At 55.4% G+C, this 57,671-nt stretch carries 42 protein-coding genes and 1 tRNA gene (2 of these 43 only partly in view); 25 read left to right on the top strand and 18 right to left on the bottom strand.

The features are described from left to right. On the top strand, positions 1-410 hold the 3' portion of the coding sequence (gene trpC / locus GH984_RS04605) for an indole-3-glycerol phosphate synthase TrpC (protein ID WP_153719024.1). 394 nt of this gene lie to the left of the window's left edge; 410 of the gene's 804 nt are visible here — the last part of the coding sequence; the start codon falls outside the window, past its left edge; its stop codon occupies positions 408-410. A gap of 9 nt (positions 411-419) precedes the next feature. Here the strand turns inward: trpC and GH984_RS04600 are convergent, their stop codons facing one another. Further along, positions 420-1,034, bottom strand: coding sequence for a cyclic nucleotide-binding domain-containing protein (locus GH984_RS04600; protein WP_153719023.1), 615 nt, complete (start codon positions 1,032-1,034; stop codon positions 420-422). 98 nt (positions 1,035-1,132) lie between these two features. On the opposite strand from GH984_RS04600, the gene GH984_RS04595 reads away from it, so the two are divergent. The 6 genes from GH984_RS04595 (at position 1,133) to GH984_RS04570 (ending at position 6,169) form a co-directional block, all read left to right on the top strand. After that, positions 1,133-1,552 (top strand): OsmC family protein, encoded by a 420-nt coding sequence (locus tag GH984_RS04595; protein ID WP_369691937.1) that lies wholly within the window; start codon positions 1,133-1,135, stop codon positions 1,550-1,552. Positions 1,553-1,627: 75 nt separating this feature from the next. After that, the gene (rplM, locus tag GH984_RS04590) at positions 1,628-2,056 is read left to right on the top strand and encodes a 50S ribosomal protein L13 (protein WP_153719022.1); all 429 of its coding nucleotides are present in this window, start codon (positions 1,628-1,630) and stop codon (positions 2,054-2,056) included. A gap of 17 nt (positions 2,057-2,073) precedes the next feature. After that, complete coding sequence (rpsI, locus tag GH984_RS04585) at positions 2,074-2,466, top strand: 30S ribosomal protein S9 (RefSeq protein ID WP_153719021.1); 393 nt, start codon at positions 2,074-2,076, stop codon at positions 2,464-2,466. A 13-nt stretch (positions 2,467-2,479) separates the two neighbouring features. Further along, positions 2,480-2,553: transfer RNA gene (locus GH984_RS04580), tRNA-Gln, on the top strand. Between the two features lie 51 nt (positions 2,554-2,604). Further along, positions 2,605-2,844 (top strand): MoaD/ThiS family protein, encoded by a 240-nt coding sequence (locus GH984_RS04575; RefSeq protein WP_153719020.1) that lies wholly within the window; start codon positions 2,605-2,607, stop codon positions 2,842-2,844. Positions 2,845-2,920: 76 nt separating this feature from the next. Next, positions 2,921-6,169, top strand: a complete 3,249-nt coding sequence (locus tag GH984_RS04570) for a DEAD/DEAH box helicase (protein WP_153719019.1) — start codon at positions 2,921-2,923, stop codon at positions 6,167-6,169. On the opposite strand, the gene GH984_RS04565 is transcribed toward GH984_RS04570, so the two are convergent. Genes GH984_RS04565 through GH984_RS04555 form a run of 3 tightly spaced genes read right to left on the bottom strand, consistent with a single transcriptional unit; the run spans position 6,099 to position 8,128 of the window. After that, positions 6,099-7,043 carry a DMT family transporter gene (locus tag GH984_RS04565; RefSeq protein ID WP_153719018.1) on the bottom strand — a complete coding sequence of 315 codons (945 nt, stop codon included), beginning with the start codon at positions 7,041-7,043 and terminating at the stop codon, positions 6,099-6,101. The two genes, GH984_RS04570 and GH984_RS04565, sit on opposite strands and share 71 nt — an antisense overlap. Positions 7,044-7,055: 12 nt before the next feature. Continuing rightward, positions 7,056-7,589, bottom strand: coding sequence for a peptide-methionine (S)-S-oxide reductase MsrA (gene msrA, locus GH984_RS04560; protein WP_153719017.1), 534 nt, complete (start codon positions 7,587-7,589; stop codon positions 7,056-7,058). Next, a complete protein-coding gene (locus GH984_RS04555) occupies positions 7,586-8,128 on the bottom strand; it encodes an NUDIX hydrolase (RefSeq protein ID WP_153719016.1) in 543 nt (180 codons plus the stop codon). Before GH984_RS04555 ends, msrA begins: the two co-directional genes overlap by 4 nt. A gap of 51 nt (positions 8,129-8,179) precedes the next feature. Here GH984_RS04555 and GH984_RS04550 point away from each other — a divergent pair, with 51 nt between their 5' ends. Continuing rightward, positions 8,180-8,851 carry an ABC transporter ATP-binding protein gene (locus GH984_RS04550; RefSeq protein ID WP_153719015.1) on the top strand — a complete coding sequence of 224 codons (672 nt, stop codon included), beginning with the start codon at positions 8,180-8,182 and terminating at the stop codon, positions 8,849-8,851. Beyond that, positions 8,851-12,405: a lipocalin-like domain-containing protein gene (locus tag GH984_RS04545; protein WP_153719014.1), complete on the top strand. Its 3,555-nt coding sequence runs from the start codon at positions 8,851-8,853 to the stop codon at positions 12,403-12,405. Before GH984_RS04550 ends, GH984_RS04545 begins: the two co-directional genes overlap by 1 nt. Here GH984_RS04545 and GH984_RS04540 read toward each other — a convergent pair. Genes GH984_RS04540 through GH984_RS04535 form a run of 3 tightly spaced genes read right to left on the bottom strand, consistent with a single transcriptional unit; the run spans position 12,402 to position 14,910 of the window. Next, a complete protein-coding gene (locus tag GH984_RS04540) occupies positions 12,402-13,064 on the bottom strand; it encodes an MlaC/ttg2D family ABC transporter substrate-binding protein (RefSeq protein WP_172973168.1) in 663 nt (220 codons plus the stop codon). The two genes, GH984_RS04545 and GH984_RS04540, sit on opposite strands and share 4 nt — an antisense overlap. Then, the gene (locus GH984_RS10770; protein ID WP_172973167.1) at positions 13,015-13,713 is read right to left on the bottom strand and encodes a hypothetical protein; all 699 of its coding nucleotides are present in this window, start codon (positions 13,711-13,713) and stop codon (positions 13,015-13,017) included. The genes GH984_RS04540 and GH984_RS10770 overlap by 50 nt, the downstream gene beginning before the upstream one ends. 12 nt (positions 13,714-13,725) lie before the next feature. Further along, on the bottom strand, positions 13,726-14,910 hold the full coding sequence (locus tag GH984_RS04535) for a Bcr/CflA family multidrug efflux MFS transporter (protein WP_153719012.1): 1,185 nt from the start codon (positions 14,908-14,910) through the stop codon (positions 13,726-13,728). Positions 14,911-14,946: 36 nt separating this feature from the next. Here GH984_RS04535 and GH984_RS04530 point away from each other — a divergent pair, with 36 nt between their 5' ends. The 3 genes from GH984_RS04530 to GH984_RS04520 are packed head-to-tail and all read left to right on the top strand — an operon-like array spanning position 14,947 to position 17,371. Beyond that, positions 14,947-15,777, top strand: a complete 831-nt coding sequence (locus GH984_RS04530; protein WP_216643621.1) for an NAD-dependent protein deacetylase — start codon at positions 14,947-14,949, stop codon at positions 15,775-15,777. Then, positions 15,774-15,914 (top strand): DUF2256 domain-containing protein, encoded by a 141-nt coding sequence (locus GH984_RS10975; RefSeq protein WP_153719011.1) that lies wholly within the window; start codon positions 15,774-15,776, stop codon positions 15,912-15,914. The genes GH984_RS04530 and GH984_RS10975 overlap by 4 nt, the downstream gene beginning before the upstream one ends. Beyond that, positions 15,914-17,371, top strand: coding sequence for an FAD-binding domain-containing protein (locus GH984_RS04520; RefSeq protein ID WP_153719010.1), 1,458 nt, complete (start codon positions 15,914-15,916; stop codon positions 17,369-17,371). Before GH984_RS10975 ends, GH984_RS04520 begins: the two co-directional genes overlap by 1 nt. A 6-nt stretch (positions 17,372-17,377) precedes the next feature. Here the strand turns inward: GH984_RS04520 and GH984_RS04515 are convergent, their stop codons facing one another. Further along, on the bottom strand, positions 17,378-19,402 hold the full coding sequence (locus GH984_RS04515) for a thioredoxin domain-containing protein (protein ID WP_153719009.1): 2,025 nt from the start codon (positions 19,400-19,402) through the stop codon (positions 17,378-17,380). 25 nt (positions 19,403-19,427) lie between these two features. On the opposite strand from GH984_RS04515, the gene ampD reads away from it, so the two are divergent. Next, the gene (gene ampD / locus GH984_RS04510; protein WP_153719008.1) at positions 19,428-19,988 is read left to right on the top strand and encodes a 1,6-anhydro-N-acetylmuramyl-L-alanine amidase AmpD; all 561 of its coding nucleotides are present in this window, start codon (positions 19,428-19,430) and stop codon (positions 19,986-19,988) included. Next, on the top strand, positions 19,985-20,836 hold the full coding sequence (ampE, locus tag GH984_RS04505) for a regulatory signaling modulator protein AmpE (protein WP_153719007.1): 852 nt from the start codon (positions 19,985-19,987) through the stop codon (positions 20,834-20,836). Before ampD ends, ampE begins: the two co-directional genes overlap by 4 nt. On the opposite strand, the gene GH984_RS04500 is transcribed toward ampE, so the two are convergent. The 6 genes from GH984_RS04500 to GH984_RS11030 all read right to left on the bottom strand — a co-directional run bounded on the left by GH984_RS04500 (position 20,833) and on the right by GH984_RS11030 (position 25,580). Then, the gene (locus GH984_RS04500; protein ID WP_153719006.1) at positions 20,833-21,282 is read right to left on the bottom strand and encodes a universal stress protein; all 450 of its coding nucleotides are present in this window, start codon (positions 21,280-21,282) and stop codon (positions 20,833-20,835) included. The two genes, ampE and GH984_RS04500, sit on opposite strands and share 4 nt — an antisense overlap. 9 nt (positions 21,283-21,291) lie before the next feature. Continuing rightward, a complete protein-coding gene (locus GH984_RS04495) occupies positions 21,292-22,575 on the bottom strand; it encodes a TRAP transporter large permease (RefSeq protein ID WP_153719005.1) in 1,284 nt (427 codons plus the stop codon). Between the two features lie 5 nt (positions 22,576-22,580). Next, positions 22,581-23,159, bottom strand: a complete 579-nt coding sequence (locus tag GH984_RS04490; protein ID WP_369691936.1) for a TRAP transporter small permease — start codon at positions 23,157-23,159, stop codon at positions 22,581-22,583. A gap of 92 nt (positions 23,160-23,251) precedes the next feature. After that, positions 23,252-24,262, bottom strand: a complete 1,011-nt coding sequence (locus GH984_RS04485; RefSeq protein ID WP_153719004.1) for a TRAP transporter substrate-binding protein — start codon at positions 24,260-24,262, stop codon at positions 23,252-23,254. Positions 24,263-24,352: 90 nt separating this feature from the next. Continuing rightward, the gene (locus GH984_RS04480; RefSeq protein WP_153719003.1) at positions 24,353-25,111 is read right to left on the bottom strand and encodes a TadE/TadG family type IV pilus assembly protein; all 759 of its coding nucleotides are present in this window, start codon (positions 25,109-25,111) and stop codon (positions 24,353-24,355) included. After that, positions 25,101-25,580 carry a pilin gene (locus tag GH984_RS11030; protein WP_153719002.1) on the bottom strand — a complete coding sequence of 160 codons (480 nt, stop codon included), beginning with the start codon at positions 25,578-25,580 and terminating at the stop codon, positions 25,101-25,103. Before GH984_RS11030 ends, GH984_RS04480 begins: the two co-directional genes overlap by 11 nt. A 199-nt stretch (positions 25,581-25,779) precedes the next feature. On the opposite strand from GH984_RS11030, the gene sucC reads away from it, so the two are divergent. The 4 genes from sucC to GH984_RS04455 are packed head-to-tail and all read left to right on the top strand — an operon-like array spanning position 25,780 to position 29,822. Then, positions 25,780-26,958 carry an ADP-forming succinate--CoA ligase subunit beta gene (sucC, locus tag GH984_RS04470; protein ID WP_153719001.1) on the top strand — a complete coding sequence of 393 codons (1,179 nt, stop codon included), beginning with the start codon at positions 25,780-25,782 and terminating at the stop codon, positions 26,956-26,958. Next, entirely contained in the window at positions 26,955-27,827 is an 873-nt protein-coding gene (gene sucD / locus GH984_RS04465) for a succinate--CoA ligase subunit alpha (RefSeq protein WP_153719000.1), read from the top strand. Before sucC ends, sucD begins: the two co-directional genes overlap by 4 nt. Positions 27,828-27,846: 19 nt before the next feature. Next, positions 27,847-29,487, top strand: coding sequence for an NAD+ synthase (locus GH984_RS04460; protein WP_153718999.1), 1,641 nt, complete (start codon positions 27,847-27,849; stop codon positions 29,485-29,487). After that, entirely contained in the window at positions 29,484-29,822 is a 339-nt protein-coding gene (locus tag GH984_RS04455; RefSeq protein WP_153718998.1) for a P-II family nitrogen regulator, read from the top strand. Before GH984_RS04460 ends, GH984_RS04455 begins: the two co-directional genes overlap by 4 nt. Here the strand turns inward: GH984_RS04455 and GH984_RS04450 are convergent, their stop codons facing one another. After that, a complete protein-coding gene (locus tag GH984_RS04450) occupies positions 29,823-30,713 on the bottom strand; it encodes an outer membrane protein assembly factor BamD (protein WP_153718997.1) in 891 nt (296 codons plus the stop codon). Positions 30,714-30,753: 40 nt separating this feature from the next. Here GH984_RS04450 and rluD point away from each other — a divergent pair, with 40 nt between their 5' ends. The 3 genes from rluD (at position 30,754) to clpB (ending at position 35,068) form a co-directional block, all read left to right on the top strand. Next, positions 30,754-31,716, top strand: a complete 963-nt coding sequence (gene rluD, locus GH984_RS04445) for a 23S rRNA pseudouridine(1911/1915/1917) synthase RluD (protein ID WP_253939118.1) — start codon at positions 30,754-30,756, stop codon at positions 31,714-31,716. Then, positions 31,697-32,413, top strand: a complete 717-nt coding sequence (gene pgeF, locus GH984_RS04440; RefSeq protein WP_369691935.1) for a peptidoglycan editing factor PgeF — start codon at positions 31,697-31,699, stop codon at positions 32,411-32,413. The genes rluD and pgeF overlap by 20 nt, the downstream gene beginning before the upstream one ends. A gap of 72 nt (positions 32,414-32,485) precedes the next feature. Then, positions 32,486-35,068 carry an ATP-dependent chaperone ClpB gene (clpB, locus tag GH984_RS04435; protein WP_153718994.1) on the top strand — a complete coding sequence of 861 codons (2,583 nt, stop codon included), beginning with the start codon at positions 32,486-32,488 and terminating at the stop codon, positions 35,066-35,068. Here the strand turns inward: clpB and GH984_RS04430 are convergent. From GH984_RS04430 to GH984_RS04420, 3 genes are read right to left on the bottom strand one after another with little or no spacing between them, the layout of a single operon-like run. Beyond that, positions 35,065-35,910 carry an SDR family NAD(P)-dependent oxidoreductase gene (locus tag GH984_RS04430; protein WP_153718993.1) on the bottom strand — a complete coding sequence of 282 codons (846 nt, stop codon included), beginning with the start codon at positions 35,908-35,910 and terminating at the stop codon, positions 35,065-35,067. The two genes, clpB and GH984_RS04430, sit on opposite strands and share 4 nt — an antisense overlap. Then, positions 35,910-37,109 carry a M24 family metallopeptidase gene (locus GH984_RS04425; protein WP_153718992.1) on the bottom strand — a complete coding sequence of 400 codons (1,200 nt, stop codon included), beginning with the start codon at positions 37,107-37,109 and terminating at the stop codon, positions 35,910-35,912. The genes GH984_RS04430 and GH984_RS04425 overlap by 1 nt, the downstream gene beginning before the upstream one ends. A gap of 26 nt (positions 37,110-37,135) precedes the next feature. Continuing rightward, complete coding sequence (locus tag GH984_RS04420; protein WP_153718991.1) at positions 37,136-37,783, bottom strand: DUF1614 domain-containing protein; 648 nt, start codon at positions 37,781-37,783, stop codon at positions 37,136-37,138. Positions 37,784-37,860: 77 nt separating this feature from the next. On the opposite strand from GH984_RS04420, the gene GH984_RS04415 reads away from it, so the two are divergent. From GH984_RS04415 to GH984_RS04400, 4 genes are all read left to right on the top strand, one after another. After that, the gene (locus GH984_RS04415; protein ID WP_369691956.1) at positions 37,861-38,130 is read left to right on the top strand and encodes an FmdB family zinc ribbon protein; all 270 of its coding nucleotides are present in this window, start codon (positions 37,861-37,863) and stop codon (positions 38,128-38,130) included. A 327-nt stretch (positions 38,131-38,457) separates the two neighbouring features. Beyond that, positions 38,458-40,236, top strand: a complete 1,779-nt coding sequence (gene aspS, locus GH984_RS04410; protein WP_153718989.1) for an aspartate--tRNA ligase — start codon at positions 38,458-38,460, stop codon at positions 40,234-40,236. A gap of 62 nt (positions 40,237-40,298) precedes the next feature. After that, positions 40,299-42,107, top strand: a complete 1,809-nt coding sequence (locus GH984_RS04405; protein WP_153718988.1) for a ShlB/FhaC/HecB family hemolysin secretion/activation protein — start codon at positions 40,299-40,301, stop codon at positions 42,105-42,107. 4 nt (positions 42,108-42,111) lie between these two features. Beyond that, positions 42,112-57,671, top strand: the 5' portion of a protein-coding gene (locus GH984_RS04400) for a filamentous hemagglutinin N-terminal domain-containing protein (RefSeq protein WP_153718987.1). 8,002 nt of this gene lie beyond the right edge of the window; 15,560 of the gene's 23,562 nt are visible here — the first part of the coding sequence; the start codon lies at positions 42,112-42,114; the stop codon falls past the right edge of the window.

The raw sequence follows: 57,671 nt of genomic DNA, 5'->3' as shown, positions 1-57,671 counted from the left end.
ACCCCTATCAGGTGGTTGAGGCGAGAGCGCTGGGGGCAGACTGCGTTTTGCTGATTGTGGCGATGCTCGAGCAGGCACAGCTGCAGGATTTACATACGCAGGCGCAGGCGCTGGGGATGGATGTTTTAGTTGAGGTGCATGATGCTGAGGAGCTCACGCGTGCCCTTCGTATTGAAGCGCCGCTCATTGGCATTAACAATCGCGACTTGCGCAGCTTTCATACCGACATTGATACCACGTTAAAGTTAATTGACGAGGTGCCCGCCACGACGCGGTTGGTTACAGAAAGCGGTATTGCCACGGTAGACGATGTGGCAACACTGCGTGCGGCCGGTGTGCATGCATTTTTAGTCGGGGAGGCGTTTATGCGCCACCCCGACCCTGGCGAAAAGCTCAAAACATTATTTTGAGCCGCTGGGCTAGCGTGCAGCGTGTACTAAAATGGTTTTTCCCTGCATATCAATTAGCTGCTCCGTTTGCAGGTCGCGTAGCACGCGGCCGGCCATTTCTCGAGAGCAGCCAACCAATCGCCCAAGTTCAATTCGAGTGGTTTTGATTTGCTTGCCTTCAGGGTGGGCAATGGCATCGGGCTGATTGGCCAGCTCGAGCAACACCGCAAGCACTCGCCCACGAACATCCTCAAATGCAAGCTCTCGGGCGCGTTGGTTGGTTTGATAAAGCCGCAGGGCTAGCTGTTTAACAACGGGTGGTAGCAGTGCCGGATCGGCCTGAAAAAGACGCTGAAACCGCCGGTAGCTGATTTCGCCGACTATGCATTGGCTGCGAGCGCGTATCCAGGCGCTACGCGTTGCGCTGTCAATAAACAGACCTAGTTCGCCAAAAATATCACCTGGGTTAAGATACGTCATGACGAGTTCGCGGCCATTCTCATCGTCTTGTAAAACACTAACCGACCCTTCGAGTAACAGAAATAGCCGATCGCTGGGTGTATCTCGGTGCACAATCGTGGATTGGGCAGGATAAGTGCGCCGATGGCAGTGGTTACGCAGACGCTCAAAGATGGGGGCTGACATAATGTTCTCCTTATTTTTGGCCTCCGACTCAGACGGTATACTGGGTAATCAACATTGGCATCGCCCGCATAGGGCGCACCGTATGAGGGGGTTTTAAGGTGAAAGCGCGAATTCGTTGGCTTGACGGCATGGCCTTTGAGGCAGAATCAGGCAGCGGTCACCGACTAGTGGTCGATGGTCCACCCGATTTGGGGGGTAAAGATCGCGGTCCACGCCCAATGGAATTGATTCTCCAGGGGTTAGGGTGCTGTTCTGCCGTAGATGTTGTGCATATCCTAGAGCGTGGCCGCCACTCTGTGAGTGGTTGCGAAGTTGAGGTAGAGGCAGAGCGAGCTGAGACACCGCCGCAGGTGTTTACCCGCATTCACTTGCATTTTAAGGTGAGCGGCGCGGGGTTAAAGGCCGCAGCGGTAGAGCGTGCGGTTAAGTTATCGGCCGAAAAATACTGCTCAGCCTCTATTATGTTTGCGCAGGTGGCCGATGTAACGCATAGCCACGAAACCGTGGTAGAAAATTGACTTGTCTGTTTTTGCGTCACTGTGTACGATACGCGTTCTTGATTCGGAAGCATTGACTTCAGAGAGCCCATATTAATGAAGACTTTTAGTGCCAAGCCAGCAGAAGTACAGCGCGACTGGTTTGTAGTAGATGCCGCAGGCAAAACTTTAGGCCGACTTGCGTCGGAAATTGCGTTTCGTCTGCGTGGCAAGCATAAGCCGCAGTTCACCCCCCATGTCGACACGGGAGACTACATTGTTGTAGTTAACGCCGATAAGGTTGTCGTAACGGGGCGCAAAGCAGAGCAGAAAACCTATTATCGGTTTACCGGGTATGTTGGCAACATGAAGTCGATTACCTTTGATAAATTGATTGTGGAGCATCCAGAGCGTGCCATTGAGTATGCGGTTAAGGGGATGTTGCCCAGAAACCGGCTCGGCCGAGCCATGTTTAAAAAGCTCAAGGTCTACAGCGGCCCCGATCACCAACACCATGCCCAGCAGCCTCAGGCGCTGGAAATCTGAGCCGGAGCATCAATATCATGGCAGTTCAGCAATTTTATGGCACCGGTCGGCGTAAGACCTCTGCAGCACGCGTTCACATGCGTCCGGGCAGTGGCAACATCGTGGTTAACGGTCGTCCGCTTGACGAATATTTCGGTCGTGAAACGGCCAGAATGGTTGTGCGTCAGCCACTTGAGCTAACAGATACGCTCGATAAGGTAGATATCAAAGTGTCGGTTAGCGGTGGTGGCTCTAGCGGCCAGGCGGGTGCAATTCGGCACGGCATTACCCGGGCGCTGATTTCTTATGATGAAGAAATGAAGGGCGGCTTGCGTAAGGCAGGCTTTGTTACTCGTGACGCGCGTATGGTAGAGCGTAAGAAGATCGGCTTGCACAAAGCCCGTCGCGCCACGCAGTTCTCAAAACGATAAGTAGCGGTTCCTTTGGGGGATCGTCTAGTGGTAGGACTACGGACTCTGACTCCGTCAACCTAGGTTCGAATCCTAGTCCCCCAGCCAACTGCAAGGGGTCGCGGTCATACCGCGGCCCCTTTTTTATGGAGGTGGAGAATGCAGGTCGAGTTTTTTGGTGTGCTTAAAGAAGTGGTGGGCAGCAACCAAGTTACCCTAGACATGTCACCACCGGTGGCCATCGCAGAGATTTTAGATCGGCTAACCAGCGACTACCCCGCACTGAAATCTCACTTGCCTAGAGTGGCCTGCGCGGTGGGAGATGAGGTTAAAAGCCGTCAAGACCTTTTACAGGCAGACGAAGTGCTGGTTTTATTACCGCCAGTGAGCGGAGGTTGATCCGAAGCAATACCGCATAAACTCGGATACGGGTATGCTACCGGGTTGAGTATCACAGAAGTCGGGAGCACGTCTGTTGACCGAGCCGCTGGAGCAGTGGATAACCGAGCGGGGCGAAGTAGCCCTGTGGGAGCGCTTTTCTCGAGAATCACTCGAGCAGGGTGAGCGGCTGTTGCGTGAACAAGCCGTGCTTGACTGCAGCCCGGGTGGTCAGGGTTTTTTTGCTCGGGTGCAGGCTGATCGCCGCCAGGTAGTGTCTGTCGACTGCCGAATCCATCCCTTGCCGTCTCCGTTGCCCGTTACCTGCTATTGCAGCTGTTCGGAGGGCGAGGGCTGTGCGCACGCAGTTGCGGCCATTTTGCATTATCTGGGTCGCACCGCACCGGCCTGTTTAAAAAGTCATAATCCCGCTATTCAGCATTGGTTAGCCGAGCTTGAAGTTGCCGCCGCATGCTCGCCAGATGCCCACATTGGTGAATGCCTCATTTATCTACTGGAGCAGGCCGATGCGGGCGCCATTGTTTGCACCCCAAAGCGTGTTCGGCGTCGACGTGATGGCAGTTATGGGCGGCTGATGCCTTTTGCCGGGGTGAGGCGGGCACCGCCTGAGTTACTCCAACCGGTTGATCGGCGTATCTTGCGTCTGCTTGGCGAACCGGGCACCGCATTGCCGCCGGATGATTTGGCATTTTTGCTTGATCTGCTCACACAAACGCATCGTGCCCATTGGCAAAGCCCACAAAACCCGCCTCTACAAAAAGGCATAGACCGTCCGGGTCAGCTAGTTTGGCAGCCAAATATTGAAGGTGGGCAGCGCTTAGTGCTGCAAGCTGAAGAGACGCAACTGCTTACCCCACGGGCTAACCCACCGGTTTGGATTGATCCCGTTACGCATCAATACGGCGGCTTACAGATCGACATTCCGCCGCGGGTGGTGGATTCCATATTAGATGCGCCAGAGGTGGGTGCAGAAGATCTGCCTGCGCTTGCCAGAGCCTTAGGCAAGGCCACCTTGCCCGTGCCAGCGCCAAGCGCACCGCGCCGGCGACGCATGAACGATGTTAAGCCGGTGCCGGCATTGCGTTTGACGCGTTTAGAAGACCCCACCCGAGTCAAGCATAGCGATTGGACTCAGGCGGTGGCCGAGTTTGGTTTTGACTATGGCGGACACCAAATTGCTGGGGATTGGGCGGGTGATGCCGTTTGCGAAGTGGTGGGAGGCCAGGTCATAGAGTATCGGCGCGACAAAGCCGCTGAGGAGGCCGCCTTTGAACAACTTAAGGCAATGGGTCTGTCTCCCCTCGGTTGTCTGACGCAAGGCCGTATGGCGGCGGAGAGTGTGAGTGAATGGCGGCGGTTTGTGGCTGAAAAACTGCCTATGCTGCAGGCAGAGGGATGGAACGTAGAGATAGAGCCGCGCTTTCCTTGGCGATTAGTGGAAGGCGAGCAGTGGCAGGTGGGCGCCTGGCAGCGAGAGCGCCAGCCCGATTGGTTTGAGTTTGATCTTTCGGTAGAAGTAGATGGCGAGCGGCATGCCGTTTTGCCCCGTTTACTCGCGTTAATTCGCGATAATCCGGAAGGGATGACGCCCAAAGCGCTTGAGGCATCAGATGCCAAAGGCCATTTGCTGCTGGATTTAGATGATGGCCGGATGATTGCAGTGCCGAATCGCTGGCTCCAGACGCTGCTCAAGGGTCTTACCGAGCTTTATGACCCCGCGTTACATCTGCGCGATGGGCGTTTGGCCTTGCCCCTGGGTCGTGCCGCACTTTTAGAGGCACTCGAGCGCATGGCGCCTGAGCAGGCCCTTGATTGGCAGGGCGACCAGAGCATACGTGCGCTAGGGTCACGACTTGCTGCAATTGAGGATCAGCCCCCAGCGCCCACGCCTTCGGGCTTGCGCGGTGAACTGCGCCCCTACCAGCAAGTGGGCGTGAGTTGGCTGCAGTACTTAGCACGCTCGGGCTTAGGGGGTGTGTTAGCGGATGACATGGGGCTGGGCAAAACGCTCCAGGTAATCGCGCATCTGTTGCTAGAAAAAGAATCTGGGCGCGCGCTAGCGCCAAGCCTCATCGTAGTGCCCACCAGCCTGCTATTTAACTGGGAGCGCGAAATTGAGCGCTTTGCTCCGGGCCTAAGCGTACTGCGTTTGCATGGCCCGCAACGGCATGCAATTACCAAAGCAGCAAGCACCTGTGATGTGGTGTTAACCACTTATGGGCTATTGGTTAAAGATATTGATGTGCTGGCCCATCGCCGCTGGCACCTAGTGGTGTTGGATGAGGCGCAGGCGGTCAAAAACCCTCGCGCACAGGCGGCTCGGGCCGTGCGTAGGCTGGTGGCTCAGCAGCGCATAAGCCTAACGGGTACGCCACTGGAAAATCATCTTGGCGAGCTTTGGGCACAGTTTGATTTTGTTGCGCCGGGGCTGCTCGGCAATGCGGCAGCGTTTAAGCGTGTTTATCGCCGTCCCATCGAGCAAGCTCAAGATGAGCAGCGGCTACAAACCCTGCGCGAGCGGGTTGCCCCGTTTATCCTGCGCCGCACGAAACAGGCCATTGCTAGCGACCTGCCTGAAAAAACGGAAATGCCACTGTATGCCGAATTAATGGGCCGGCAGCGTGACCTCTACGAGCAACTATTAGCCGGCCAGCAGCTGCGTGTGCAGGAGGCACTGGCAGCCAGTGGGCGCCCGCAGTCACGCATGGTAGTTTTAGATGCGCTGCTAAAGTTGCGCGAGGTTTGTTGTGACCCGCGTTTGGTGTCGGGTGCTGAGGCATCGGCGCCGCGTGAGTCAGTCAAATTAGATCTGTTACTCGATTTGGTGGATGAGTTGCGTCAAGCCGATCGGCGCGTACTTATTTTTTCGCAATTCACACGGATGCTGGAAATTATTGAAGAGGCATTGCGCGAGCGAGGCCATCAATGGGTCAAGCTAACCGGTGCAACGCGAGATCGCGAAGGCGTGGTTAATCAATTTCAGCGTGGCGAAGTCCCCCTCTTTTTAATCAGTCTAAAGGCAGGCGGCACTGGGTTAAATCTGACCGCAGCAGACACCGTGATTCACTACGACCCGTGGTGGAACCCCGCCGTAGCGCGCCAAGCCACGGATCGTGCGCATCGCATTGGTCAGCATAATCCGGTGTTTGTGTATCACTTGCTCACCCGTGGCACCGTTGAAGATCGAATGATGGAGCTTCAGCAGGAAAAAGCCGACTTGAGTGCTCGGCTTTTAGGCGATGGCGCTTTAAAGGCTATGGATCCGTTGGATCCGAACGTGGTGGAGTCTTTATTTGCGCCGCTGCCAGATTTGTCTTCTGACTGAACCGTCGCCACAATCGCCCATCAATCATCGCCAATCCACTAAATAAAATGCCCATGCCGATAAAGGCATTCGGGCCGAGTCGCTCCCCCAAAAAAACCGCGCCTAAGCTGATGGCCGATACGGGCACCAAAAAGGTAACCAAAGAGATGTTGGTTGCGCCGGCGGAGGCAAGTAGGCGGAAGTACAAAAGGTAGGCAAACGCGGTACAAACGGTGGCAAGCCCAATGAGGGCTGACCAGCCAACAAAGCCGGGGCTGACCGTCCAGGGTTGCTCAACCACCAACGCAACCGGTAGCAGCCATACCGTAGCCGCGCTGAGCATATAGGCTGCGTTCACCAAAGGTGTGGTGCCGCCAAATCGGCGTCCATAATGCACAGCAAAGCCGTAGCAGATGGTAGCGGCCAGCACAGAGAGTTGCCCCAGGCTGTAAGGATCGAGCTCTTGAAGTAGATCAGGGCCTAGCAGCACGGCAACGCCGGCAAAGCCTAATAAAATGCCAATGGCCTTTGGCGTAGTTAATCGCTCATCGCTGCGAATCAGTAACCCCACTAAAACCGCCCAAATGGGTGTCATTGCATTAATAATTGAGGCCAAGCCGCTGGGAATTTGGGTTTGACCCCACACAATAAAGGAAAATGGCAGGGCATTACTGATGGCGCCCAGCAATAAATACCGGCGCGCAATGGTCAGAGAAAACGGCAGAATGCAGCCGCGTAGTCGGGCAATTACCAGCAGAATGATCGCCGCAAGCCCAACGCGCGCCAGTACCACGGTAAACGGCGGTACGCTGGCAAGCGCAACTTCAAAAAAGAAAAACGAGCCGCCCCATACGCCCGAAAGCAGCAGCAAAAGTGCCCAGTCTCGTGTGCTCATGAAAGCGCGGCTTTAGTCGCCGCGCCAACGCTCAGGGTGTTTATCTTGAGCTTTGAGTAATTTGGGCAAGATGACGACCTGACAATAGGGCTGATTGGGTGCGCTGTTGTAGTAATCCTGATGTGAAGATTCAGCCGGATAAAACGTGGTAAGCGGTGTGACCTCGGTTACGATGGGGTTGGCGAATGCGCCTTCTCGAGTAAGCCGTTCAATAATGGCGTTTGCGCTGGCGCGTTGGTCTTCCGTTTCCCACAGAATGATCGAGCGATATTGTGTGCCGACATCGGCCCCTTGCCGATTCGGCGTGGTGGGGTCGTGAATGGTAAAAAACACCTCGAGCAGGGTTTCAAAATCGATAAGCAGCGGGTCAAATTCGATGCGTACCACTTCGGCATGCCCCGTTGTGCCGCTGCAAACGCTGCGATAATCAGGATCAACAGTTGTGCCACCCGCGTAGCCAGAGGTAACGGCGGTTACGCCTTGCAGTCTTTGAAAAACGGCTTCCAGACACCAAAAGCAGCCGCCACCTAAAGTTGCGGTTGTCATGCTTCATCCTCCGTTGGGTTGGAGAAGGCTTTAGTATAGCCAGATAGATGCGCTTGATGATCGTGTTTTAGGGCCCAGTCGACGGTAGGGAAGGCAAGCTCATCCCAGGGGAGTTCGTCGTAATGGAAAAGTTTAACTTCCTGTGATTCTGGCCCGGCGGATACCTCATCTTGCGTTAATATGGCACGGTAGATTAGTTGGACCTGATGAATGCGGGCAAGGCTATATATGGCGAGTAGTCCCGTTAGCTCTAGCTGGGCGCGTGCCTCTTCCCAAGCCTCGCGCATCGCGCCATGCTCAGCGGTTTCGTTAAGTTCCATATACCCGGCAGGCAGGGTCCAATACCCAATGCGCGGTGGAATGGCGCGCCGGCACAGCAAAATGCGTTCGTCGCTGGCCCGCGCTACAACACCCACCACAATGCGTGGATTTTCGTATGCAACGTAGCCACAATCCGGGCAGGTCAAACGCTCTCGATCATCGCCGTCAGGAATGCGATAAAGCCGGGGGCCTGCGTTGGAATCAATTGGGTTATTCATACTCTGAGAGGATAGCAGAGCACACGATGGAATGCTGAGGAGTTGCCGGCTTTGAGTGAAATCATTTTTGAGTCTTTAACCCGATGGTATGGGGAGCACCCCCGCCGGCTGGTGCTCGACGGTGTTTCCGGAAAAATTACTGACGGGCAGTTTGTGGTGGTCATTGGCCGCAGCGGGTCGGGTAAATCTACCCTGCTAAATTTACTAGGCGGGCTAGACACCCCGAGTCAGGGCTTGGTAAAGGTTGATGGCGTTGACTTAGCAACCATGAATGATGGTGCGCTGACCGCATTGCGGCGGCGTCGTATGGGCTTTGTTTTTCAGTCCTATAACCTCATTCCAACGCTGAGTGTGGCCGATAATCTGCGCCTACCCCTGCAACTCAATGGGATTGCCGAGGGCAACAAAGTGTCCGAATGGCTGGCCCGTGTTGATTTGCAGGGCAGAGAGCATGATTGGCCCGATCAGCTCTCCGGCGGTGAGCAGCAGCGCGTGGCGATTGCGCGAGCACTGATTCACGAACCCGCCTACATTTTTGCTGACGAGCCAACGGGCAACCTCGACTTGGCCAACGCTGAGCGGATTGTGCAATTGCTCGATTCGCTATGCCGCTCAGCCGGTCGCACCTTGATTATGGTGACTCACGCGCCTGAGGTGGTGGGGTTAGCTGATCAGCTACTGACCATACGCGAAGGCCGTTTGGTAGAAGCCGAGGGCCATTAATGAGATTGCCGGTGCTTTATCGGATGGGGTGGTCAGATTTGCGTCGGCATCCGGTGCAAAGCGTGCTTGCCATTGTGGGCGTGGCCATTGCCGTGGCGGTGGTGGTGGCCGTGGATTTGGCGAACCACTCGGCGCGCGAGGCGATGCGGTTGTCTTTAGAATCTGTTGCTGGGCGCGCCACCCACCAAGTAGTGGGCGGCCCAGATGGCATTGATGAGCAGATTTACACCGAGCTGCGCACAACACTCGGCCTGCAGCAGGCAGCGCCAGTGCTTGAGGGCGGGGTGACTCGGCCTGAGCCTGAGCGCCGGGCACTCACCTTGCTGGGTTTAGATGCATTTGCTGAAGGCCCCTTTCAGCGCCCCATTGGCAGTGGCGATACGCTGGGTGATGCCTTTAATGCGCTTTTATTGCGAGACGATGCGGTGGCTCTGGGAGAATTTGAGGCGGCGCGGCTTGGCGTGGCAGCGGGTGATTCGTTAACGCTATTGGCATCTGGAAAGCCACAAACCGTTGAGGTGGTGGCGGTGGTTGAAGATCCTGATGATCAGGCCCGTGGTCTGGTTGTGGCCGATATCGCAGCAGCTCAGCATTTGTTGCAACGCCATGGTGTGCTGAGCCGCATCGATTTAATTCTCACGCCCGATCAAGTGGGGCAGGTTGAGGCCTTGCTGGCAGAAAATAACGCGCGTTTAGTGCTGGCTGGCGCCAGTGCCAATGCGGTGGTCGAGATGAGTCGGGCGTTTCACACCAACCTCACGGCGCTATCACTGCTAGCGGTGGTGGTAGGCGCCTTTTTGGTTTTTAACACGCTGGCCTTTATTGCGGTGCGCCGTCGGGCAACCATCGGTGTTTTGCGTGCCATGGGCGTCAAGCGGCAACAGATTTTGCAGCAGGTCTTAATGGATGCCCTATTAATCGGCGCCTTGGGCACAGCGCTAGGCCTTGGGTTGGGTTATCTGCTGGCGCACGGGCTGGTGGGGCTAGTGCTTCAAACCGTGGGTGATTTGTATTTTGCGCAAACAGCCGGCCAGCTGGTGCTCTCGCCCTTTAGCTTGGCGGCCGGGCTTGTTGTGGGTTTGCTAGGTTCAGTGGTGGCCGCTTTAATGCCCGCGCTGGAGGCGGCAGGCACGCCCCCGCGTGCCGCCCTATCACGCGCACATCTTGAAACGAGGGCCCGTTGGCTTGCCAAAAAAAGCGCCATTATTGCGGTGGGCGCACTGTTGCTGGCCGCACTGATTATTGGGTTAGGTTCAGGTTTGGTATCTGCCTTTTTTGGGCTATTTGTGTTGATTATGGGCGCGGCTCTACTCACCCCGTTAGTGGTGCTGATGGTGGGCGCGCTATTGCGGCCCTTCACGCGTGGCCGACCCTACGCGGGATTAATTGTGGAAGGCGCAGTAGCCTCGCTCAGCCGCACGGGCGTGGCGGTTGCCGCGTTAACTGTTGCCGTTGCCGCGGTGATTGGCGTGGCAGTTATGATCAGCAGTTTTCGTGGCAGTGTGGTGAACTGGTTAGAGGGCTCCTTGGCCGCTGATTTTTACCTATCAGCGCCTGAGCGTGTGCTAACCGATTCGCTAGCAAACTCGCTTGGTGATTTATCCAGCGTTGATTATGTGAGCCGCTCCCGCTGGGTAGATTTAGCAACCGATCAGGGGCCCATCGAGCTATGGGCACTTGAACTGCCGGCCGGACAACCCCCGGCGGTGGATATCCGACAGGGCAACCCAGATGCCGCCCTACAGGCATTTGCCAATACTCGCGCGGTGCTGGTGAGCGAAGCTTTTGCCAGCCGGCAAAACCTCGCCCCAGGCGATTCGATACAGCTACCCGTGGGGGCTGAGCAGCAGAACTTTACCGTAGCGGGCGTGCACCGTGATTACGCCTCACCCGGCGGAGTGGTGCTCATGCGAAGGGCGCTTTATCAAACGCTGTACAACGATGATGCACTATCCGGCATAGGGGTTCATTTGCAACCTCAAGCCGATCGTGCCGCGGTATTGGCAACGCTAGAGCAGATGGTGGGCAACACGCCAGGCGCTCGAGTGGTTGATAATGCCGCCATTTTTGATCAGTCCTTAGCAATCTTCGATCGCACCTTTGCCATTACCGAGGTGTTACGTTGGCTGGCGGGCCTGGTGGCATTTGTTGGCGTGCTGGGTGCCTTAATGGCTTTGCATTTGGATAGAACAAGAGAGTTTGCCGTGCTGCGAGCCATTGGATTGAGTCGTGGTGGTCTAGGCTGGGTTATCGGCGGCCAAAGCGGTTTGCTGGGCCTAGTGGCGGGGCTGTGTGCCATCCCACTGGGCGTGGCGCTTGCTTGGCTGCTGGTTTTTGTGATCAATCAACGCGCTTTTGGGTGGACGATGGGCTTTGATTTGCAGGCCATGCCCTTATTAGAGGGGGTGGCGCTGGCCGTTTTTGCCGCGTTAATTGCAGCCATTCAGCCAGCCTTTCGAGCGGCGCGATTAACGCCGGCGTTGTTGTTGGTGGCCGCGGTGGGTGCGGCGCAAGCACAGAATATGGCCGAGGTGATGGGGCCAGATATCGATACCGATCGATTTGCGCGAGTAACCGGGCCGCAGCCCTTGGTGTTTCCTGATGATCATGGCGCCCATCCTGATTACCGCACAGAGTGGTGGTATTTCGTGGGTAATTTGGCAGATGAACAGGGGCGAGAGTTTGGTTTTCAGCTGACATTATTTCGATCGGCGCTAGACCCTGAGCCGCCGGCCCGTCGCTCTGATTGGGCCACACGTCAGGCATGGATGGGGCATTTTGCGATTACCGACATTACCGGTGGCTCCCATCGGGCGGTAGAGCGCTATCAGCGCGGCGCACTCGGTTTAGCCGGGGCAGAAGTGCGCCCGGTACGGGTGTGGATGGATAATTGGCAGGCGCAATCACAAACAGATCAAACACTGTTTCCGCTGCAGCTCAGTGCACAAGATGAGCCAACCGAAATCGGGCTGGATCTTCACTTAACCGCGCTTAAGCCGCATGTACTGCAGGGCAACGCGGGCTACAGTCAAAAAGGTGAAGATCCGGGCAACGCCTCACGTTACTACTCATTTACCCGCTTAAGCGCCGAGGGTCAGATTGACTTTGCCAATCAAACCTACACGGTAACGGGCAGCGCCTGGTTAGATCGGGAATGGAGCACAAGTGCACTAGATAGTAATCAAGCGGGCTGGGACTGGTTTTCTCTACAACTTGAGGATGGCCGCGATGTGATGGTCTATCGGTTACGACGAACCGATGGCAGCACCGCGCCGCAGTCTGCCGGTATTGTGGTTGAGCCTGATGGGCAGTCTACCGTGCTGGGCGCGGATGACTTTACCTTAACGCCCACTCGGCATTGGCAAAGCCCTAATACCGACTCGCGTTACCCAGTTGAATGGTCGCTCGTCATTCCCGAGCAAGGCCTTGATCTGGCCGTTGAGGCTCGCTTAGATCAACAAGAAATGCCAACCACTATTCGCTATTGGGAAGGGGCGGTTGGCGTACAGGGGACTACCCATGGCGTGGGGTACATGGAGCTGACGGGGTATTAGTCTTCGTTCTTTTCCACTTCCGCTTCTAGTGCTTCTTCAATTTTCAGATCACCCTCTTCTAACGCAGCAATCATTGCCGGTATGCCGCCGTCACGCCCCGAGGGCTGTAGCGCATCGCGAAAAACGATTAACAAGCTGACCCCGCTTGTTTCTACGTCAAATACCCGCCAGCGATCATCGCGATAATACAGCTGAAGGCGCAGGGTGGTGTCTTCAACATTGGGGCCAATCACCCGCGCGCTAATAACGGCGCGGGGTGACTCTTCGCTCACGGTGCGCAGCTGCACCTCGCCATTTTCGGCAAAATCCACCGTTTCTGTGGCAAATTCCTTTAGGGCATCGACATAAAGATTGGCGATGCGTTGCTCTAGAGCGCTTGTAAAACGCGAAATCTCATCTTCGCTGGCCTGCCGCGCCAGCCGGCCCATCGTAAAGCGGGCCATTAGTTGGGTGTCAAACCAGGGCAGAATCTGCGTATCGACAATTTCTTGGGCAACCGCATCATCCGCTTTAATGGCGTCAATATTGTCACTAATCGCCTCAAGGGTATCGCGGACCACACGATCAACAACGGCCTCGGGCGAATCGTTAGTAGCGAAGGCGGTGTGGCTAATCAGCAGCCCTAGCAGCAGGCTCAGCGTCAGCATTGTCGCGCTCATTACACAGCGCCAAGAGGTGCTGAAGATAGGCAAGCCGGCGCCTTGATAAGGCGATGCGGTTAGCCAGCGCGGCATCATGCTCTGGTACCAGGTGCAGCAGATCGGCATAGAAAAACACTCCAAAACTATCGATGTACCGCAGTTGGCGGTTACGGTCTAACACAAGGTTATCAAGCCCGTAGAGATCAATGACCTTATCTTCTTTGGCATACCAAAGCTCGGCTTGTTCAACAAATCGCTTCAGTGCGTGCCGAGCCTCTGGCAGCTGGCTGAGTAAAGGCGCCGCTTCTGCCTCATGCGCTGGATTAGCCAAATCAAACCAGCGCGACACCGTGGGTGCCATGGCCACTAGGCTTTCAACGCCATCAATACGGGTACGCACAAAAAGCGCCGGTGGCACAATTTCGCCAAGCGCCTTACGCAGCTGCCCATGCTCACGCTGCAGCGTTTTGGCCTCATGCGCTGATAAGGGTTGCCGCGGGATTTTGATAACAATATCCAACGGGCTACGCCATCCTTTGCGTCGCACAGTGCCACTGGATCGCCAGACTTCGCAGTGATGACCGCTGCTGGCGATTAAAGTGGCGGGCATGCTTCGAGTCGGAATACAGCCAATGAGGTGGTCAATCCGGTCGTTCTCGCGTCCCATACCAAAACCATATCACCGCTTGAGCTGTAACATCGAAAAAACTGCCAGTAGGCCGCTACCTGTCATCACAACCGCCATCGCCAGTAATGGTTCAAATGGGAGTAGACCAATAATCAGCGCGCTCAGTGCGCCTAGCCCAAATTGCGATACGCCAAAGAGCGCCGAGGCCGCGCCGGCGTTTTGTGGATGGCGGTTGAGTAAGCTAGAAACGGTGTTGGCCGCAATAACACCCACGGTGCCTAGCGAGATAAATAAAAATGGAGTAATGATCCACTGGCTAGTGACCCCGTTTAACACCAAGATGAGCATGCAGATTGATCCCGTAGCCAAAATGCTAATGCCAAACTGCATTAGCCGGCGCGCTCCATAATGCATGACCAACTGACTATTGAGCAGATTGCCCAGCACTAAGCCAATCACATTAAGCCCAAAGAAATACCCAAACGCGGTTTCGGATACTCCAAATACCTCGGTGTAAACAAACGGGCTGCCCGCAACATAAGCAAATAGCGCGGCAAAGGCCATGCCGCCAGCCCCTAATAACGGTAGTGAGGCGGTATCGGTAATAACGGGTAAGTAGCCACTAAACAGATAGCGCAAGGCGCTTATTGGGCGGGCATGCTGCGGGTGGGTTTCTGGAATGCTGTACATCACCAGTAGCAGGCACATTACCCCAAAGGCCCCCAGCACCCAAAAGTTGGCGCGCCAACCCAGTAGTGTCGTAATCCATCCGCCGAGGATAGGCGCAACTAGGGGTGCTGCAGCCATCACCAAGATCACGAATGACATGACCTGCGCTGCGCGTCTGCCAGAGTAGATGTCACGAACAATCGCACGCGCAATGACTGGGCCTGCTGCGGCCCCAAAGCCCTGCAGCAGACGACCGATTAGTAAGGTTTCGATATTGGGTGCCAGCGCGCAAACCACCGTGGCGCTCAGGTAGAGTAAAATGCCTGCGGTAAGCGGTGCGCGGCGGCCATAGCGGTCAGCTAGCGGCCCATAAAAAAGTTGGCCTGTGGCTAGGCCCACAAAAAACAGGCTCAAACTTTGCTGCGCCAGCATTGATGAAATACCTAGCTCATTGCTGAGCTGTGGCAGCGCGGGAAGATAAAGATCGATCGATAGCGGCGCAAATGCGGTAATCACGCCAAGAATGACGATCATGGTCTTTTTTAAACGGATATCAGAATTAGGCATAACCCATCATTATAAGCTTTAGACAAGGATTCTCCCATGCCCCATGAGATGAGCTTGCCCGAGTTAGCACAGGCCCTGCAGAATGCCGCGCCGGTGATGGTGTTAACCGGTGCGGGGGTGTCTACGGGATCGGGCATTCCTGACTATCGTGATCATTCTGGCGCTTGGAAGCGACCTGCGCCGATGCAGCTTAGTGAGTTTGTGGGCAGCGAGTTGGGGCGGCAGCGCTACTGGGCACGCAGCCTGGTGGGTTGGCGCACCGTAGAGCGCGCTCAGCCAAATGCGGCCCATCATGCACTGGCAAGCCTTGAGCGGCGTGGGCAAATTCAGGGCTTAGTCACGCAAAATGTGGATGGGTTGCATCAGCAGGCAGGCAGCCAGCAGGTGGTGGATTTACACGGTCGGCTTGATCGTGTGGAGTGTTTAGATTGCGGGCGAGTTATGCCGCGCCAGCAACATCAAATGGCATTGGAAGCAGCCAATCCTCATTGGTCCACAAGTGTGCATTACAGCGGTGTTGCACCTGATGGCGACGCCGATTTACATACCGCAGACTACGCCCAGTTTAAGGTGCCTGCCTGCTCGGCATGTGGCGGACTACTCAAACCGGCTGTGGTATTTTTTGGTGAAAATGTTCCCGTAGAGCGCGTTAACATTGTGCGAGAAATGCTGGGCCAATCGGGCGCACTACTGGTGGTTGGCTCCTCATTAATGGTGTGGTCTGGCTATCGGTTTGTTCGGGCGGCAGCCGCAGCCGGCAAGCCCGTTTATATTCTTGGGCTGGGTGTAACGCGCGGCGACGCAGAAGCGCTAGGCCGAGTCACCATAGATTGTTGCAATGGGTTAAGCGCCTTGGAGCAGTTATGAAGCGCCCCTTGCCGAGTAAAATTTGTGTTGTTTGTGAACGGCCCTTTAATTGGCGCCGTAAATGGGCAAAAGACTGGGACTCGGTCCGCTATTGTTCAGAGCGCTGCCGGCGGAATCGCGCCAAAAAGGTGGAGTGATGGCGGATCAGCTAGTGTGGTTTAAGCGAGACTTGCGCGTTGCTGATCATGCGCCATTAAACGCGGCGATGGCTGCTGGCCCAGTGCGCCCAGTGTATGTGATTGAACCTGAGCTTTGGGCGCAGCCAGATAGTGCTCAGCGGCATTGGGATTTTATTAAAGACAGTTTAGTAGAGCTGCAAACGGCGCTGTCTGAGCTGGGTCTTGAGTTGTTAGTGCTTAAAGGCAGTCTGCCTAGAGTTTTTGCACAGCTGCATGCACAAGCGCCCTTTGGCGCAATTCACTCGCATCAAGAAACGGGCAATGGCTGGAGCTACGAGCGCGATCACGCCGTTGCCCAGTGGTGTCGAAACGCCCAAGTAGACTGGCAGCAAACGCCTACTTTTGGAGTTGTACGGGGTTTGCGCAAGCGCACTCACTGGGTTAAGCAATGGGAGGCGCAGATGACGCAGCCTGTTGTTGATCCGCTTGCACAAGCGGCTCAGCCGGCCCAACCCGTTGTTGCTATGCCCCGTATTGAATGGCCAGAAACGCTGGGCGAAGGCCAGTTGGCCTGCCCCGGTCGCCAAGCAGGGGGGCGGCAGGCTGCAGAGCAGTTATTGGAGAGCTTTTTGGCAACGCGTGGGCAGCACTATCGCCAAGGCATGTCGAGCCCAAGCTCAGCGGCCACCATGTGCTCTCGCCTTTCACCTCATATTGCTTACGGCACGCTGTCATTGCGTGAGATTGTGCAGCGGCATCGAGAGCGATGGGCGGCTGTGCGGGCTGAGTCTCCCGGTAGCGCCTGGGCCAAGTCATTAAAGTCTTTTGAATCTCGACTGCATTGGCACTGCCATTTTATTCAAAAGCTAGAAATGGATCCCTCGATTGAATGGAAAAATCGTAACCCTGGCGATGATGGCCTGCGCGATGAACACAACATCAATCAAGCGCGTTACACAGCATGGGCAACGGGACAGACGGGCATTCCGTTTGTTGATGCCTGTATGCGCCAGCTTGTGCATGATGGGTGGATTAACTTTCGCATGCGCGCAATGCTGGTGGCTTTCTCCAGTTATCATCTTTGGCTGCACTGGCGGCAGCCGGCATTGCATTTAGCGCGCTGTTTTACAGATTACGAGCCCGGTATTCATTATTGCCAAATCCAAATGCAGGCGGGTACCACCGGCGTGCATGCGTTGCGCATTTACAATCCAGTAAAACAATCGCGCGATCAGGACCCTGATGGGCAGTATATTCGCCGCTGGGTGCCCGAGCTTGGTGCGGTGCCAGCGGAATGGATTCACGCGCCTTGGCAGTTGCCGGCCCTTCTGCAACAGCGCTATGGCGTAACAATGGGTCACGATTACCCCATGCCAATTGTGAACCATGAGCAGGCCGCCAGAGAGGCCAAGGCGCGCATTCTAGCCCGGCGGACCCCCCCCGAGACGTATCAGCAGCAAGCGCTGAATTTTTAAGCCGTCTTAGTCATCCCCCGCTAGCTGGTCATGCAACGCGGTGGGGGTGTCAACTTTGGGTAGGCAGTGGTGACCACGGCATACCCACGCGCCGAGTTCTGAGTGCTCTAAGGGGTAGAAAACAAGCCGGGCGGGGTGCAGCCCCGTATCGGTTACCGCACGCCATGCTTCGGTCTGGTCGCCTGCATGCACCGTGACTAGCGTTGGCGGTGTCAGCTGCTCATCCAGCGCATTGAGTAGTGCGCAATGGGCGCCAGGGCTTTCATGAATGCGGGCGCTGGCGGCTTGGATGGTGCGCTCGGCAGCTTGAGTGTAGCGCGGTTCTCCCTGCCAAATGCCCAGCCGATTCAGTGCCTCTGCGGCAATGCCGTTACCGTTAGGCAGGGCATCATCAGCAAAACTCCGCGGGCGCTGGATCAGTGTTTCATGATCATCCGCGGTAAAGTAAAAGCCGCCTTGCTCAGTGTCTTCAAAATGTTCAAGCAGTGTGTCAGCCAAGGCAAAGGCCCAGTCTTCACGCCCTGGAGACCAACGGGCTTGCTGTAGTTCAAGCAATGCCGCCAACATAAACGCATGATCATCTAAAAACCCGGGGATGCCGAGCTTGCCCTGACGCCAGCTTACCGCCAGTCGCACTTCACGCCAGAGGTGATCACGAATGAATGTTTCAGCGCGCTCTGCGGCATCGATATATCGAGGTTCGTTCAAAAAGCGGCCGGCCCGTGCAAGCGCCCGAATCATTAGGGCATTCCAGGCGGTAAGCACCTTGTCGTCACGGGCAGGTCGTTCGCGCTGATCCCGGGCAGCCAGCAGAGCAGCACGGCCGCGGTTCCAACGTTCAACTACCTCTTCACGCGGGCACTGCAGGCGTTTGGCAAGCTCAGAGAAGGCCATGTGCACTTGAGGGTGCCAACGGCCCTCAAAATTGGGGCGTTCATCTAGCCCGAGTCGATGCACTACAACTTGGGCATCGACACCGTCTAGTACTTCGCTAACCTGCATGGGTGTCCACAAATAAAATGCACCTTCGCCATCGCTGGTGTCGGCATCCAGTGAGGTGGCAAAGCCGCCTTCGGGCAGCAACATTTCGCGCAGTGCCCAGTCGGCGGTTTCACGGGCAATGCGGGCAAAAAATTCATCGCCCGTGGCGCGCCATGCATCGGTGGTGGCCATAATGAGCAGAGCATTATCTGAGAGCATTTTTTCAAAATGCGGAATCATCCACTGCCCATCGACTGCGTAGCGCGAAAACCCCCCACCAATTTGATCGAAGATGCCGCCTAGCCCCATTCGGCGTAGGGTATGACAAACCATGTGCAGTGCGCCGCGATCGGGGTTGCCTTCGTCTCGTCGGCGGGCATATTCGCGGAGCAGGCGCTCTAATGCGGTGGGTTGCGGAAACTTTGGGGCCGAACCAAATCCGCCAAACGCTGGGTCGTAACGTGATGCCAGCTGCTTGCGGCCTGCATCGAGTAACGCCCGGTCAGGATTGACGCCCTCGTCAGTATTGCCCAATGTGCCGAGTACTCGCCGCATTCGTTCGTTTTGTTCGGTAATTTCTGCAGGGCGGTCTTTCCACACACGAGTGACTTCACTCAGCATTTCGCGAAACGAGGCCATGCCTTGCTTGGGTTGGGGCGGAAAGTAGGTGCCTGAGAAAAAAGGCAGTTGATCAGGCGTTAGTACAACGGTTAGTGGCCAGCCGCCGCTTTGCCCGGTGAGCAGTTGGTGTGCTGTTTGGTAAATGCGATCAAGATCAGGCCGCTCTTCACGATCCACTTTAATGTTAATGAAGTCACGATTCATTTGCTCGGCGGTTGCCGGGTCGGCAAACGATTCGTGCGCCATTACATGACACCAGTGACAGGCAGCGTAGCCAATAGACAATAAAATGGGTTTATTGAGCGTACGCGCGGCATCAAGCGCTGCTTCATCCCATGGCTGCCAGTGCACGGGGTTATCGGCATGCTGACGCAGGTAGGGGCTGCTGGCATCAACAAGGCGATTGGAATTAACGACCGAAGATTGCATAACGGGTGATGATATCATTTTACGCATGCAGGTAGATTGTAGTAGTGGATGGCTAGGTGGCGCTTCAATTTGCGCTTCCCCTCATTATGGGCCGCGCCCCGTGGGGCAGGAGCCTAGCTTGATTGTGCTGCATGGCATTAGCCTGCCAGCCGGGGAGTTTGGCGGGCCGTATATCCATGCTCTGTTTACCAATACGCTAGATACGCAAACAGACCCCCGATTTACGTATTTGGCTGGCTTACGCGTTTCTGCGCATTTACTGATCGACCGGCAGGGCGATGTCACCCAATTTGTAGCTTTTACCGATCGGGCATGGCATGCGGGTGAGTCTTGGTTTGCGGGGCAGGCCGAATGTAACGACTACTCCATTGGGGTAGAGCTAGAAGGCAGCGACGATCATCCCTACACCGATGCGCAGTACGACTGTTTGCAAACCTTAATTCCTGTCTTGCGCACCGCATACCCTGCTATTGCCGCCAACCGAGTGGTAGGGCATTGTCATATTGCACCCGGTCGGAAAACCGATCCGGGGCCATTTTTTGATTGGTCGCGCTTAGCGGCTGGCACGGGGATAACACCGCCATGAAAGTGATTGCACTGTTAATTGCGCTATTCGTTAATAGCCTGATGCCACCCGGGGGCTGGCGCAGTGCAACGGGTTTTAACCGTTACGCAGCCTGGCTACAGCAGCGTTTAATGCCAATGGGGCTGTGGGATCAGCCGCTTGGCGCCGCCATTTTATTACTGCCATTATTGCTGCCTGTGCTGGCCCTGCAGCTTGTTTTTTCTGATGCCTTGCTTGGGTTTGTATGGATTGGTTTAAGCATTTTGGCGTTGTGTTTTGCCTTTGGTGGTGGTGAAACCATCGAAACGGAGCTTGCGCATTTTTTGATGGCTTGGCGTCAGGGTGACGAAACAGCCGCCAGAGCCAGTTTGACAGTTTTGCAGGGCGGCAGCCCCTTGGCAGAAGGTGTTGAGTTTGCGGCGCTGCCCGAGGCCGCCGCCAGTGCGATGGTGCTGCGGGCAAGAACGCGGCTGTTTTCGCCGGTCTTTTGGTTCATGATTTTTGGCCCTGTTGGGGCGGTGGCGTATCGCTTTGTGGTGTTGGCGCGTGCATTTAGCGATGGGCATGACAACACGGGCCCGCGTTTTTGTGAATGCCTGGCGCGATTGTTGGGGTGGCTTGATTGGCTGCCCAATCGCCTGCTTGTGCTGGGGCTGGCGCTGGCGGGGCATTTTAAGTGGGCATGGTCTCGTTGGGAAACGGCCGGGTCAGACAACGAAGATGCGCGGCTGATTAATGCGGCATTCGGTGCGGTGGGCAGCACGGATGATTCACTGGAAGCCGTAGAAGATGCACATGCTCTGCTGCGCCGCGCACTGTATGTATGGGTGGCCTTTGCCGCTGCCCTTGTATTATTTGGCTTAGGCTAAACAACTAACACCGGGCAATGGGCTGCGCCTGCCACGCGCTGAGCCACGCTGCCAAGTAGCGCGCTTGAGTCGCCTGTCGTGCCCGTGGCACCAACAATAATTAAATCGCAATCACGCTGCCGGGCAAATTGCACGATCGTGCCTGAAGGGCGCCCACCCTTAACAAATGCACGTAGCTTCTCGGCATCAACATCTCGATCCAATATGTACTGCTTGGCTGACATGGCAATATCGGTGGCATATTCTTTAAGTGCATCGTCAGGGATCGCCATTTTATTGGGCCGCACCATCGAAATGGACGCCTCTCTTAAACTGTGATGTTTAAAAACACACAACACCAGAATTTCGGCATCAGTGAGCTTTTGCAATGCCACGGCTTTATCGAGCGCCTGCACAGCGCCGCTGGAGCCATCGACCGGTACTAAAATTCGGTTAAATACAGCCATAAAGAGTCCTTAATTGAACATCAAGTCGCGCAGGCCCAATGCAATCTGCGGAAACATAATCAGCAGCGCGGCCGAGAGAACCAGCATAAAGATAAACGGCGGCGTACTGCGTATCACCTCCCAATAGGGGCGTTTAAAAATCGCAATGGCCGTAAAGATGTCGCAACCAAACGGTGGCGTTGCCGAGCCAATGGCCACCTGTAGCGTAATCAAAATACCCACCAGCACAGGGTCAAGCCCCGTGGCCGCAATTGCGGGCATAAAGATAGGCGTAAGCACCAAGATAACAACGATGGGGTCAACGAACATGCAGGCAATAAAAAACGCCACACAAATGGCAATCAGCACGCCGGTGGGGCCTGCCTCGTTAATGCCCACGGCTTCTAAAACCGCCTGCGGGATTTGGGCAAACGAGATGATCCATGAGAACCCGTTACCTACACCCACCAAAATGAACACAACGGCCGTGATTAGGCCGGTGGACTTGGCGATGGCCCAGATTTCTTTGGACTGCAGCGATCGAAAAACAATAAATTCCAAAATAAAGGCATAAAGCACGCAAACGGCGGCCGCCTCTGTGGGGCTAAAGATGCCGCCGTAAATGCCACCCACGATAATGAGGGGAAAGCCGAGCGGCCAGAGTGCCTGACGCACGGCAACCAGCCGCTCTCCCCAACTCGTTTTTTCTTCGGTGGGAACGTCTTTAATGTAGGCGTAAATAACGCAATACAAAGAGAACATCAGCAAAATCATTAAGCCAGGGCCGATGCCGGCAATAAACAGCTCGCCGATTGAGGTCTCTGAAATTACCCCATACACAATCATGCCGATGCTGGGCGGAATTAAGAATGCGATGTCGCTGGAGTTGATGATGAGCGCCAGCGTGAAGGAGTCTGAGTAGCCAGCTTTGAGCATTTTGGGCCGTAAGGGTGAGCCAACCGCAACCACGGTGGCCTGGGTAGATCCAGACACGGCGCCAAATAGGGTGCAAGAGGCAGCGGTACTGACAGCCAGGCCGCCTTTAATGTGGCCGATGAAGGCCATCACCATATTGATGAGTCGTTCGGCGGAGTGACCGCGAGTCATAATGTCTGCCGCCAGAATAAACATGGGCACAGCGATCAAAGAGGCCGGGCGGATGCCCGCCACGATCTGCTGAATGAGCGTTTCCATTTGCCCAAACCCGTTGAACATCATGACAAACCCGATCACCGCGCCAGCGATGAGCGGTACCATCATTGGAAATCCAATGAGTAAAAGCCCCACCATTACTGAGAACATAATGACTGCCATGGCTGCTACACCTCAGTTTCTGTGTCGCTATAGCCATCTACCATGGCTGTGGAGAGATAAACATCTTTGCTGGTGATGTTCTTTATGGCGGTGAGTAAATACTGAATACCGGTAATGCCAAATCCGACCGGTACCCACACGTAGATCCACCAAATGGGCAGGTTTAGTGCGGGTAAGACGCGCCCGCGAGATTCCATGGTGATAATAAAACCGATTGAGTAGTAGCACAGGAAAAACATGGCGATGGCGGTGATAAACGCGATGGTGATCATAATCGCTTTACGCCCGGCTACCGGGAATGCATCGTAAATGGCAGACATCCGAATATGGCGGCCATGCCTTGCGGCATAACCAATGCCCGCGAAGGTGATCAAAATGATCAGAATTCGGTTAATTTCGCCTGAAAAGAAAATGCTCTCACCAAGAAGAAAGCGGGCAAGCACGTTAGCCACCGTATTGACGGCCATTAGCAAGACACCAAAGCCGAGCATAAAGGCTTCAAAACGGCTGATGCCGGTGTCGATTACCCCCAGAAACCCGGGCAAACCTGAGCGATAATTTTTTTCTGCTTCTTCATCATTCACGGGTTATCTCCCCCGGTGGGTAACAAAAAGGGGCGAGCCCGGTATCGGGTCGCCCCCCTGGTGATTACCATGGGCCAAAGAGGCTTGGCAGATTACTGCACGGCCTCAAGATCAGCCTTAAACTGCTCAAGCAGCATGGCACCGTTGTCACCGGTCATGTCCAAATAAGCGGCCTCAACCTGATCCGCGCGGGCGCGGAAGGAGTCGATTTGCTCTTCGGTTAGACGGGTAACGGTAACCTCATCAGATGCGGCGAGGATTTTCTCTAATGCCTCGTCTGCCAATCCCGAAATATGCTCCATGGTTTGTGCATAGGCGGTATCAGCGGCATCACGGATGAGCTGTTGCTCATCTGCAGAAAGGCCATCAAAGAAGTCTTTGTTAGCCATTGCTGCCGTGGTGAACCAGCCATGCCCCGTGAAGATCAGGTTGGGTGATACTTCGTACAGACCGCCGGATTCAATCCAAAAGATGGGGTTCTCTTGGCCATCAATCAGGCCCGTCTGCAAGCCGCCATAAACCTCACCCCAAGGCAGTGGCGTTGGAGTGGCGCCAAATGCGTTGTAGGTTTCAGACAGCAAGGGGTTGGTCATCACGCGAATCCGCTTGCCAGAAAACTCCTCAGGGCTGGTTACTGGCTCATCAGCGGTTACGACCATTTCGCCCTCTGGATACATTTTCAGCAGCTCTAAATTATGTTCGGCATAGAGCTCTGGAAACATCTCGTTGATGGCGACACTGGAGTCGAAGAACTCCAACACGGTCTCTTGATCTGTAGGCAAGAGGTAGGGCACAAAAAAGATCTGCGCGGCGGGCAGCCATGCGCCACTGAACCCGGGCGACTGGTTAACAAACTCCAGAATACCGGCCTGGGCCTGCTCTAGAATGTCGTCAGACTCACCAAGCTCGCCAAAACGAAACACCTGCACGGTGTTGTCAGAGTTAGCTTCGATGTGATCTTTAAAGGCCAGAGCAAAAACATCTTGCACGTCGCCTTCAAATTCTTCGTGCGCAAAGCGCCAGTTATCTGCAAGAGCTGCAGCCGACATACCTAGCGCTAAGGCGCCGATGGCGGCGGACGTAAAGATCTTGGATGACTTCATAAAAGAGTCTCCTATAATTTTTGATTTTTCTGCCAAGGGTTTTGACAGCCTAAGTTGAGGCTAGCTTGCGGTCTATCGTCGGTCAACCCATCAATTGATCTGCGACTCGACCTCAGAGCGCGTGGGTATTGTGCTATTCGGCAGTGCGTTTGTGTGTAGCCGCACGGTTGAGGTTGTTTGAATGGGCAGACGATTTTGGCTGAGTAAAGCCGTTTCATAAGCATCGAAATGGCTGAAAATGCGCCCCGCAGCTAGGGCAGACTGGATAATCATTGGCCCAGCGAAGGGCACATTGAGCGGAACTCCGTAAGTGACTTCTACCCTTAATAAGGTGGCATCGTAAATGCTCAAGCCGCTGGCGGGCCCCGGGGTTTCTGGCTCAGTTTTTAGGTGGCTAAAGGGCAGTACAAATTGCCCCTGCGAATCGGTAATGCCAAAGTCTGTAAAGGCTTCTTTGGTTGGATTAAGGATGCGCAATCGGGTGTACAGAGTGGCTTCTATTGAACTTTTGCCAAGAAAACGCTGCTCAAATCCGAATGTACTGGGTTCAGGCGCAAATAGCGGCGTTATTGTTCGCGCAAACGCAATGCGCATGGGCCCAGTTTTAGCTTCGTTAACTGCCCCTGAGCGCGCCGCCATGTAGGTTGCATGGCTTACAACGGCCCGAGCCTCGTAAACAAACGCCCACTGCACCACCGATAGACCCAGCAGTAGCACCACAGACAGACCGATTAGCGTTTCTAGCATTAAGCTGCCCGCGTTAGCACGGGCAGTGTTTTGGTTGTGGCCGGGCGACCGCCGCCGCCCGCCACTGAGTTGGATTAGGGTTATCAGTCGATCAACTGCCACGGCAGCTGGCAGGGGCGTATTGGTCGGGGAGGGTTGCTGCTCCGCTCGCTGCCTCACAGCTCCAAGTTAGAGACAGTCCTGAGTTATCAGGAATAAAGAGAAGATAATCACCAGCGGTGACGCCGGTATCAAAGGCTTTAAAGTTTACTTTGATGGTGCCTTCCTCAACGTCAGCGGCACTGCCGTCCTCTATCGTGATGCCATCAATAACGTCTGTTGAATAGTCACTCGCGATTCCTAGCCCTGCCGCGCTATTCGAAATAGGCAACTCGCCATTCGCGTAGTAATAATCGGCCACGCTTGTTTTTATCGCTCCCGCCGCCGCAACCGCTTCGGTCACTTTCGCGCGCACGGTGTAGTCCGAGTAGGCGGGTATGGCGATGCTGGCGAGGATGCCGACAATGGCAACCACAATCATCAGTTCAATAAGCGTAAAGCCGCGTTGGGTGCGGGGTGTGTGGTGCTGCATGTGAATCTCCTAAAAAAGTCATGTGGAGATTGCATTTCGCCTGATAAAACAAGGGGGTGACTGCGGGTTGCGTCACAGTTTTAGGGGTAAATTGAGGAATCCGACAAGCGGATGTTTTATCGTGCAGTGCGACAATTTTTGAACCGATGGCCAGAATGGGGGAGAATACGCGCACTTTTTCGAATAGGGCGGAGAGTCGATGAATCTGCATGAGTTTCAGGCGAAGCATATCTTCAGCCAATATGGCATTCCCATCCCCAGAGGTATTGTGGTCCGCTCAGCGGCAGAGGCAAAGGCCGCTGCTGAAAAGCTGGGTGGCTCGGTCTGGGTAGTTAAAGCGCAAGTGCACGCCGGTGGGCGCGGCAAGGCCGGTGGCGTAAAAATCGCCAAAAGTGTGGCAGATGTAGCCGCATTTACCGACGAGCTGCTGGGCACGCGTTTGGTAACGCATCAAACAGACGAGCATGGCATGCCCATCAACTCGATCATGATCGAGGAAGGGCTGGATATTGCGCGCGAGATTTATTTAGGCGCACTGGTTGATCGGGCCAGCAAGCGCATTGTCTTTATGGGCTCAGCCGCTGGCGGTATGGATATTGAAGAGGTTGCCGCTACCGAGCCAGAAAAAATCATCACGGTACGGGTTAACCCTGTAGCGGGTTTGCAGCCGTATCAGTGCCGTCAAATGGGCTTTGCCTTAGGGCTAACGCCGGCGCAAATTAAGCAGCTTACCGTGATCATGCAGGGGCTTTACCGCTGCTTTGAAGAGCGAGATCTAGGCCTGGTTGAAATCAACCCGCTTATCGTAACGGGCGATGACACGTTACTGGCGCTCGATGCCAAAATTAATGTCGATGACAATGCTATCGAGGTTAATCGGCAGGCCGAAATTGCGGAAATGCGTGATCCCTCACAGGAAGACGAAACCGAAGTGGCGGCTGCTGAGCATGGCCTGAACTACATCACGCTCGACGGCAACATTGGCTGCATGGTGAATGGTGCGGGGCTGGCGATGGCCACAATGGACGTGATTAAACTGCACGGTGGGGAGCCAGCCAACTTTCTCGATGTGGGGGGTGGCACGAATAAGGAACGAGTTACTGAGGCGTTCAAAATTATCTCCTCGAGCCCCGATGTTAAAGGCATCTTGGTCAATATTTTTGGCGGCATCGTCCGTTGCGACATGATTGCCGAGGGTGTGATTGCCGCGGTTAAAGAGGTCGGCATTAAGGTGCCGGTGGTGGTAAGGCTTGAAGGAACCAATGTAGAGCAGGGTAAACAACTGCTCGAGCAAAGTGGTCTTGACATCATTCCTGCCGAAAATTTAACCGACGGGGCTAAAAAAGTAGTCGGCGCAGTACAGAGGGAATCCGCATGAGTATTCTGGTGGACAAGAACACCAAGGTCATCGTTCAGGGCTTCACAGGCAAGCAGGGCAGCTTTCACGCTGAGCAGTGCATTGCTTATGGAACCAACGTAGTTGGCGGTACAACGCCAGGTCGCGGTGGCCAGTCGCATTTAGACCGCCCTGTGTTTGACACAGTGCGTGATGCCGTTGATCAAACCGGTGCTAATGCCTCGATGATTTACGTACCGGCGGCCTTTGCTGCCGATGCAATTCTTGAGGCGGCTGAAGCCGGCATTAAGGTGATTGCCTGCATTACCGAGGGTATTCCGGTGTTGGATATGCTGAAGGTTAAAGCGGCGTTAGATTTTTACGATGCCACCTTAATCGGACCCAACTGCCCCGGCGTGATCACCCCAGGTGAATGCAAAATTGGCATTATGCCCGGGCACATTCACAAGCCAGGCTCCATCGGCATTGTTTCTCGCTCAGGCACGCTAACCTACGAGGCCGTTAAGCAGACCACCGATATTGGTATGGGGCAGAGCACCTGTGTGGGCATTGGTGGCGACCCCATTCACGGCATGAACTTTATTGATGTGATCGAGCAGTTTGAGGCCGATCGTCAAACCAAGGGCATTGTGATGGTGGGTGAGATTGGCGGTACGGCTGAAGAAGAGGCCGCTGAGTACATCCAAGCCAATGTGCGTAAGCCCGTGGTGGCCTACATTGCGGGCGTCACGGCACCGCCTGGAAAACGCATGGGGCATGCCGGCGCCATTATTAGTGGCGGCAAGGGAACAGCAGCAGATAAGTTTGCGGCGCTGGAGCGCGCTGGAGTAGCAACGGTACGCTCGCCGGCAGAAATCGGTCAGCGCGTTAGCGACTGCTTTACCGGCTAGTGATGAGTATTCAGCCCTAATGGAGGGCACACTCTGTCTGGCAATGGCCCAGCTCAATTTGCTGGTGGGTGATGTGCGGGGGAATGCCTCCGCCATCATCGATGCAGCAGTTGAGGCGAGGGATGGCATCGGTGCCGATGCCGTTTGCTTTCCCGAACTCGCACTTACCGGCTATCCGCCGGATGATCTATTACTTCGTCCTGATTTTATTGCGGCCGTAGAGCGTCAGGTGCAGCGCATCTGCGCAGAGCTCACGGGCATCACCGTGATTGTGGGGGCGCCAGAACTAATTGATGGCCAATTGTTTAATGCAGCGCTGGTGATTCGTGATGGCGCGGTGATTGGGCGCTATGCCAAGCATGAGCTGCCCACCTACGGTGTGTTTGATGATTTGCGATATTTCTCGCCTGGCAACCAGCCCTGCGTGGTTGAGATTAACGGCTGCCAAGTCGCAATCACCGTTTGTGAAGACAGCTGGCACCGTGGCCCCATTGAGGCGGCTGCCCAAGCCGGGGCCGATGTGGTTGTGAACATTAACGCATCACCATTTGATCAGCATAAAGCCAGCGCGCGAGAGTCGGTGTTGCGTGATCGTATTGGCGAGTCAGGGTTGCCGATAATCTACTGCAATATGGCCGGCGGCCAAGATGAAGTGGTTTACGACGGTGGCTCTTGCGCATTCGATGGCAATGGCGATTTGATGGTGCGTGCGCCGCGCTTTCAAACCGGGTTGTATCCGGTGGTTTTGCGCCAAATTCACAACCGCTGGCAGCCTTTAGAAGGCGAAATCGAGCCCGATTTATCGGCAGAGGCCGTTGTTTACGAAGCCCTGGTGTGGGGCGTGCGCGATTATATTGAGAAAAATCGCTTCCCGGGCGTGGTGATTGGGCTTTCCGGCGGTATCGACTCGGCGCTTGTTGCCTGTATTGCGGCCGATGCCCTGGGCCCAGAGCGCGTGCATTGTGTGATGATGCCCACGCGCTACACCTCAGCAATGAGCGAAACGGATGCCAAAGCACTGGCTGAGGCGCTCGGCGTGCGTTACGACGTGATTGCCATTGAGTCGATCTTTAATCAATTTACGGAAGATCTTGCCCCGGTTTTTGCAGGCAGAGCGCCCGATGTTGCCGAAGAAAATCTGCAATCGCGCATTCGTGGTACCTTGCTGATGGCCATATCAAACAAACTGGGTGGTTTGGTTTTAGCGACTGGCAATAAAAGCGAAATGGCGGTGGGCTACGCAACACTTTACGGCGATATGGTGGGCGGGTTTTCACCACTGAAGGATATTTTCAAAACAGAAGTCTATCGGTTGGCTTATTATCGAAACCTCAGTGATACCGTCATTCCTGAGAATATTTTGACCCGACCGCCAAGTGCCGAACTGGCGCCTGATCAAAAAGACACCGATAGCCTGCCAGACTACGCTGAGCTTGATGCCATTTTAGCGGCGTATGTTGAAGAAGACGCGGGCATTGATGAGATTGTTGCCTTTGGGCATGCCAAAGAAACCGTTGAGCGAGTGGTGCGATTGCTCCATCGTAATGAATACAAGCGACGTCAGGCCGCGCCTGGCGTTAAGGTCACCACTAAAGCCTTTGGCCGTGATCGGCGTTATCCGATTACGTCCGGCTTTGAATTTCAATCGGAGGTTTCATGAAGAAAGTTGAAGCAATCATTAAGCCATTTAAGCTCGATGATGTCCGCGAGGCCATTGCTGAGGTTGGTATTACCGGTATGACGGTAACGGAGGTTAAAGGCTTTGGGCGGCAAAAAGGCCATACAGAGCTCTATCGTGGCGCCGAATATGTGGTTGATTTTTTACCTAAAATGCGGGTTGAGGTGGTTGTGCCAGACGACGTGGTAGAACCCGTGGTCGAGGCCATCATTAAAGCGGCTAACACCGGCAAAATTGGTGATGGCAAAGTCTTTGTCAGCCCGGTAGAGCGGGTTATCCGTATTCGCACCGGCGATGAAAACGAGCAGGCACTCTAACTAAAGCGGGCTTGGCATTTCCGTTGGCCCTGGTGGCACTGGCTCTTCATCTCGGCCCTCAGTGCCGGGGCGGGGTGCCGGGCGGCCGCCATTATCTAAGCCGGGAATAGCGGGCGTTGCCTCGCCTGACTCCGTGCTCGGCAGGGTGGGGTCAGCTATCTCTTGCGCAAAACCTTGTTTACGCACAGAAGCGAGATTTTCAGCTAAGTCATTTAGCTCAAGTGCTCGGTAAGAACGCTCAAGGATGTCTGCGGCGCGCTCAAGCGCGGCGGTGCCGGGGTAATTGTCAATGACGAAGGTGGCGCGTCGAGCAGCAGCCACCCAGGCTTCTAGGCCCACATAGAACTCAGCAATGGCCAGCTCATGACGGGCACTTTCTTCATAAATGGCGTTAATGCGTTCTCTGGAATCGTCTGCATATTGAGTGTCAGGATATCGATCGATGACGGTTTGAAAGGCATCAAACGCTAGTTCACGCGGGCGCGGGTCACGCTGTGCCATATCAATATTAAAGAAGCGTTTAATGACATCTTCGCCCTGCTCTTCTAACGCCACACCTTGCATGTACCAGGTGTAGGGCACCGCTTCATGCCGCGGGTTAATGCGCCTAAAACGCTCAGCCGCTGCCACGGCCGAGGCCACATCGCCGCTGCGATAATAGGTATAGATCACATCAAGCTGGGCTTGCGTGGCTTCGGGGCCAAATGGATATTGCGCCTGCAATAGCTCTAAGCGCTCGATGGCGGTTTGCCAGTCGCCACGGTTCATCGCAGCTGAGGCCGCTTCGTAAATGGTATCGGCGTCTGAATCTCGTAAGGCGTTAATCGTGGTACCACCGGCACACCCGGTTAGAAAAACAGCAACAAGAAGCAGTATGAAAGCGCGCGTCATGGCAAACTCATCTCGTTATCTTTAAAGAATGGACAGTCTATTGAAAAGTGATCAGTTCCGCATCCACCGCGAAGCCGTGATACCGCAAGAATCGGCTGGGCAGCGTCTTGACCAAGCGTTGGCCACGCTTTTTCCGGAGTATTCTCGCGCACGACTGCAGCGCTGGCTTAAGGCCGGCATGTTGGTTGTGGACGATACCTCGCCTAAAGGGCGTACGCCGGTGCAAGGTGGTGAGCATATTGTGATTGATGCAGAGCTGGAACAAGAAGGCCCGGTTTTAGCGGAATCAATTCCACTTGATGTAGTGGCAGAAGATGATGATGTTTTGGTGCTCAATAAGCCCGCGGGGCTGGTTGTACACCCGGGCGCGGGTAATCCCGATGGCACGCTGCAAAATGCGCTGCTCCATCATGCCCCCAGCCTAGCGGCCATTCCGCGCTCGGGTATTGTGCATCGGCTAGATCGCGATACCACGGGCTTAATGGTGGTGGCCAAAACGCTAACGGCGCATGCTGCCTTAGTTGAGCAGTTACAAACCCGCAGCATGGGCCGAGAATATTTAGCCTTAGTGAATGGTCAGTTTACCGCCGGTGGTACGGTAGATGCCCCGCTGGGCCGCCACCCGCGTGATCGCCTGCGCATGGCGGTGCGGAATGATGGCAAACCGGCCGTTACGCATTACCGAATGGTCGAGCGCTTTGCCGCCCATACTTTGTTACGGTGCAAGTTAGAGTCGGGCCGAACCCATCAAATTAGGGTGCATATGGCATCGATTCAGCACCCGATTGTGGGCGATCCGCTGTATGGCGGCCGCTTACGCCTGCCCCCAGGGGGTGATGAAACGATTAATCAGGCGTTACGGAGTTTTTCGCGCCAAGCACTGCATGCCGAGGCGCTCACCTTAATCCATCCACAAACGGGTGAAACCTGCCGGTGGGAGGCGCCCATGCCGGCCGACTTTGCCCAGTTACTGGAGGTGTTGCGTGGTGTTCATTCATCCTGATTGGGCTTTGCCCGTGCGGGCGGGGTTTACCTGCCGTGAAGGTGGCGTAAGCCAAGGCCCCTACGCATCGCTAAACCTCGGCATACATGTGGGCGACGACCCACAGGCGGTGATGGAAAATCGAGCACGATTATTGGCAACAGCCGACCTGGCCATGCCGCCACGTTGGCTGTCGCAGGTGCATGGGCATCAGGTGGTCAGCGCCGATCAGGTGATCTCTGATAAAACCCAAGCGGATGCGGTATGGACCGATCAGCCTGGCGTAGTCTGTGCCGTGTTAGTGGCCGATTGCGTACCGATTTTGTTGGCGGCAGCCAATGGTGGCTGCGTGGCGGCGGTACATGCGGGCTGGCGTGGCTTAGTCGCCGGGGTGATTGAGCAAACAATTGCGGCATTGCCGGTGTCTGCCCCTCAATTGCAGGCCTGGATTGGGCCGTGCATTGGCAAGGCCGCTTATGAAGTGGGCCCTGAGGTATGGCAAGCCGTTGAGGGAAATTCTGCTTCATCCCCGTCGGTGGGCTCAGAAAAACGCCACATAGATCTTTCTCAGGCCGCAGCCCGCCGTTTGCAGCAGGCCGGCGTTGCTCAGGTTCAGCAGGCGCATGCCTGCACGGCCAGCAATCCACAGCAATTTTTCTCTTATCGGCGTGACGGGGTAACCGGGCGATCGGCTGCCTATATTGCCATTGATTTGTAATTGGCTTACCCCGCCCCCATATCTCAGATAAGCAAACGCAAATGGTTTTTCTGAGGAGTGCTGCAAATGCGCATGGATAAATTGACCACAAAATTTCAGATGGCGATTGGCGAGGCGCAATCTTTAGCGCTGGGCCGAGACCATCAAATGATAGAGCCGGAGCATCTATTGGTGAGCTTGCTCGACCAAACTGGCGGTGGCATTCGGCCATTGCTTAAACAAGCGGGCGTGAATGTCAGTCAGCTGCGCTCTCAGCTGGGCGAAGGGTTAGATCGGCTGCCCACCGTGTCTGGTGCCGGGGGCGAGGTGCATCTATCCAATGACCTTGGCCGGGTATTAAATCTTACTGACAAACTCGCGCAACAACGCGGTGATCAGTATATCTCCAGCGAATTATTCGCTCTGGCCTTGCTTGATGACAACCGTAGCCGTGCGGCCGAGTTATTGCGCACAGCCGGTGCCGATCGTGCAGCCATTGAACGGGCCATCGAAGCCCAACGTGGCGGTGAGGCGGTGAACGACCCCAATGCCGAAGATCAGCGCCAGGCGCTAGAGAAATTTACAATTGATCTGACCGAGCGCGCCGAGCAGGGCAAGCTTGATCCGGTGATCGGCCGAGATGAAGAGATTCGTCGCACCATTCAGGTGTTGCAGCGTCGTACCAAAAATAATCCGGTACTCATCGGTGAGCCGGGCGTGGGTAAAACCGCCATTGTTGAAGGCCTTGCCCAGCGGATTATTAATGGCGAGGTGCCAGAGGCGCTAAAAGATAAGCGTGTGCTGTCGCTAGATATGGGTGCCATGGTGGCTGGCGCCAAATACCGGGGCGAATTTGAAGAGCGCATGAAAGGCGTGTTGAAGGATCTGTCTAAACAAGAAGGGCAGATCATCTTATTTATTGATGAGATTCATACCATCGTGGGCGCGGGTAAAGCCGAAGGCTCGATGGATGCCGGCAATATGCTCAAGCCCGCGCTGGCGCGCGGCGAGCTGCATTGCATTGGCGCGACCACCTTAGATGAGTACCGCACCAACATCGAAAAAGATGCCGCGCTGGAGCGACGCTTCCAAAAAGTGCTAGTCGATGAGCCGAGCGTAGAAGACACCGTGGCTATTTTGCGCGGCTTAAAAGAGCGCTACGAAGTGCATCATGGTGTGGAAATTACTGACCCAGCCATTGTGAGCGCGGCCACTTTATCGCATCGGTATATTACCGACCGCAAACTGCCCGATAAGGCCATTGATTTGATTGATGAGGCGGCCAGCCGTATCCGTATTGAAATCGACTCGAAGCCCGAGGTCATGGACAGGCTAGAGCGGCGGCTGATTCAGTTAAAAATTGAGCGCGAGGCGCTGAATAAAGAAACGGATGAGGCATCGCGCAAACGGCTGGCCACGCTTGAGCAAGAAATTGCGGATATTGAGAAGGAATACGAATCGCTTGAATCAGTCTGGACAGCCGAAAAGGCCGCGGTGGAAGGCACCCAAGGCATTAAGGAAAGCTTAGAAAAAGCGCGCCTAGAGCTAGAAACCGCTCGCCGAGCCGGTGATTTGGGGCGCATGTCTGAGCTGCAATATGGCCGTATTCCTGAGCTAGAGCAGCAACTGGAGGCCGCCGGCAGCGCAGAGTCTACGCCCATGACCCTGCTGCGTAGCAGCGTTACCGATGAAGAAGTGGCCGAGGTGGTGGCAAAGTGGACAGGCATCCCTGTCTCAAAAATGCTCGAAGGCGAGCGTGACAAGCTACTGCGCATGGAAGAGGCCTTAAGCGAACGGGTGATTGGTCAAACCGAGGCGGTGCAAGCGGTATCGAATGCCATTCGCCGCTCACGCGCGGGGCTGTCTGATCCTAATCGGCCCAATGGCTCGTTTTTATTCCTCGGCCCAACGGGTGTGGGTAAGACTGAGCTATGCAAAACGCTGGCCCATTTTCTCTTTGATACTGAAGAGGCCATGGTGCGCATCGATATGTCAGAGTTTATGGAAAAGCATTCCGTAGCCCGGCTGATTGGGGCGCCTCCCGGTTATGTGGGCTATGAGGAAGGCGGTTATCTCACCGAAGCGGTGCGGCGCAAGCCTTACTCAGTGCTGCTGCTGGATGAGGTGGAAAAGGCTCATGCCGATGTCTTTAACATCCTCTTGCAGGTGCTTGATGATGGCCGGCTAACCGATAGCCATGGGCGCACGGTAGATTTTAGAAACACCGTAATTGTGATGACCTCCAATTTGGGCTCGCATCTGATTCAAGAGCATGCAGGCGAGGCGCAGTATGACGAGATGAAGCGCCAAGTCATGGGCGTGGTCTCGCAGCACTTCCGCCCCGAGTTCATCAACCGAGTTGATGATGTGGTGGTGTTCCATCCGCTGGAGCGTGAGCAAATTCGCCGAATCAGTGAAATACAGGTGCGCTACTTAGCCGATCGCCTGCGTGATGCAGACATGGGCCTTGAGCTCAGCGATGCCGCGCTCGATATGATTGGCGAGGCGGGCTTTGACCCCACTTATGGCGCACGACCGTTAAAGCGGGTGCTCCAGCAGCGGGTAGAAAATGTGCTGGCGCAGCGGATTTTGGCGGGCGAATTCCAAGCCGGCGATACCATTCGAGTGGATGTGAGCGGCACGGATGAGCAGCGGGAGCTGACCTTTAGCCGTTAACCGTTGACCCAGCGCAACACGCTATCAAGCGCGCGCGTGGGCAGTGCGCGCTTGAGCCCTTTAAACAGATGTGTGGGCAGGGTGACGTGATAGCGTGGCTTGGGCTGGCTGGATTCCAGCGCGAGGACTAGCTTGCGAAAAACCGCCTCAGCGCCCAGCGTAAATGGCGGCTCCCCATCACTTTCAAGCCGTTCAATTACCTTGTGGTAAGCGCTTTGATGCACGCTGCTATCAACATTTACCCAGCGCTGAAATTTCTGCCAGCCATTGGCACGAAAGCGGCTGGTGACCGGGCCGGTTTGAATGAGCACTGCCTCAACCCCACTGCCGCGCAGCTCATGCCGCAGGGTATCGGTTAGCCCCTCCAGCGCGTATTTTGAGGCGTTGTAGGCACCGCGCCACGGCAGAGCAATAAAACCCAGTACTGAAGAATGCTGCACAATGCGCCCAAAGCCTTGCGCCCGCATGGTGGGCAGCACGGCACGCGTTAGCGAATGTGCACCAATTACATTGGTTTCAAACTGCTCGCGCAGTGCCTCGCGCGGTAAATCTTCCAGCGCCCCGGGCTGGCCATAACCCGCGTTATTAAAGATGGCATCCAGTCGGCCATGAGTTTGTGCAAGCACATGGGCAACGGCTTTTTCCACACTGGCTTGATCATCCACATCTAAATGCAGCGCATCGCTCAAGCCTGCATCGATTAGGGCATCGACATCTTGGTGTTGCCGGGCGGAGGCAAACACCCGCCAGCCGCGCTGTTGCAAGGCCAAGGCGCAGTGGCGCCCAATGCCCGAAGAGCAACCGGTGATTAAGATAACGCGACGATTAGCGGCATCACTCATTACCCGGCGCTGCCCTTGAGCTGTAGATCATTATGCGTAAGCGGCTCACCGCCATTCGCGGTCACGCGCACCGTATTACTTAAGCCAATGCCCCACTGCCCAGGCACTCGCAGCATCAACGGTAAGTGGAACACCATATTCTCCACAAAGGGCTGCTCGATGCCGCGAGCAATATAGCCTGATCCCTCCACCCAAGACGGCGGAAATTGAATGCCCACGGCATAGCCATAAACCCCTGAGAAAAAGGCCTGATCTGACACCGGCGCCAGCGCCGCATCGGCGGCGGCCGCGGCGGCATCAATGGTTTGGTTAGGGCGCATGTGCTCGAGCAAAGCGGCATGAATATCGCGGATGGCGGCGGCCATGGTTTGCATTTCGGCGGTGGGTGTACCGGCAACACGGGTGCGCATCATCGGCGCGGTGTAACGATGCCAGGCGGCGCCAAATTCTAAAAAGACGGGGTCGCCGTTGTTGACCGTGTGCCGTTGGTGATTGCAATGAATTACACTGGAGCGCCAGCCCGTGGTAACGATGGGCTGTAAGCTCATAAACTCACCGCCGGCCTCAATCATGGCCGCTGAGCCGAGCGCGGCGATGTGCTGATCGGTTACGCCCGGTTGTATGCCCGCTTCTGCTGCCTGAATGCCGGCTTCGGTAATGCTAGCGCTTTGCCTAAGCATTGCAATTTCAGCCTCGCTTTTTACGATTTTGATGGCATCTACAAGCCCTGAGGCATCGGCTAGAGAGAGGGTGGGCAGCGCGCTGGCTAGGCCATCACGAAAACCATTGCGTAGTGCTGGCCCCCAGTTATCGGTGCCCAGCCTTGCTTGGCGAAGCTGTAAGTCACTTAGCATTTCTGCCATTTGGCGGACTGCGCTATCGGCCCCTTCCCAGCGATAACCAAAGACTTGATCAACCCGGGCGGTGGTCACAGCCGGGCCGGTTTCGATAGAGGGCACTTGCAACAGCGCGCGCCCAGCACCCAAGAGCAAGGCGGTATGCACAGACACCTCAAAGGTGTTGTAGCCAGTCAAATAACAAATATCGGCCGCATCGGTTACCAACAGTGCATCGAGCCCCGCTGCTTGCATGGCCGCATCAACGGCGGCGCGGCGCGCGGCATATTCGCTTTCAGCAAATGGCAGCTCAAGCCGCCCTACGCGCTCAGCCAGCACGTCACGATATTGATTAAAATCCATTTCAGGCTCCTATTGTTATTGTTGACTCAAGCCAGTAGTACGGCAACGATGCCGGTAATGAAAACCCCATCAAATGTGCCCGCCCCACCAATAGAGGCCAGCGGAGAGCCCAGCGCCCGCACATCTTTTAAGCGCATTAAATCAGCCCCAATTAATACCCCTAAAGTGCCGCAAATGTAAGCTAATGGTGCGCTGCCCTCGGTATATAACGTTACCGCAATCACCGCGGCGGCAATCGGTGCAATTAAAATGGGCATGCCGATGCCTAGGCCCGGTACAGGCCGACTGCTCCAGTAACAAATACCCGACTGGATGGCGATGGCAATCAGCACAATAAACGCCGGTAGGGGGTTGTGGCGCAGCAAATACAACGAAAACGCAATCGGAATCAGCCCGCCGCCCACGTTAATGGCAATTAAGACTTTACCCTCTTGCAGATTACGCCCTAACGCGTTCATCCAGCGCAGCCGTTGCTGCCAAGCGGGGTCTGGCGCGCGTGTGGCATCAATAGTAAACAGGGGCAAATTAATGGTGCTGCCCACAATGGAGCTGATGAGTAACAACATGGCTGAGCCTTGCGAGAGCCCGAGTTTGTCAAACGCAATGGTCAATACGCCAACTTGGATGAGCGCAAAGAGCAGTGCAAATAGAAAAATAGCGCCAATAAACTGCATAGACTGCTCATTCTGCCACGGAACAGGCTAAACTATTCCAATTCCATGATGGTTAACTGTTGAGTGAGGAACGTTCAGTGCCGATTTACGAATATGTTTGCAAAAGCTGCGATCATGAATTGGAAGCCATCCAGGGGATGAGTGATGAGCCACTCACCGATTGCCCTGCCTGCGGCGCCGCTGCGCTAGAGCGCAAAATTTCCGCCGCTGCCTTTCGCCTTAAGGGCGGTGGCTGGTATGAAACCGACTTTAAAAAAGATAACCGCCGCAACATTGCCGGCGAAAATAAACCCAAGGCGGATAAGCCTGCCAAGAAGGCAGATAAGCCGGCGAAGTCAGACAAATAGGCGGCTAGCGCTTGAAGATTTCACGATCATAAAGTGCTTCTTTACAAAAGATGACCGCCGCAACAGTGCAGGTGGGGACTACCACTTCAGCCCCTAGGTAAATTCATGCAAATTGGCAGAGCGATTCTCAATCTGCATAAATTTTCCTAGAGGCCTGACTAGCACTACCCCAACCCCAACCCCAACCCCAACCCCAACCCCAACCCCAACCCAACCCAACCCAACCCCAACCCCAACCCCGAAACACTAATAACTGCCAGTTCCCCCTTCCCTTCCCCCGTCTCACCCCTTAACATTTGGGCTTTTGTCAAAGGCGGTTTTCAAGTCATGCGCACCCACTATTGCGGCGAAGTTTCTGAGGGTTTACTTGATCAAGAAGTAGAAGTTTGCGGGTGGGTGCATCGGCGGCGTGATCATGGTGGCGTTATCTTTATTGATCTGCGTGACCGAGAAGGTTTGCTGCAGGTGGTGTTTGATCCTGATCGTGAAGCAGCCTTTGCTACGGCCGATCGCGTGCGGCCCGAGTGGGTGCTGAAAATTAAAGGCCGGGTTAGGGCGCGGCCTGAAGGCACCATCAATACCACGCTGCGCTCTGGTCAAGTTGAGGTGCTGGGGCTGGAAGTTGAGGTGCTCAACGAGGCTAAAACGCCGCCTTTCCAGCTGGATGAAGACGGGGTGGGTGAAGATGTTCGCTTGCGCCATCGCTATATCGATTTACGCCGGCCCGAAATGCAGCATAACTTGCGCAAACGCGCGCAGGTTACGGGCTTTATGCATCGTTTTCTCGATGATCAGGGCTTTGTTGATATTGAAACCCCCATGCTTACCCGGGCCACGCCTGAGGGCGCGCGCGACTTTTTAGTGCCAAGCCGACTGCATGCGGGCAGCTTTTATGCATTGCCTCAGTCGCCGCAGCTCTTTAAGCAGCTGTTGATGATGTCGGGCTTTGACCGTTATTACCAAATTGTGCGCTGTTTTCGTGATGAAGATTTGCGCGCTGATCGTCAGCCCGAGTTTACACAGCTGGATATCGAAACCTCATTTATGGATGAGGCAGGCATTACTGGGCTGGTCGAGAAGATGGTGCGTGAGCTCATGGCAGAGGTGGCGGGTATTGAGCTGCCTGATCCCTTCCCGCGTATGACGTATGCCGAGGCCGTAGAGCGGTTTGGTATTGATCGGCCGGATCTACGCATTCCTATGGAGCTGGTAAGCGTGGGCGATCTGCTAGCCGATGTGGAATTTAAAGTGTTCTCTGGCCCAGCAAACGACCCCCGTGGGCGTGTGGCCGCGCTAAAAGTGCCAGGTGGCAACGCGCTTACGCGTAAGCAAATTGATGAATACACCCAGTTTGTGGGCCGCTACGGGGCCAAGGGGCTTGCCTACATTAAGGTGAACGATCCATCGCTAGGCGCCGAGGGCCTACAGTCGCCCATTTTGAAATTCCTACCGGAGTCGGCAATTGCTGAAATTCTGCAGCGCACGGGCGCGCAGGCGGGGGATCTGATTTTCTTTGGCGCTGACAAAGCAAAAGTCGTGAACGACGCGCTGGCCGCATTGCGCGTGCAGGTGGGGCATGACTTAAACCTGGTGGCCGATGAATGGCGGCCGGTGTGGGTGCTTGATTTCCCGATGTTTGAGTATGACGAGGCGGATGGCCGCTTTTACGCCCTGCATCATCCGTTTACAGCGCCGCAGGTTGACTCGGTAGAAGCCTTTGAATCTGCAGACCCAGAAGCCCTGCTATCTCGTGCCTATGATTTAGTCCTAAATGGTACGGAGTTAGGTGGGGGATCCATTCGTATTCATCGCCCTGAGATGCAGTCTGCCGTGTTTGCACGGCTGGGTATTGATCAGGCAGAAGCACAGGAGAAATTTGGCTTCTTATTGGATGCGCTTGACTACGGCGCCCCGCCGCATGGCGGCATTGCCTTTGGGCTTGATCGCATCATTATGTTGATGACCGGCGCAGGCTCCATTCGAGATGTGATGGCCTTCCCTAAAACGCAAACGGGGGCGTGTTTGCTGACAGAAGCACCCGCAGCAGTTGATGCAGCAGCGTTAAACGATCTACACATTCGGGTAAACCCGATTTTAAAGGGTTAATTTTTTCGACTTTCTAACTAAAAAGTGGTAAACCTTTCGCATTAGCTGAGAGGAATTGCCGCATGTCGGGTAAAATTTGGGGGTCGTTAGCGCTCGTCGTTGCGTTAGCGAACGTCGGTGGAGGTGCGGCCTACGCACAAGAAATTGACCCGTCGGTCATCAGACCAGAAATATCACCGCCCATTCAGGCACCGCGTGAGGCGCCCGAGTTTTTGCTCGATGGTGGGCCATTGCTGGGTGTTGAGCCAGGGGGTGGCACCTTTGAGCTTGAGCAAATCACCCTTACTGGCAATACGTTATTTGATGACGAAACGCTGCAAGCGCTTGTGGCAGATCGGATTGGTGAGCAAACCGATTTCTCAGATCTTCAAGACTTAGCCAACACCATTAGCGCTTACTACCGAGAAAATGGCTATCCCTTTGCGCGCGCCTACCTGCCCGCTCAGGATATTCAAAATGGTGAGGTGGCTTTCGAGATTCTTGAGGGCCGGTATGGAGATGTTGCTGCGGTCAATGCGCCCAGTGCTACCCCGGCAATGGACTTGCAGGCCCGGCGCAACCGTGCCGTTGCCGATGTTCTAGAAACGCTAAGTGAGCATTTTGATGATGACGAGCTCGGTGAGGTGGTGGGCTCAATTGATGCATTATTCGATCAGCAGATGGAGTCTTTGGAAGACGACTATGCCGAGTTTGACCAGGCCTTAACGCCTAATCCGCAAGCGCAGCGCTATACCCAGCCGCTCCAGCCCGATGAAGTGATTGAGTCGGATGAGATTGAGCGGGTTGCCTTAATTCTTAACGATATTCCTGGTTATACCGCCGTGCCGGTGGTTCGTCCCGGTGAACGGCGCGGCACGGGTGATCTTGAGGTGCGCATGATTGAGTCTGACACCTGGGTCAGCTCTGCTGGGCTTGATAATCAGGGCAGCACAAGCTCGGGGCGTAATCGCGCGCGAGTTGACTTGGCGCGGGCTCGTAACTTTGTGTTTGGCGATCAATTAAGCCTAACGGGTCTGCTCACCGACGAAGAAACCTGGCTGCTCTCCACCAACTACAGCTTGCCTGTGGGGGCTTCTGGTTTACGGCTTAACGCCAATCTTTTGGTCAGTAATTACGAGCTGGGTGCCGGTGAGTTTGCCGGTATTGCCGATGGCGGTACCAACCAGGCGGGCCTGAGCTTGTCTTATCCGCTGCTGCGCTCACAAAGCCGCAATCTGACGGCCAATTTGGGCGGTAATGTGATTGAGCACACCAATAATCGTCTAGACGAAGAGGAAACCTACAACACCCTAACCGTGCCAGTGAGCGTGAACTTTGATTGGCGCGATGGCTTGGGTGCCGGTGGGCTGACGTACGGCGCTCTGCGCGTGCAGTACAACCAAGTCTCTGACGATCAGCGCATCAGTGGGCCAGATGATAACTATGGACTGGTGGCGTTTGATATTGCCCGTGCCCAGCGCCTAGCAGATCGCTGGCAAGCATTGGTGCGCCTGTCCACTCAATACACCGATGCCAATATCGATAGCTCTAATTTCCTTTCGCTAGGCGGGTTTAACGCCGTTCGCGCTTATCCGGTGGGGGAGTTTAGTGGCCGCCGGGGTGCCGTGATGCAGGCGGAAGTCAGTCATAACATGCCGCGCTACTCTGCCACGCCTTATGCATTTTTCGATATTGGCAGAGCCGAGCGAATTACCACTGACGATTTAAAAGAGTCGCGCACCCTCTCCGGTTATGGGGTTGGGCTGCGTTACAGCAATTTTGGGTTGAGCTTCGATTTATCTGCCGCGTGGAATGCCAGCGGCGGAGAATCGGTGGCAGAACCGGGTGAAGACTGGCCATGGGTTTGGTTTTCTCTAACGCGAGAGTTTTAAAGATATGCAAGGCAATGGATCACTAAATCGCGCTTATCGGCTCGTGTGGAACTCGGCTCGCGGGGTTTGGCAGGTGGCGGCTGAAAAGACTCGTGCCCGGGGTAAGTCAAAAAATCGTAATCGACGCGCCGCCGCGGTAACAGGTACCGGTCTGTTGTTGTTGGGTGCCTCAAGCGCGGGCTTAGCTGAGCTACCTACGGGTGGGCAAATCAGTGCCGGCAGCGGGAGCATCGACCAAAACGGCCAAAACATGGTCATCCAACAAGATGGCCAAAAAATGGCCATCGACTGGCAGGATTACAACATCGGCCAGGGCAATCGGGTGGAATACCAACAGCCCTCGGCCGAGGCCATTGCGCTTAACCGCGTGCTGGGCGGTAACCCCTCAGAGATTCATGGCTCGCTGGTTGCCAACGGCCGTATTTTTCTCATTAACCCCAACGGCATTATGTTTGGTGCCAATGCACAGGTTGATGTGGCCGGTATTCTGGCCTCTACGCTGAACATCAGTAACGAAGATTTTATGGCGGGTAATTTTGAGTTTGAAGGCAGCTCAAACAACGCCATTATCAACCAAGGCAACATCGTGACTCGCGACGGCGGGTTTGTGGTGCTGGTGGCTGCAAAAATTGAAAATGTTGGCCGGCTTAATGTGCCCGGTGGCGATGTGCTACTTGGCGCGGGCCAGCGCGTGCGCCTTGACTTGGGTGGGCCCGTTAAAATTGAGGTAGAAGGGCCCGTTCTTGATGGTTACATCAAAAACGGCGGCATTATCGAGGCCGATGGCGGCTCGGTGCTGATGACCATCGAGGCAGCAGGCCAGCTTTCTGGCCTTGCCATTAACAATAGCGGCTTGGTGCAGGCGCGCGGGCTTGAGATGGGTGAGGGCGGCAGCATCCGCCTGTCGGCCGGGCCAGGCGCGGTGGAAAATAGCGGCACCTTAGATGTTTCTTCTGCCAGCGGCCAGGGCGGCAAAATTGAAATGACGGGTGATGAGGTGGCCATTCGCTCCGGTGGGCGGGTAGATGCCTCAGGCGCCACAGGCGGTGGCGAAATTCTGCTGGGTGGCGATTACTTGGGGTTAAACCCTGATGTGCCCAATGCCAAGCGCAATATTATTGAGTCTGGCGCCGAGGTGCTGGCCGATGCCACCGTTGATGGCGATGGCGGCCGCGTGATTGTGTGGTCTGATGAGCGCACCGACTTTGCCGGGCGGATTAGCGCCCGCGGTGGGCCAGAGGGCGGCGATGGCGGCTTTGTTGAAACCAGCTCAGCAAAAACCCTAAACGTGACTGGGCGCGTGAGCACCGGCGCCCCCGAAGGCGTGGCCGGCCAGTGGCTGTTAGACCCCGAAGATATTGAAATTGGTAGCGAAGAAGGCTCAAAAGACGAGGAAGACGAGGAAGAGATAGAAGAGGAGACTGCCGAGGGCGAGTCTGAATCTGAATCTGAATCTGAGTCTGAATCTGAGTCTGAGCCTGAGTCTGGGTCTGAGGAAAGCGAAAACGGCTTTATTAGTAGCGAAAGCCTGCAAGAATCGTTAGACGAGGGCAGTGAAGTGACCGTGTACAGCACGGGCACGGTGAGCGGTAGCGAGTCTGTGGACTCCGAAGACGGGCTAACCGTGATTGAAAATGGCGAAGACACCAGCGTAATAGAGGATATTTTGCCCAGCGGTGGCAATGTTGTGGGTGGTGAAGCCAGTATTTCAGAAGGCGACAAAACACTCACGATTACTCAGAACACTGAGCGCGCCGCGATTAACTGGCAGCGCTTTAGCATTGGTGAAGACAACACCGTGCGCTTTCGCCAGCCCTCGTCAGAGGCGGCCATGCTTAACCGCGTGGTGGGCGGTAACCCATCGCGCATCATGGGCTCACTCATTGCCAATGGGCGCATTTTTTTAGTTAACCCTAACGGCGTGCTGTTTGGCAGCAACTCCGTAGTGAATGTAGGCAGCCTTGTTGCCTCTACCTTAGATATCTCGCCCGATGACTTCATGGCCGATGCGCTGAATGCCCAGGGCGATAGCATGGCCGAGCTGATTAGTAAGGGCAGCATCAATGCCGGTGAGTACGATGAAGATGCCGGTACCGACACTGATACCGATACCGAGGCCGATACCCAGGCCAGCCGCCCCGCGCCGTTTGTTGCCCTGCTGGGTCAGCGCATCGAGCAAAGTGGCGAGATTAATGCCGATGGCGGCACAGTTGATTTAGCGGCGGGCAGTGAAATTGAGATGGAAATCAGCGACGAGGGCATGGATGTCGTCGTTAAAACCGCCGCGGAAGATTCTTCAATTGAGCAGTCGGGCGAGATTCGCGCCAGTGGCGGTCGGGTCAAGCTGCAGGCTAATGAAATTACCCAAAGCGGTGAAATTGACGTTAGCAGCCAAACCGGTGATGGCGGCAGCGTGGTTTTAGAGGCCGATGAAATTACTCTTACCCAAAGCGCCCAAATAACCGCCAGCAGCGTGCTGCAAAGCAGTGACGGTGTTGATGTGGTGGTAGAGGCGCCTGCCACCAGCGAGCCTGCCGCGCAGATCGTTGATGAGACCGCCGCCCCTGAAGTAACGCGCCGCGGCGGCGATATTACGCTGCAAGCGCTGGCTAGCCTTGATATTGCTGGCCGCATTGAGAGCCGATCTGCCAGCGATGACGGCGGCCAAGTCATCTTGAGCAGCGGCAGCAATAATGCCAGCGGTGCCATTGCGCTAGACGATGCCGTGGTGGATGTCTCCAGCAGCAACCGTAGTGGTACCACGCGCGGCGGCAGTATCCGCCTGATCGGTTATGACCAAACCGTCACCAACACTACCCTAACCACCAGCGGCGCGCAGGGCGGGCAGCTGATTTTAGAAGCGGTTAGCACCGCGCCAGACCAACCGGCCCCCGCACCGTTGCCCGCGCCTGGCCCCACGCCAAGCTCAATTGTGCTCACTGGCTCACAGCTGCGCTCTGAGGGCAGCCAAGGCTTGGGCGGAGACATCCGCGTGAGTGCCGACCATGTTGGCCTGCTAGACGACAACCAAGTGAGTGCCGATGGCACCGCCGGCGGCGGCGATATCAAACTCGGTGGCGGCTACCAAGGCAAAGACAACAGCATTGCCAACGCCGAGCGCACCTTCATCAGCGCCAATTCCACCATTACTGCCAACGCCACCACACAGGGCACCGGTGGTGAAGTGATTGTTTGGGCCGACGAGGTAACCCGCTACTACGGCCACATCTCCGCCACCGGCGGCAGCGAAGGCGGTGATGGTGGTTTTGCTGAGGTATCGGGCAAAGCCTTTTTGGATTTCCGTGGTACAGCGGACTTGACTGCGGTGGCGGGAGAGACTGGGACGCTGTTGTTGGATCCTCATGACATTACGATCCTGGAGAGCGCTCCTGACTCGCTTAGCGGGGATGGTGGCGATCCGAATACATTCACCGCAAGCGTAGACAGTTCAGTTATTTTAGTTTCGACGCTGGTGACGGCATTAGCAAGCAGTGATGTGACCGTATTCACTGGTAATGATGCAAGTGTCGGAGATCAGACTGGCACTATCACCCTAGCGGATGATCTTAGTCTCAATACTCCGAGAAACCTAACCTTAGAATCGAGTGAGTCGGGTGGCATTGTCTTGGATGCCAGTATCTCGAACACTAGCTCTGGCAATTTAGAACTCATTGCAGGGGACGACGGTGTTTCGATCACCCAGGATCTTACGCTTGCCGGTGGCCGTTTTGACGTTGATTCACAAGGGTCAGTCACAAGCACAGGCTCGCCAACAATTAAGACCACTGCCGACGAAAATACAGGTTTAGGTTCCGGCAATGTAGTGATTGAATCACATAGTGGTTCTATCTCGATTGCCAATGTAGACACCTTAAGTGCTAAAAACAGCGGTGGCTCAGCTGGGGCAGGGGGGGGCGTAACACTCACCGCGAACGGACAGCTGGCAGTGGGCAACATCAATACCTCCGGCGGTGATGCCGGTGGCGGTGCGGGTGGTGCAGGCGGTTCTGTCAGTCTGCAAAGCACCACAAGTTCGGTGGCTGTTGGCACGATCAATACCTTTGGCGGCAAAGGCAATGAAGGCGTTGGCGGGGGTGGTGGCGGTGTCACTGTAACCACTGAGGATGCCACAAATGGCCTAGTGGATTTGCAAGCGATCACGACCGATGGTGGTGATGTCGTCACTAGTTTTGAGGCTGAATCAACAAGCGGAACCGTAGATAACGCCGGGCCAGCCGGCCGAATCGTGATCGATTCTGCAGCATTGATCAGCCTCGAAGGCGACGTATCTACGAAAGGGGGCACTTCGGGAACAGGCACTGCTCAGGGCGGCAATATTACGATCAAAAATGATCTTGAGCTGGTGGGCGATGACCGAGAGATGACGACCGGCTCCACGGGCGGCAATATCAACTTCGACAGCACGATTAATTCGGACCTGGATAATACGCCGCGGAGCCTGACACTGACTGCCGGTCAGGGCGATATTTTCCTCGATGAAACGGTAGGTGGCGGTAATGGGGGTAGTCGGGAACTGAACCAGCTGTCTGCCAGTGCAGCCAGTATTACCTCGCGCCGGGATATTACCGCGAGGGGTGGCATCGTTCTCACTGCTAGCACCATGACCCTGGGTGACAAGGACGATTCTTTGGGCACTGCTGGCATCACCCTCAACACCAATCGGGATGACGGCAATAGCGCGGGCAATGGTGCTATCACTTTCAATGGTCGTGTGAGGCTGGAAGATCATCTGACGCTGACCCGGGGCACGGGGGCGATCAGCTTCGACAGCGGAAGTTCGAATAACCTGACAGGTGACACGGATGCCGGAGCACCGGATCTGACGATCAATGGTATCGGAGCTGACGGGAGTGAGGCTCAGGGGCACGTCAGTATCGGCAATGCATTCACGGCAATTTCGGGGTTGGGCGACATCAGGCTTAGCAGTATCGGCGACCTCACCATCGGCGGCAGGATCAACGCGGCTTCTCTGATCTATAACGACGCCGGCACGGGGGACGTGAAGCTCGGCAGCAACTCCACAGGCACCAGCACGTTTAGCGGCTCGGCTGATGTGAACGGTAATCCTCACGGCGTATTTGTCGAAACCGCTGGAACCATCGATATTGTCGATCACGGAATCGAAACTACGGAAAGCGATGCGGCTATTTCTTTGATTTCCAGTGGTGCCGCGCTGGACCTGACCACTGTTCGCTCAGACCTGACCACGTCAAGCGGAGACATCCTGCTCTCCGGAGTTGGGGTGACTCAAACTGGCAGCGACGTGGACGCTACGGGTGGTCAAATCATTGTCGACGGCGGGGGTAGTACCATTGACCTCACTGGTGATCTGAGTACCACTTACGATGAGTCGCAGGCTGGCAACGATGCTCCGGCGGTGTTACTGCGCAATGCGAGTACTATTGACGTGACATCAGTGACGGCATTGGCTGGTACGCTCCAGTTCGGCACGCCTTCGGTTGATCTCGGGGCTGGGAATTTCGACGTTAATGGTGACGTGACTCAGAATACCGTTGGTGCCGAAATAGATGTCCTTTCCATTGGTGCCAACACCGATGGCAATATAACGATTACTTCGAATAACAATGACTTTGATCAGCTTGGGCTGATTGAACTGAATGGTGACCTTCACGTTCGTTCTAGTCAGGGCGGACTGGCGCTAACCGAGGATGTCATCGCGAATAGCGTGAAGCTGGAAGCTGGTGGTGCAGCTTTGGACCTCGGCGATAACAATATTACCTCCACTGGAGGCAGCACTGTGCTGCGGGGCCGTGGGGTCAAGCAAGTTGCTGGATCCACTGTGGATGCAGGTGCCCGTACCATCGAAATAAATGGCAGAGATATTGGTTCAACAGCGACAGGCAACATCCAACTCGATGGTCTTCTCGAGACCACTAACGCACAGTCAGATGCAATTTGGATTCGTCATAGTCTTGGAACGAACAGCACTATTCAAGTTGGCAATATTGAGGCCCTGAGTGGCGGTGTACAGATCGGCGACAGTAACTCTGATTCGGGTGCGATTTCTCAGGCAGTTGGCACGACCATTCAGGCCGATGAGGTTTCGGTTGACAGCCGCAGCACTATCACTCTGACCAATGATAACGAGATCAATGACCTGGCGGGCGTTCGCTACGGTGGTGATGTAAGCATTCGTTCGCTAGACGGCCTGCGCCTGACTGGAAGCATTAATCGGTATGCGACGGTTCCTTACCGCTCGGTATCGCTGGAAACCGATGGCGACGGTGCCGCACTTCTCGACCTGAATGGCCAGAACATCGACGGCAATGGTGTCACTCTCAGCGGAAAAGGCGTTCAGAGCAGCGGGGGCATCGTTAACGGGCAGGGTGGCAGTATTGAGGTCAATGCTGGTGATGGTCTGATTGATCTGTCCGGCGCTACCTTGAGGACGACCAACACGTCGACGACCGCTGTCCAGTTGCTCAACGCTGGCGATAGCGTGACGCTGGGTAACATCAATACGACCGGTTTAGTTTCCGGCGCAGGCCGGCTGGTTTTGGGCGGCACAGGTGCACTCGACCTTCAGGGTGACATCAGTCAGGCCGTTGGTTCGGTGCTGACAGTCGGTAGTTTGCAAGGTAACACCACTGGCTCGGTTGATCTTACCAACAACAACCTGATCCGAACCGGTGCAGCCATCGGCGAAACCGGCACCTTGGATAGCTTCACTGCTGGCGGGGCTTTCGATCTATTCAGTGATACCACTCAAGGCTTTGATATCACCGGCTCGGTGGTGGCCAGCAATGTTGGGAATGACGCTTCGGTCAGCGTCGACGTTGCCGGCGGCTCGCTGGACCTCTCCGGCAGCATTACCGGTGATGGCGTCAGCCTGAGCTCTCAGAGTGCCAGTGGGCATCTGGTGCTTGATGGCAATATTGATGCCAACGCTGGGGATGTCGACCTGGTTGCCGGAGGCAGAAACACCGCTGACGATAATGCCATTTTGCAGAGTAGCGGGACTATTACGGCCGGGGGTTCCCTAACCGGCAGTGGTGCTGGTCGGGTTTTATTGAACCAGACCAATGACGTTGCAGGCCTTGGACCTTTCACCACCAGTCAGGATGAGTTTGTATTGAATAACTCAGGGCGTACCGGCGCTTTGACGTTAACTGGTGATGTGGCCACGCCTAATGGCTTTACCGAGATTACCACCGGCGGCTTGCTTGATCTGGCCAGTTTTGATGTTACCTCCAACAGCGGCCTGATTACCCTGCACGCGGTAGGCCTTGATCAAGGCGCAGCTTCCGTGGTCAACCCTGGCGGTGGCAACGCCAACGAATCCAACGGCTCTGTGGGGGGCATCCTGCTGGATGCGGGTGGGGGTGATATTGCCCTGGAGGGCAGCCTGACCACTACGAACACCACGGATAATGCAGTTCGCCTGCGCAATGCCGATCAGGTGACATTAGGCATTGTCAGTGCGGGCAGTGGTCGCGTTAGCCTGGGCTTCGATGTCGACGATCAGCGCATTACCGGTAATGTAAGTCAGACTGGAGCGCTGACGGCGAATACTCTAGAGGTGTTCACTAACGCGGCAGTTATTCTGGATAACGCCAGCAACCAGGTGAGCACACTCAACCCTGTGCGCACAATGGGAGATTTCACGCTGATCGACAGCGCGGGTGGTCTTCAATTAGCCGGCGACGTGCTTGCCCAGAGTGAGGGTAACGTCACAATCCAGACGGCGGTTAACTCCCTTCAGTTAAGTGAGTTTGATCTCACGGCCGAAGGTAGCGGCAACATTGATCTCTCAGGGGTGGGTGTTTCCTCACAACAAAACTCTGCGATAAATGCCGGGTCGGGAACGGTTCAGCTGGACGCGCTGAGTAGGAGTACTGGAGCAGTATCACTGGCTGGCACTCTAGAAACCACCAGCGATAGTAATACTTCGGTGGTGATTCAGCGGGCCTCGAGTGTCGACTTTGCGAGTATTGTTACGGGGACTCAGGGCACAGTCTCGTTAGGCAGCGACAGCAACGGTCTCGAGGTTGCCGGAGGCATCACGCAGAGCGGTTCTCTGCAAACGGGCACGCTGCGCGGTAATAGCGGTAGTGTGGTATTGACAGACACGGGTAATGCATTCAGCCAGCTTGGGCCTTATACCAGTAGTGGTGGTTTCGATGTTTACAGCTCAGACAACGCGGGTATTACTTTTGTCGGCGATGTGGAAACCTCAGGCACGACAACCATTGAAACCTCGGGTGAACTGAATCTCGATACCTATGATCTGCTTGCAACGGGCTCTACGCTGGATCTTTTTGCGGAAGGTATCCGTCAATCCACGGTCGGCGGCCCCAGCGCGGTTGAAGGCGCCTCTACACTGTTGCAGGCGGGTAGCGGCTCCATAGACCTGCTCAGCGATAACAATAACTTTACCGGCCAGGTCACCCTGGCAGCTACTGGTGCCAGTGCCGGGATTCGGGATCGCGATGCTCTGAACCTGGGATCGCTTACCAGGAGCGGTACCACCGGGCTTGGAACCAACACCGGTGTCACGGCGATTGCGGGCACGACCCTGAGCCTGGCTCAGGAAAGCATCGACACGGGCTCGGGTAGCGTTGATCTTCGTGCCTTGGACGGCAACTTTGCAACCGTTGGGTCTATCACGACAACAACCGGAGATATCGAGCTTACGCAGGAGTCCGGAACGGTTTCTGATAAATTAACGATAGGCCATGAAATAACCAGTGGAAATGGTGGGTCGATTACTGTTAAAGGTAGATCGGTTGAGCATACGAGCAGTGGCGATTTAGCGACTGACGGTGGCGGTCCTATCGTTATCGAAGCCACACATGGCTCGATCAATATGGTTGGCGACACAGAATTTAGTGCGACTGATGGAAATATTAGCCTCACTGCTGCCACAACAGTCGATCTGTCTAAAGTAAGTACGCAGGCGGATCTAGAAGTCTCTGCAGGGGGGGATGTCACTCAGCTTGCTAATTCAGGTCGCATTAGCGCTGATCTGCTGGATATCAAGGCAACGAATGACGGCGCGATCAGCTTGAACGATGATTTGGCCGGCAACGCGTTTAATACCCTGAGGTTACGATCCCGCAATAGTGATGACTCCGATATTGGTGGCGGCTCCATATCAATAGCAGATTCTACCGCTGTTGCGGTTCAAGAAATCAGTACCACCGGTGACTTTACTCTGACGGCTCAAGGGACCATCTCGTCAGATACTGATGGTGCTGAAGGCTTAGTTCGTGCCGATAATCTGGTGGTTAAGACGTTGAGTGACGGCGGCGCAGCGGTCACGCTGGATAATGCGGGTAACGACGTTAGCTTTATTGATATCAGAGCGCGTAACGCAAATGATGATGCCAATGCGAGTGGCACGATCACTTGGGTGGATAGCAGCGGTTATGCCATTGGTGCACTGCAAACGGCGGGCGATGCAGTCTTAACTGCCGATGGCGCGGTCACTCAAACAGCCGGGCCAGCCATTAATGTAAATGGACTAGGCCTTTCCGGTAGTGGCAGCTTCACCCTTACCGATAGTTCAAACGTAATCTCAGTACTGGCATCTGATGCCACCGGCACGCTTGAGATTGTCAGTTCAGTGGCGCTTGCTTTGGGGCCGGTTAACCCCGAAGGCATTGAGACCGGTGGTTCTGCTTTCACGCTGACTGCATCTAGCTTTGATGCGGATGGCAGAATTATTGATACGCGATCGCCAGACGACGGTGGTAATGCGGGTGCTATTTCAATCACGACAACCGACAGTGACGATGATGGTGATTTAATCGTCGCTGAGCTCAACGCCAGTGGCAAAGACGCCACGGCTACCGATGGCAATGGTGGTGATGCGGGTGCGGTTACACTCGATGCAGCTGGGGCATTGTCGATTACCGGGCCAATTAACGTCCGTGGTGGCGCGGAAGACGGCGACGGCGCGGTGGGGGCTGATGCCCGCGTAACGCTAGATGCGAATAGTTCCATTACCCAAAGCACCACGGGCGCCACGATCGATGCGAACGAAGTTTTTGTGTCCTCAGATACTGGTGCGGTGACGATTGACGGTACGACGAATGAGATGGATGTTTTTGCTGCTCAACTACTGGGTAGTAACGCTGATCTTTTAGTCAAAAATAACCAAGCGATGACCATTGGGGTAGACACGATTGGTTTGGAAACCAATGGCGGCAATATCACGGTCGAAACCGATCCAAATACCCTCACCTTACTCGCCGACGTGACGAGTGAAGGCGGACATATTAGTTTTGATCAGGATGTTTTGCTTGGCGCTGATATTGCCGTTTCCTCAGGCGCAACCCAGGGGGATATTGACTTTGCCAAGAGCATTGATGGCTCTCACAGCCTCACTTTAACCGCTGGCACTGGCAGCATTACGTTGACTGGCGCTGCTGGTGGTTCAACAAGACTCGGTGCTATTGATCTTGTCAGCGCTGCTGATGTCACAACAGACGCCATAACTGCCGCCAGTCTCCTGCAGCAAGCAGGTTCTGGTACAACCACGCTGGGTGGGGCGATTGACACCAACACTGCAGCCGGCGTGAATATCACGGGCACTGATTTGGTGGTAGACAGCGACATCAACACAACTAACGGCGGCACGGTTACGTTTGATCAGTCGGGCTCCGCCACGATTGCCGCCGCGGGCGATATATTCGCTGATGGTGCGGTATCGATGACTGCGGCCGGAGGCATCAGCACCGCCGGTAACATCACCACAACTGCCGATAATGTCACCTTCACTTCAGCCACAACACTAACTGGTGCAGTGGCGATCGATACCGATACGGGTGCTGGAGATATTACCTTTAGCAGTACGCTTGATGGCACTCAGAACCTGACATTGACAGCTGACACGGGCAATCTGACATTTAGCCAGGCGGTGGGTGATACCGCAGCAGTTGGGGCCATCCTGATTAACAGCGCCGCTGAAACCTTAGCTTCTGACACCATCAATGCCGCCAGCTTAGTCCAAAACGCGGGTACGCTGACCACGCTTACTGACAACGTGACGACTACGGCTGCGGCTGGTGTTAATTTAACCGCCACCGACATACATCTGGATGGTCTGACGATTGATGCCACTGCCGGTAACGGTGCGGTGCGCATGAACGGCGCTACGCGTTTAGATGCCGCGGTGACGATCACCCGCGGCACGGGTGCAGTGACCTTTACGGATACCGTGGATAGTGAAGGCGCAGAGACCAATAATTTAACCATTAATGGCACTAGCACCGGGGCTGTGAGCTTCGAACAAGCCGTGGGTGCGAGTGGCACTTTGGGGGCGGTTACTGTTGTTAACGCAGGTCAGCTAACAATCAACAACGGCGCCAATTTCAACCTAGCAGGTGCGTTTGATCAGACCGGTGGCGGCACGGTGAGCTTGGGTGCCGATATCACTACCAGTGACGCTGCGATTGGGTTTGCCGATGCAATTACGCTGACCAACGACCTCACGCTTAATAGCGGCTCAGCGGCTGGCAACATTAGCTTTGCTAACACGATTAATGGCACGCATGCGCTGACGATTACGGCGGGCACGGGGGATGCTGATTTCCAATCGAGTGCCGATGTTGGTGGAAGCACTGACCTCGCCGCACTAACGGTTTCCGGTGCCACGATCAACCTGCAGGATGTGACCACGACTGGCGCGCAGTCCTACACGGGCGCGATCACCACGAACATTACCTATACCAGCGACGGCAGCAACATTACCTTTGATGGTGATGTGATTATTGCTGATGAAACCAATGGATTGGTTGTAAATACGGGCTCTGGCGGCGGAAACATCAAATTCACCGGCACGGTGGATTCAGAGGCATCCGAGAACAATGACCTTACCCTGACCGCCGGCACCGGCAACATTGATTTTGACGACACCGTTGGCGCCAACGGTGCGATCTCGGCATTACTGATTAATTCGGCTACTCATGTCACCGCAGACAATACGCTTGACGTAGCCTCTCTTGAGCAGGCGGCCGGCTCTGGCACCACAACCCTCAGCGGCAACGTTACTGCCACCGGCAGCAATAGCAGCGGCAATGCTGTGGATCTAACGACGAATGCAATCTCGCTGGGCGCGATTACCATCGATTCCAGCAGCGGCGACGGGAATGTCGTATTTAATGCGCCGGTAACCCTCACCGGGGATGGCACAACCGAGATTCGCTCGGGCGCGGGCGACATCACCTTCAGTAACACCCTAGATGCCGACGGCGGAGCCACTGCCGAGAACCTGACTATCGACACCGACGGCACGGCCACCCTGACCTTTACAGGCAATGTGGGCGGCACCAACGCGCTGGGCAGAATTTGGGTTAAAGATATTGATGGCATCAGCGGTGGTGATAGCGGCGGCAGCTCAATCGAAGCGGCAGAGCTGGGTGCACGCATTTCAAGCTTAATTGCAAGCTCGTTAACGCTGAATAACACCGCTAACAACTTAGACGTGCTAGCCGTTGAGCTCGGGGACGGAGCGGATCTAAGCTATGTTGATGCTGACGGCGTAGAAATTGGCATCGTTGGCACGGGCGATAAGGCAATTACCGGCATTTTAGGTGAGGGTGAGGCTGATAATGGTGATTATTCTGATGTATCCCTAACACTCGGCGGTGCGCTGACCCAGGCCACAGATGCCATCATTAGTCTCCCGGGCGGTGCGCTAACCATCGATACTACAAGCTTTGATGCCGGTGACGTAGCGCTCACTAATACCTCCGGCACCGTATTGGGCGACACCTTTATTGGTGGCGATTTCACAATTGATAGCGCCGGCACGATCACCCAGTTGGATAAAGATCCTGACCCTGACCCAGATGCCTTTCTGCGTGTGGGTGGTGATTTCGTGGTCAGTAATGACAATTTTACCGAGGGTGAGGCCAGCGAGAACTTCTTTGCCGGTGCTGCGGATAGTGATGCCGCTAATGAGATTCGTCTCGATGGCGTCATCGAGTTAAGCATGTCGGGTAGTGATTTGGTGGGTACAGTCTCAGGCGGTACATCAGTCACCATCTCTGCGGCTGATTTGGACGACGGCGTTGCCGTGATCTCTGAAGCCGGTGGCAACTCCATTACCGCGCCAACGGATGGAGCGGCCGTCACGCTTTCTGAAGCTAATCAAATCGGTGGCACCGTTCAGATTACAACCGATGGTAGTTTTGATGAAGGCACGGATAGTGCCGAAACGGGCATTAAGCAATCAACCGCACTAGACCTTTCTGGCTCGCTGACGCTTAGAGCCAGTGCCAGCGCCAAAAACACGGCAAGTGACGCCAGTTCGGATGCCGGCGTGATTGCGCTGTCTACGGCGACTAACCAGTTTGATGGCACGGTGAGTGTGCAGGCGCGGGGCTTTGATGTGACGTTGGGCTATGAGAGCACTACTGAACTGGGTTCGGTGGATGCTCAGCGCCTAGAGCTATCGACAAACACGGCTGATACAACGCAAAAATCAGGTACTACCCTGCGGGTGGCAGAGCTCATGCTGTCCTCCTCTACCGGTGGCTTTACGCTGCTTGGCGATAACGCGATTGATCAATTTGCGGCTAACACCACGAATGGTGGCAACATTTCCTTAGGCTTTGCTGGCCCGGCCACTGCCGGTGAAACCGTCAGTGTGGCCAGCGGCGCTGACTTTATCGCCACGGGTAGCGATGTAGTTTTTGAGACGGATGTAGACCTTGATTTCGACGGGGCCGTGAATCTTGGCTCGGGCAATCTGACTGTTAACGCGCGAGAGGGTCTAGCCATCGATCTCGGCGGTACTGGAAGCGGCCTCGCGCTCAATAACAGCGGTCTGGGCAACATCACCGCCGGGAGTACCACCTTCGAGACGCTCGGTAATGACGACATCACCGTGGGCGGAGTGACGGGCAGCGGCACGGCCAACACCGGCATGCTCACTCTGAACTCCGGCGATGAGCTGGTGTTCACCGGCAGTGATTCCGAGTTTGCCTCGGGCATCACCGGAACGGCGGATGACGATATCGTGGTGAACGCGGGTATCTCCTTGAATTCCGATGGCAGCCTGCTCTCGTTGATCGCCGAAGACAACATCACCATCGGCGCTGACGCTGAGCTTCTGGGCAACGGCGGCAACATCGTCCTCACCGGCAAGGGCCTCTCCGGTAGTGGCGCCGGCATTACCATTGAGGAAGCGACCTCTGGGACCACCACCATCGCCACCACCAGCTCTGGCACAATTACACTCATGGGCACGGGTGGGTCTGACTCGAGCTCCAATAACGAGGGTGTGGTTATCGGCGATGAATCGTCGGGTGACCGCAACAGCATCCTTATTCAAACCGAATCGGGTGACATCGACATCACCGGCACGGGCGGGGTCTGGGATGCTCTGGAGGAAGACGACACCACCCAGGTGCCGGGTTTGCGCCTGAGCAGCCTGACTCTGCAGACAACAGCGGGCGGAGATATTTCGGCAACGGGTACTGGACCAACCAGCGATACTAGTATCTACGGCGATCGCGATGGCATCGTGATCGAAAACGATGTGCTGATCAACACGTTCGTCTCGACCAGCGCACCGTCTGACCCCTACGGCGCCATCACCCTGGTAGGCGATGCCCACGGCACCGGTGAAGGTGTTGATATGGACGATACGACAGACATTGAGATTGTAGCGGCGACAGGCGGCCTAACGATTACTGGTCAGGTGCTGGGCACCGGTGCGGATGGCAGCGCGATTACTACCGACGGCACCATCCTCAATGCGCGCGGTGGTGACGTCCTCATTACCGGTACAGGCGCAGACGATGGCGGCGATGGCATCGACCTGCTCAACACTACCCTCGGCTCTAGTGACACAAATTCGATCACGCTCAATGGTGTCTCGCAGAACATCTCAAACAATGATGACGGTATCCGCATGGCGGGTAGCAATCTCACCGCTTCTGGCCTGATTCTGTTCGAGAGCGATATGCCAATGGCTGGCGGCAATGGTGCTCAAATCGAGAACACCGACATCACCGCCGGAGCATTTACTGCGACGGTCACCTCTGATGGTCATGCATTCTGGCTGGACGATAACAGCAGCCTTGTGACCACCAATGGGGCGGTCACGATATCGGCGGAGTCTACTGGTCTTGACGGCGTAAGGCTCTACAACTCAACGATAGCCTCGCATACCGATATTACTGTGCAGGGCCTCGACAATGGGACACAGGATCTTTACGCGCGCGGTCTGGGGGATGACGGCCTTGATGCCGAGGACATGAGCATTCTTGCCAATGGCAATATCGTCATTCGCGCGGCAACAGACGATGATCACGGGATCGAGTTCAACGGCGGGCGTTCGGTGATTGGATCTGGGTCATTTGATAGCGTTGATTATGCGGCCACTTCGATCACTATTGAGGGGCAAGGCGGTACGGATACTGGCCTGAAACTCGACAATCTTTCCTCCGGCTCTCATCTGATTTCAGCTACCGGTGCTATTACCCTGACTGGCAGCTCAACTTCTGGTTCGAAGGACTTGGAGTTAGAGGATGTCACTGTTCGGACTGACACCGGTGTAATCACCGTTAA

This window comes from Spiribacter salilacus (genome assembly GCF_009649225.1).
Lineage (GTDB): Bacteria > Pseudomonadota > Gammaproteobacteria > Nitrococcales > Nitrococcaceae > Spiribacter > Spiribacter salilacus.
This window is presented reverse-complemented; position numbering and strand designations above follow the sequence as displayed.

Coding starts and splice junctions, on each gene's coding strand:
- GH984_RS04495 (WP_153719005.1), bottom strand. CDS start 22,575: ATGGCAGTCATTATGTTCTCAGTAATGGTGGGGCTTTTACTCATTGGA.
- rplM (WP_153719022.1), top strand. CDS start 1,628: ATGAAGACTTTTAGTGCCAAGCCAGCAGAAGTACAGCGCGACTGGTTT.
- GH984_RS04430 (WP_153718993.1), bottom strand. CDS start 35,910: ATGAGTGATGCCGCTAATCGTCGCGTTATCTTAATCACCGGTTGCTCT.
- GH984_RS04500 (WP_153719006.1), bottom strand. CDS start 21,282: ATGGCTGTATTTAACCGAATTTTAGTACCGGTCGATGGCTCCAGCGGC.
- msrA (WP_153719017.1), bottom strand. CDS start 7,589: ATGACAACCGCAACTTTAGGTGGCGGCTGCTTTTGGTGTCTGGAAGCC.
- GH984_RS10770 (WP_172973167.1), bottom strand. CDS start 13,713: ATGGGACGCGAGAACGACCGGATTGACCACCTCATTGGCTGTATTCCG.
- ampE (WP_153719007.1), top strand. CDS start 19,985: ATGAAAGTGATTGCACTGTTAATTGCGCTATTCGTTAATAGCCTGATG.
- GH984_RS04520 (WP_153719010.1), top strand. CDS start 15,914: ATGGCGGATCAGCTAGTGTGGTTTAAGCGAGACTTGCGCGTTGCTGAT.
- GH984_RS04450 (WP_153718997.1), bottom strand. CDS start 30,713: ATGACGCGCGCTTTCATACTGCTTCTTGTTGCTGTTTTTCTAACCGGG.
- GH984_RS04460 (WP_153718999.1), top strand. CDS start 27,847: ATGGAGGGCACACTCTGTCTGGCAATGGCCCAGCTCAATTTGCTGGTG.
- GH984_RS04425 (WP_153718992.1), bottom strand. CDS start 37,109: ATGGATTTTAATCAATATCGTGACGTGCTGGCTGAGCGCGTAGGGCGG.
- aspS (WP_153718989.1), top strand. CDS start 38,458: ATGCGCACCCACTATTGCGGCGAAGTTTCTGAGGGTTTACTTGATCAA.
- GH984_RS04600 (WP_153719023.1), bottom strand. CDS start 1,034: ATGTCAGCCCCCATCTTTGAGCGTCTGCGTAACCACTGCCATCGGCGC.
- sucC (WP_153719001.1), top strand. CDS start 25,780: ATGAATCTGCATGAGTTTCAGGCGAAGCATATCTTCAGCCAATATGGC.
- GH984_RS11030 (WP_153719002.1), bottom strand. CDS start 25,580: ATGCAGCACCACACACCCCGCACCCAACGCGGCTTTACGCTTATTGAA.
- GH984_RS04575 (WP_153719020.1), top strand. CDS start 2,605: ATGCAGGTCGAGTTTTTTGGTGTGCTTAAAGAAGTGGTGGGCAGCAAC.
- GH984_RS04545 (WP_153719014.1), top strand. CDS start 8,851: ATGAGATTGCCGGTGCTTTATCGGATGGGGTGGTCAGATTTGCGTCGG.
- GH984_RS10975 (WP_153719011.1), top strand. CDS start 15,774: ATGAAGCGCCCCTTGCCGAGTAAAATTTGTGTTGTTTGTGAACGGCCC.
- GH984_RS04515 (WP_153719009.1), bottom strand. CDS start 19,402: ATGCAATCTTCGGTCGTTAATTCCAATCGCCTTGTTGATGCCAGCAGC.
- sucD (WP_153719000.1), top strand. CDS start 26,955: ATGAGTATTCTGGTGGACAAGAACACCAAGGTCATCGTTCAGGGCTTC.
- GH984_RS04455 (WP_153718998.1), top strand. CDS start 29,484: ATGAAGAAAGTTGAAGCAATCATTAAGCCATTTAAGCTCGATGATGTC.
- GH984_RS04485 (WP_153719004.1), bottom strand. CDS start 24,262: ATGAAGTCATCCAAGATCTTTACGTCCGCCGCCATCGGCGCCTTAGCG.
- rpsI (WP_153719021.1), top strand. CDS start 2,074: ATGGCAGTTCAGCAATTTTATGGCACCGGTCGGCGTAAGACCTCTGCA.
- GH984_RS04420 (WP_153718991.1), bottom strand. CDS start 37,783: ATGCAGTTTATTGGCGCTATTTTTCTATTTGCACTGCTCTTTGCGCTC.
- GH984_RS04555 (WP_153719016.1), bottom strand. CDS start 8,128: ATGAATAACCCAATTGATTCCAACGCAGGCCCCCGGCTTTATCGCATT.
- GH984_RS04405 (WP_153718988.1), top strand. CDS start 40,299: ATGTCGGGTAAAATTTGGGGGTCGTTAGCGCTCGTCGTTGCGTTAGCG.
- clpB (WP_153718994.1), top strand. CDS start 32,486: ATGGATAAATTGACCACAAAATTTCAGATGGCGATTGGCGAGGCGCAA.
- GH984_RS04565 (WP_153719018.1), bottom strand. CDS start 7,043: ATGAGCACACGAGACTGGGCACTTTTGCTGCTGCTTTCGGGCGTATGG.
- GH984_RS04530 (WP_216643621.1), top strand. CDS start 14,947: ATGCCCCATGAGATGAGCTTGCCCGAGTTAGCACAGGCCCTGCAGAAT.
- ampD (WP_153719008.1), top strand. CDS start 19,428: ATGCAGGTAGATTGTAGTAGTGGATGGCTAGGTGGCGCTTCAATTTGC.
- GH984_RS04540 (WP_172973168.1), bottom strand. CDS start 13,064: ATGAGCGCGACAATGCTGACGCTGAGCCTGCTGCTAGGGCTGCTGATT.
- GH984_RS04535 (WP_153719012.1), bottom strand. CDS start 14,910: ATGCCTAATTCTGATATCCGTTTAAAAAAGACCATGATCGTCATTCTT.